The organism is Salipiger sp. HF18, assembly GCF_011806505.1.
Classification (GTDB): Bacteria; Pseudomonadota; Alphaproteobacteria; order Rhodobacterales; family Rhodobacteraceae; genus Salipiger; species Salipiger thiooxidans.
The window spans coordinates 1-42,172 of the sequence record NZ_JAATOS010000008.1; the positions used below are offsets into that span (position 1 = coordinate 1).

44 protein-coding genes, 1 tRNA gene and 5 pseudogenes are annotated in these 42,172 nt (G+C 64.9%); 29 read left to right on the forward strand and 21 right to left on the reverse strand.

The window, feature by feature from the left end; translation table 11 throughout:
* The 3 genes and pseudogenes from HC022_RS02170 to HC022_RS02180 form a co-directional block, all read left to right on the forward strand.
* Positions 1–213, forward strand: a pseudogene (locus HC022_RS02170) (IS5/IS1182 family transposase); the annotation flags it as partial.
* Between the two features lie 204 nt (positions 214–417).
* Complete coding sequence (locus HC022_RS02175; RefSeq protein WP_167451156.1) at positions 418–1,401, forward strand: glycosyltransferase family 8 protein; 984 nt, start codon at positions 418–420, stop codon at positions 1,399–1,401.
* Positions 1,402–1,556: 155 nt separating this feature from the next.
* Positions 1,557–2,708, forward strand: coding sequence for a right-handed parallel beta-helix repeat-containing protein (locus HC022_RS02180; protein WP_167451157.1), 1,152 nt, complete (start codon positions 1,557–1,559; stop codon positions 2,706–2,708).
* A 9-nt stretch (positions 2,709–2,717) separates the two neighbouring features.
* On the opposite strand, the gene HC022_RS02185 is transcribed toward HC022_RS02180, so the two are convergent.
* From HC022_RS02185 to HC022_RS02205, 5 genes are read right to left on the reverse strand one after another with little or no spacing between them, the layout of a single operon-like run.
* The gene (locus HC022_RS02185; RefSeq protein WP_167451158.1) at positions 2,718–3,581 is read right to left on the reverse strand and encodes a glycosyltransferase family 2 protein; all 864 of its coding nucleotides are present in this window, start codon (positions 3,579–3,581) and stop codon (positions 2,718–2,720) included.
* Positions 3,578–4,537, reverse strand: a complete 960-nt coding sequence (locus HC022_RS02190) for a glycosyltransferase family 2 protein (protein ID WP_368484597.1) — start codon at positions 4,535–4,537, stop codon at positions 3,578–3,580. Before HC022_RS02190 ends, HC022_RS02185 begins: the two co-directional genes overlap by 4 nt.
* Positions 4,500–5,264, reverse strand: a complete 765-nt coding sequence (locus HC022_RS02195) for an FkbM family methyltransferase (RefSeq protein WP_167451160.1) — start codon at positions 5,262–5,264, stop codon at positions 4,500–4,502. Before HC022_RS02195 ends, HC022_RS02190 begins: the two co-directional genes overlap by 38 nt.
* A 5-nt stretch (positions 5,265–5,269) precedes the next feature.
* The gene (locus HC022_RS02200) at positions 5,270–6,748 is read right to left on the reverse strand and encodes an O-antigen ligase (RefSeq protein ID WP_167451161.1); all 1,479 of its coding nucleotides are present in this window, start codon (positions 6,746–6,748) and stop codon (positions 5,270–5,272) included.
* A gap of 4 nt (positions 6,749–6,752) precedes the next feature.
* Positions 6,753–7,727: a glycosyltransferase family 2 protein gene (locus tag HC022_RS02205; protein WP_008887041.1), complete on the reverse strand. Its 975-nt coding sequence runs from the start codon at positions 7,725–7,727 to the stop codon at positions 6,753–6,755.
* Between the two features lie 273 nt (positions 7,728–8,000).
* On the opposite strand from HC022_RS02205, the gene HC022_RS02210 reads away from it, so the two are divergent.
* A complete protein-coding gene (locus HC022_RS02210) occupies positions 8,001–9,032 on the forward strand; it encodes a glycosyltransferase family 4 protein (RefSeq protein WP_167451162.1) in 1,032 nt (343 codons plus the stop codon).
* Positions 9,033–9,106: 74 nt separating this feature from the next.
* On the opposite strand, the gene HC022_RS02215 is transcribed toward HC022_RS02210, so the two are convergent.
* From HC022_RS02215 to HC022_RS02225, 3 genes are all read right to left on the reverse strand, one after another.
* Positions 9,107–9,757, reverse strand: a complete 651-nt coding sequence (locus HC022_RS02215) for a hypothetical protein (RefSeq protein ID WP_167451163.1) — start codon at positions 9,755–9,757, stop codon at positions 9,107–9,109.
* 186 nt (positions 9,758–9,943) lie between these two features.
* Positions 9,944–10,213, reverse strand: a complete 270-nt coding sequence (locus tag HC022_RS02220) for a hypothetical protein (RefSeq protein ID WP_131822000.1) — start codon at positions 10,211–10,213, stop codon at positions 9,944–9,946.
* 157 nt (positions 10,214–10,370) lie between these two features.
* Positions 10,371–11,240 carry an ExeA family protein gene (locus HC022_RS02225; protein ID WP_008887274.1) on the reverse strand — a complete coding sequence of 290 codons (870 nt, stop codon included), beginning with the start codon at positions 11,238–11,240 and terminating at the stop codon, positions 10,371–10,373.
* A gap of 419 nt (positions 11,241–11,659) precedes the next feature.
* On the opposite strand from HC022_RS02225, the gene HC022_RS02230 reads away from it, so the two are divergent.
* The 3 genes from HC022_RS02230 (at position 11,660) to HC022_RS02240 (ending at position 14,458) form a co-directional block, all read left to right on the forward strand.
* The gene (locus HC022_RS02230) at positions 11,660–12,352 is read left to right on the forward strand and encodes a sugar transferase (protein WP_167451164.1); all 693 of its coding nucleotides are present in this window, start codon (positions 11,660–11,662) and stop codon (positions 12,350–12,352) included.
* A gap of 149 nt (positions 12,353–12,501) precedes the next feature.
* On the forward strand, positions 12,502–13,119 hold the full coding sequence (locus HC022_RS02235; protein ID WP_167451165.1) for a polysaccharide biosynthesis/export family protein: 618 nt from the start codon (positions 12,502–12,504) through the stop codon (positions 13,117–13,119).
* Positions 13,120–13,129: 10 nt separating this feature from the next.
* Positions 13,130–14,458, forward strand: coding sequence for a hypothetical protein (locus tag HC022_RS02240; RefSeq protein ID WP_167451166.1), 1,329 nt, complete (start codon positions 13,130–13,132; stop codon positions 14,456–14,458).
* On the opposite strand, the gene HC022_RS02245 is transcribed toward HC022_RS02240, so the two are convergent.
* The 5 genes from HC022_RS02245 to HC022_RS02265 all read right to left on the reverse strand — a co-directional run bounded on the left by HC022_RS02245 (position 14,444) and on the right by HC022_RS02265 (position 20,782).
* Positions 14,444–14,983: a glycosyltransferase gene (locus tag HC022_RS02245; protein ID WP_167451167.1), complete on the reverse strand. Its 540-nt coding sequence runs from the start codon at positions 14,981–14,983 to the stop codon at positions 14,444–14,446. The two genes, HC022_RS02240 and HC022_RS02245, sit on opposite strands and share 15 nt — an antisense overlap.
* Complete coding sequence (locus HC022_RS02250; protein WP_008886669.1) at positions 14,980–15,510, reverse strand: glucuronosyltransferase; 531 nt, start codon at positions 15,508–15,510, stop codon at positions 14,980–14,982. The genes HC022_RS02245 and HC022_RS02250 overlap by 4 nt, the downstream gene beginning before the upstream one ends.
* Before the next feature lie 126 nt (positions 15,511–15,636).
* The gene (xrtD, locus tag HC022_RS02255) at positions 15,637–17,241 is read right to left on the reverse strand and encodes a VPLPA-CTERM-specific exosortase XrtD (protein ID WP_167451168.1); all 1,605 of its coding nucleotides are present in this window, start codon (positions 17,239–17,241) and stop codon (positions 15,637–15,639) included.
* Complete coding sequence (locus HC022_RS02260) at positions 17,238–19,637, reverse strand: tetratricopeptide repeat protein (RefSeq protein WP_167451169.1); 2,400 nt, start codon at positions 19,635–19,637, stop codon at positions 17,238–17,240. Before HC022_RS02260 ends, xrtD begins: the two co-directional genes overlap by 4 nt.
* A 407-nt stretch (positions 19,638–20,044) precedes the next feature.
* Positions 20,045–20,782: a UTRA domain-containing protein gene (locus tag HC022_RS02265; protein WP_167451170.1), complete on the reverse strand. Its 738-nt coding sequence runs from the start codon at positions 20,780–20,782 to the stop codon at positions 20,045–20,047.
* A 109-nt stretch (positions 20,783–20,891) separates the two neighbouring features.
* Between HC022_RS02265 and HC022_RS02270 the strand changes: the two genes are divergently transcribed.
* The 7 genes and pseudogenes from HC022_RS02270 to HC022_RS02295 all read left to right on the forward strand — a co-directional run bounded on the left by HC022_RS02270 (position 20,892) and on the right by HC022_RS02295 (position 25,721).
* Positions 20,892–21,392 (forward strand): hypothetical protein, encoded by a 501-nt coding sequence (locus HC022_RS02270; RefSeq protein WP_167451171.1) that lies wholly within the window; start codon positions 20,892–20,894, stop codon positions 21,390–21,392.
* Positions 21,393–21,554: 162 nt separating this feature from the next.
* Positions 21,555–21,987: pseudogene (locus tag HC022_RS28925) on the forward strand (TRAP transporter large permease subunit); the annotation flags it as partial.
* Positions 21,988–22,023: 36 nt separating this feature from the next.
* Positions 22,024–22,995: a sulfatase gene (locus HC022_RS02275; protein ID WP_254884876.1), complete on the forward strand. Its 972-nt coding sequence runs from the start codon at positions 22,024–22,026 to the stop codon at positions 22,993–22,995.
* Positions 22,996–23,114: 119 nt separating this feature from the next.
* Complete coding sequence (locus tag HC022_RS02280; protein ID WP_008887324.1) at positions 23,115–23,567, forward strand: Rrf2 family transcriptional regulator; 453 nt, start codon at positions 23,115–23,117, stop codon at positions 23,565–23,567.
* Positions 23,568–24,020: 453 nt separating this feature from the next.
* Positions 24,021–24,482: a nitrite reductase small subunit NirD gene (nirD, locus tag HC022_RS02285; RefSeq protein WP_368484598.1), complete on the forward strand. Its 462-nt coding sequence runs from the start codon at positions 24,021–24,023 to the stop codon at positions 24,480–24,482.
* Positions 24,483–24,518: 36 nt separating this feature from the next.
* Positions 24,519–25,364 (forward strand): formate/nitrite transporter family protein, encoded by an 846-nt coding sequence (locus HC022_RS02290; RefSeq protein WP_167451172.1) that lies wholly within the window; start codon positions 24,519–24,521, stop codon positions 25,362–25,364.
* Positions 25,365–25,571: 207 nt separating this feature from the next.
* On the forward strand, positions 25,572–25,721 hold the full coding sequence (locus HC022_RS02295) for a hypothetical protein (RefSeq protein WP_167451173.1): 150 nt from the start codon (positions 25,572–25,574) through the stop codon (positions 25,719–25,721).
* 304 nt (positions 25,722–26,025) lie between these two features.
* Here HC022_RS02295 and HC022_RS02300 read toward each other — a convergent pair.
* Positions 26,026–26,371 (reverse strand): annotated as a pseudogene (locus tag HC022_RS02300) (transposase); the annotation flags it as partial.
* A 231-nt stretch (positions 26,372–26,602) separates the two neighbouring features.
* Between HC022_RS02300 and HC022_RS02305 the strand changes: the two are divergent.
* The gene (locus tag HC022_RS02305; protein WP_089957812.1) at positions 26,603–27,367 is read left to right on the forward strand and encodes a DNA-binding transcriptional regulator; all 765 of its coding nucleotides are present in this window, start codon (positions 26,603–26,605) and stop codon (positions 27,365–27,367) included.
* Here HC022_RS02305 and HC022_RS02310 read toward each other — a convergent pair.
* Complete coding sequence (locus HC022_RS02310) at positions 27,358–27,720, reverse strand: NAD(P)H-dependent oxidoreductase (RefSeq protein ID WP_254884872.1); 363 nt, start codon at positions 27,718–27,720, stop codon at positions 27,358–27,360. The two genes, HC022_RS02305 and HC022_RS02310, sit on opposite strands and share 10 nt — an antisense overlap.
* 44 nt (positions 27,721–27,764) lie before the next feature.
* Here HC022_RS02310 and HC022_RS02315 point away from each other — a divergent pair, with 44 nt between their 5' ends.
* Positions 27,765–28,190 (forward strand): hypothetical protein, encoded by a 426-nt coding sequence (locus HC022_RS02315; RefSeq protein WP_167451174.1) that lies wholly within the window; start codon positions 27,765–27,767, stop codon positions 28,188–28,190.
* A 2-nt stretch (positions 28,191–28,192) separates the two neighbouring features.
* On the opposite strand, the gene HC022_RS02320 is transcribed toward HC022_RS02315, so the two are convergent.
* On the reverse strand, positions 28,193–28,936 hold the full coding sequence (locus HC022_RS02320) for a TetR/AcrR family transcriptional regulator (protein WP_008887130.1): 744 nt from the start codon (positions 28,934–28,936) through the stop codon (positions 28,193–28,195).
* A gap of 447 nt (positions 28,937–29,383) precedes the next feature.
* On the opposite strand from HC022_RS02320, the gene HC022_RS02325 reads away from it, so the two are divergent.
* The 6 genes from HC022_RS02325 (at position 29,384) to HC022_RS02350 (ending at position 34,143) form a co-directional block, all read left to right on the forward strand.
* Positions 29,384–30,298, forward strand: coding sequence for a VOC family protein (locus HC022_RS02325; protein ID WP_167451175.1), 915 nt, complete (start codon positions 29,384–29,386; stop codon positions 30,296–30,298).
* On the forward strand, positions 30,295–30,765 hold the full coding sequence (locus HC022_RS02330) for a nuclear transport factor 2 family protein (RefSeq protein WP_167451176.1): 471 nt from the start codon (positions 30,295–30,297) through the stop codon (positions 30,763–30,765). Before HC022_RS02325 ends, HC022_RS02330 begins: the two co-directional genes overlap by 4 nt.
* Positions 30,762–31,436 (forward strand): alpha/beta fold hydrolase, encoded by a 675-nt coding sequence (locus HC022_RS02335; protein ID WP_167451177.1) that lies wholly within the window; start codon positions 30,762–30,764, stop codon positions 31,434–31,436. Before HC022_RS02330 ends, HC022_RS02335 begins: the two co-directional genes overlap by 4 nt.
* A gap of 23 nt (positions 31,437–31,459) precedes the next feature.
* Positions 31,460–32,632 (forward strand): p-hydroxyphenylacetate 3-hydroxylase oxygenase component, encoded by a 1,173-nt coding sequence (locus tag HC022_RS02340; protein ID WP_008886789.1) that lies wholly within the window; start codon positions 31,460–31,462, stop codon positions 32,630–32,632.
* Positions 32,633–32,711: 79 nt separating this feature from the next.
* Positions 32,712–33,233: a flavin reductase family protein gene (locus HC022_RS02345; protein WP_165617051.1), complete on the forward strand. Its 522-nt coding sequence runs from the start codon at positions 32,712–32,714 to the stop codon at positions 33,231–33,233.
* 43 nt (positions 33,234–33,276) lie between these two features.
* Positions 33,277–34,143 (forward strand): transporter, encoded by an 867-nt coding sequence (locus HC022_RS02350; RefSeq protein ID WP_167451178.1) that lies wholly within the window; start codon positions 33,277–33,279, stop codon positions 34,141–34,143.
* A 163-nt stretch (positions 34,144–34,306) separates the two neighbouring features.
* Here HC022_RS02350 and HC022_RS02355 read toward each other — a convergent pair whose 3' ends face one another.
* The 4 genes from HC022_RS02355 to HC022_RS02370 all read right to left on the reverse strand — a co-directional run bounded on the left by HC022_RS02355 (position 34,307) and on the right by HC022_RS02370 (position 35,429).
* The gene (locus HC022_RS02355; RefSeq protein WP_167451179.1) at positions 34,307–34,453 is read right to left on the reverse strand and encodes a hypothetical protein; all 147 of its coding nucleotides are present in this window, start codon (positions 34,451–34,453) and stop codon (positions 34,307–34,309) included.
* Positions 34,454–34,471: 18 nt separating this feature from the next.
* Entirely contained in the window at positions 34,472–34,783 is a 312-nt protein-coding gene (locus HC022_RS02360) for a type II toxin-antitoxin system RelE/ParE family toxin (RefSeq protein ID WP_167451180.1), read from the reverse strand.
* Between the two features lie 4 nt (positions 34,784–34,787).
* Positions 34,788–35,042, reverse strand: coding sequence for an addiction module antitoxin (locus HC022_RS02365; RefSeq protein WP_167451181.1), 255 nt, complete (start codon positions 35,040–35,042; stop codon positions 34,788–34,790).
* 75 nt (positions 35,043–35,117) lie between these two features.
* Positions 35,118–35,429: an XRE family transcriptional regulator gene (locus tag HC022_RS02370; protein WP_167451182.1), complete on the reverse strand. Its 312-nt coding sequence runs from the start codon at positions 35,427–35,429 to the stop codon at positions 35,118–35,120.
* Positions 35,430–35,602: 173 nt separating this feature from the next.
* Here HC022_RS02370 and HC022_RS02375 point away from each other — a divergent pair, with 173 nt between their 5' ends.
* From HC022_RS02375 to HC022_RS02405, 7 genes and pseudogenes are all read left to right on the forward strand, one after another.
* Positions 35,603–37,120, forward strand: a complete 1,518-nt coding sequence (locus tag HC022_RS02375) for a recombinase family protein (protein ID WP_167451189.1) — start codon at positions 35,603–35,605, stop codon at positions 37,118–37,120.
* Positions 37,117–38,031 carry a plasmid partitioning protein RepB C-terminal domain-containing protein gene (locus HC022_RS02380; RefSeq protein WP_175583418.1) on the forward strand — a complete coding sequence of 305 codons (915 nt, stop codon included), beginning with the start codon at positions 37,117–37,119 and terminating at the stop codon, positions 38,029–38,031. The genes HC022_RS02375 and HC022_RS02380 overlap by 4 nt, the downstream gene beginning before the upstream one ends.
* The gene (locus tag HC022_RS02385) at positions 38,028–38,924 is read left to right on the forward strand and encodes a plasmid partitioning protein RepB C-terminal domain-containing protein (protein ID WP_167451183.1); all 897 of its coding nucleotides are present in this window, start codon (positions 38,028–38,030) and stop codon (positions 38,922–38,924) included. The genes HC022_RS02380 and HC022_RS02385 overlap by 4 nt, the downstream gene beginning before the upstream one ends.
* 622 nt (positions 38,925–39,546) lie before the next feature.
* Complete coding sequence (locus HC022_RS02390; RefSeq protein WP_254884873.1) at positions 39,547–39,873, forward strand: AlpA family transcriptional regulator; 327 nt, start codon at positions 39,547–39,549, stop codon at positions 39,871–39,873.
* 33 nt (positions 39,874–39,906) lie between these two features.
* Positions 39,907–40,014, forward strand: a pseudogene (locus HC022_RS28930) (WYL domain-containing protein); the annotation flags it as partial.
* 87 nt (positions 40,015–40,101) lie between these two features.
* Positions 40,102–40,920 (forward strand): annotated as a pseudogene (locus HC022_RS29600) (transposase).
* Complete coding sequence (locus HC022_RS02405) at positions 40,917–42,041, forward strand: tyrosine-type recombinase/integrase (RefSeq protein ID WP_175583419.1); 1,125 nt, start codon at positions 40,917–40,919, stop codon at positions 42,039–42,041. Before HC022_RS29600 ends, HC022_RS02405 begins: the two are co-directional and overlap by 4 nt.
* A 54-nt stretch (positions 42,042–42,095) precedes the next feature.
* On the opposite strand, the gene HC022_RS02415 is transcribed toward HC022_RS02405, so the two are convergent.
* Positions 42,096–42,172: transfer RNA gene (locus HC022_RS02415), tRNA-Met, on the reverse strand.

Here is a 42,172-nt window from a genome sequence, read left to right on the forward strand (position 1 = left end):
GCCGGGGGCAGTCATGCCGCCGCTCTAATCCGCAGAAATGGCCGCCTCTGGAAAGAAGATTACCCCGCCGCCTTGGTCCGCAACGAGATCCTGAGGGCAACCCGGCGCCTCGGCCGGGCGATCTGGAAAAGGTGGTCCCGCTATCATGTCCGCAGCCGGGTCGAGGCCCGGATGAGGACCCTGAAATCCTTCGGCCAGCGGATCACCTCGAGGGCCTCCGGACCCCCGACAGCCGAGATCGAACGCGCGGCCTGACCTCAGCTGGAAAAGGGCCATCATGTCCCGATGCCGACTTCTGCCCCAATGCTGCGCGCACCCATCAAACGTTGCGACGAAGACCCGGTAATGCTAAGAATTCTGACAAGTCCGATTTTTCTAACACACTGCATTTGAACGCTCAGCTCATCAGGATCACGGATGTCTATTTCCACCCACCAGCCAGACAAAAGAATAAATGTCGTTTACGCATGTGACAACATACAAGCCCTTCCGCTCGGCGTTTCAATTGCATCCGCCCTTGAAAACAGAGCCGAAGGGACGCCGATGAATATCCACGTCCTCTCATACCGTATCAGCCGATCCAACAGAAAAAGCATCGCGTCACAATTTGATGGAAGGGATGACACGCTCTGTTGGCACGAAATCACCGGAGAAAACCGGAAGCTTCTGGAAGACCTCTTTACATCCTCCAATCGACCCTATCCTCCCGCGGCCTATGCCAGGCTCCTGATTTCTGAAGTTATCCCGAATATCGACAGAGCGATCTATCTGGACACGGACATCATCGTAGCGACCGACCTGTCCCCCCTCTGGAACACGCCGTTCGACGGAGCGGGACTGCTTGCGATCCAGGACCTTCCCACCTCGAACGACCACATCAAGAGACTGAGAGCGTTGCTGTCACCGGAGGACATCTCGCGCTACGGAATCGAAGATGGCGACAGTTATTTCCAGTCGGGCGTGCTGGTGTTCGACATGAAAGAATTCACCAAGACCCGCGCGTCCGAGCTGATTGAATGCCTCAGAAACTATCCAGATCTGACCTTTCCCGACAATGACGCGCTCAACATCGTCTTTCACGACAGCTTCAAACTCGTCGATCCGAGATGGAACCAGATGGCATCGGTGTTCAAGCTGGATGCAGCACGGGACACCCCCTACTCGGCCGAGGTCTTTCAGGCGCTTTTGCAGGACCCTTATATCATACACTATTCAGGCCGCCCCAAGCCGTGGGAGGATGGCTGTACCCACCCATATCTGGACCGCTGGGTCGAGGCGCTCAAAAACTCGGCCTGGAATAGCTGGAAACCGAGTCGTCTGACTCGTGCAATCGATCGCATCCCACGCATTCAGCGCGTGTTGGCCAAGCGCTTTCGCCGCTTCGTTTCCCAACATGTCTGACGCCAGCCTGCGCGCCTTTCCCGGCACATCCACTGCCCTGATGACATATCGCTCGGCCCTTTCGGCAAAAAAGCATGGGCGCCTGAACAAGCGCACGCGCCTCAAGGAGCCGGAACGGCAATCGCTTGCGTCATACCTATCCAACAGGCCCTGACATGACCTCGAGCCAGACAAGCGCGGCAGAACGCGCGCGCCGTACAGCAGGCTGGCGACCGAAACCGGGCCTGCGCAGCGCCATGATCGCTCTCTTCGCCACGATGATGGTTGCCGATACCGCTCACGCAGACGACCGGCAGGACCTCATCGCTGCGCTGAAGGGCGCAAAGGGCGGCGAGGTCATCTCGCTTCCCGACGGCGACTACGGCGACCTGACCATTGATCGTGCGTTCCCCGCGACCGTCTCGCTACGAGCGTCGAGCCCGGGTGGTGCTGTCTTCGGAACGTTCACGGTCTCCGGCGGGAACCTGATCATCGACGGCGTTACGGTGACCGAAAGGCTCGTGATCAAGGATGCCGACAAGGTCCGGATAGTCAACTCGAGGCTCAAAGCCTGGTCCGAGGCTCTATTCAGCAGCAACATAGAGCTGCAGGGGAACGACATTCCCGCGACCCTGAACTTCGATACCGTGGATACGTTCGACATTTCCGGCAACGTCATTGGACGCGTGCCGGGTGGCATCAATGACGACCTCATCCGGATCATCGGCGCGTCCTCGCAAGGCACGATCCAGAACAACTCGCTCGAGGATGCGGCCCCGCAAAGATACCCGGATGGCACCTATACCCACGCTGACGGCATCCAGTTCATCAACCGTGGCGCCGACTGGCCGCATGACATCGTGATCCGGGGCAACCTGATCTATGACGATCCGTCGACCGGCGACCGTGAGCTCTGGATGCAACCGCTCGCCATTGGCGGAAACAACATCCTTATCGAGGAAAACTTGGTGATGGGCGGCACGCCCAACACGATCATTGTCGCCAACACCTCGGGCGGCGTGAAGGTCCTGAACAACACCGTGCTGCCTTGGCCGAAAGGTGGCGGCGGGACCATTCGCGTCAACTCGACCACGAGCGGCGTTGTTGTCGACGGAAACGTAACTGCCGGGATCATTAACCAGGGCAACGCCACGGTCGGCGACAATTACGTCTATTCGACCCGGGCAAGCGCTCCGAACCATTTCGCCAAGCTCTTCGCAGGCAACGGCAGGGCCTGGCAGGATTACGTTCCGGCCGCCGGCTCGCCGGTGGCGCTCGGCACCCGCTACGGGGCGCAGAAGCGCTTGCGCGAGCTGCTGGGCCGGTAACGGAGCGGATCAGCCCTGCGTGCCGGCCCCGTCGGTCCGCAGGAGCTGTGCAAACATCCAGCCCATCCGCACCAGACGGATCCGCGCGAGCGTCCCCACTGCGCGCAGCTTTTCCTCGGCATTGGCACCGGGCGCCGACAGAACACGCGGCGCATGGGCCAATATGCTGAGCGGCATGATCAAGCCGCGCATCGCCCAGGCCAGCTTGGCCCGCGGCCCGGTGCCGTTCAGAGCGAAGCTCTCTTCCGTCAGACGCTTCCACTTCTTGCGAAGCGCGGCCCAGTCGCCGCGTGACGGGTGACCAACGCGGAGGCTCTCGGCGTAGACGATCGAGAACCCCTTGTCGCGTGCACGGTGACACCAGTCAAAGTCCTCGGAGAGCCCGTGTTCGAACGGTCCCACCGCGTCGAAGACAGCGCGGGTGGTCAGCAGGTTCGCGGTGACCGAAAAGCCCTTCTGTTCCACGTAGGTGCGGTTATCAAAGGCGAAGATCGCCTCGAAGAGCTGCGGCCCGGTGCGCGGCGGTGGCGTCTCGTCGAAGACGCTGACCGCCCCGCCCACGAGATCGCCATGGTCGGCAACGGCCAGCGCCGTATCAAGCCAGTCGGGGGCCGGCAGGCAGTCGGCGTCGATGAAGAACAGCCGCGGCGCCGCGGAAAGCGCCACCCCGCGGTTGCGCGCGTTGGCGGCACCGGGCAGCGGCTCGTGCGCCAGCCGGAAGGGCGCCGGCACTGCGGGCGGCTGGCGCGAACCGTTGTCGATGACGATCCCCTCGACCTCGGGCCGCATCTGCGGGGCCAGCGCCTCGAGGCAGCGGGCCAGCCGCGCCCCGTCGTTGAAATGGGGAATGATGATTGCGGCGGTGTAGGTCATCGCCCTTTCCTCGCCCCTCGGGGCGACCAGCCCAGCGCCACCCGCAGCATCTGTGCCGCCCCGCGCGACGACGGGACGTCGCGCATCGCTTCGGCGAAGTAGCGCATAGCGTTCCGATGATCGCCGAGCGCGAGGTATTGGCTTCCGAGGACGTAGTTCTGCCGGCTCCGCGCCGCGGTATTGTGCGCGAAATCTTCGGCATATTGATCAAGCATGCGGACCCGGAAAGCGGTGTCCCGCGCCATGTGCGACGAGACGCTGTCCGGAGTTCGGTAGATCATCACCAAGGGCTCGGGCACGAAGGCGAACGGCGTGGCACGGGCCAGTCGCAGCGCGAGATCCCAATCCTCGTTGATCCGCAGGGTATCGTCGAACACCCCGGTCTCGGTCAGCAGGCTGCGCTCGATCAGCAGCGTCTGCGGCGTCGTCGGATTGATCATCAGCGTGTCGGCGAAGATGTCGCCCTTCGGCGCTCCGTGCGCCCCTTCGCGCGGAATGTAGTAGCTATGCTCCTTCGAATAATAGACCGCGCCGCTGTAACAGGCGCGGCAATCCGCGCTCGCCTGCAGCACCTTGAGCTGGGTTTCCAACTTCTCGGGGAACCAGCGGTCGTCGCTGTCCTGGAACGCCAGGTAGCGCCCACGGGCGAGCCCGATGCCGACGTTCCGGGTGCCCGCCGCGCCAAGGTTCTGCGCGTTGCGCACCGTCCGGAAACGGGGATCGTGGGAGTATCGCGCGAGCGTGTCGGGCGTGTCGTCCGTGGACGCATCGTCGACGGCGATCAACTCAATATCGCGGTACGTCTGCCCGAGCACGCTGTCGATGGCGCGCGTCACGAGGCTGCTGCGGTTGTGCACTGGCAAAACGACAGAAACTGTCGGTACTTCACTCAACGTAGGGTCTCCGGATCCGCGATTCTCAGTCGGCGCGCTCATAATACGCGTGTTCTCCCGCATTCGAGATCCAGCGCCGCTCGAACCCCATGTCGCGCAGCTTGGCCTCCATGTCGGCGATGGCCTCCTCACCGACCACACCCGGGTGCAGCTCCATCGCAACCTTGCGGATCGTGGACGGCGCGAGATGCTGGATGACGTCGATCTCGCCGCCCTCGATATCCATGATGAGGAAGCTCGGCCGGATCTCGGCCACCGTCCGGTTAAGCTCGATGCAGGGCGTGCGAACTTCGCGCGCACCGGCCATCGGGGTCGTCGAGGCGGCCCAAAACAGTTCGGGGACGTGCAGCGTCGCCTCGCCATCATGATCGGTCAGGAACCCGATGGAGAGGTGCGGGGCCCCGGCATTGAGCGCGTAGTTGGCCCGGATCACCGGCTCCATCAGCGGGTTGGCCTCGAAGCTGTGAACGTTCTCAACGCCGACCGTCTGCGCGCAGAGCATGCCGATGTAGCCGATGCCGGCGCCAAGCTCGATGACCACATCCTCGGGCTCGAGGAACATGCGCACCATGCGCGCCTCGCGCCCCTCATAGTCACCGCGCAGGATCAGGTCGACGACTTCCTGTCCCAGCTTGGCGGCATCGGCGTGCAGCCGGACACCGTTGAGGGTCACCACGCCATCGCGGGCGGTAATGCGGTTTCTGAGGAGGCTGAAGGCCCGGTATTGGTTGTAGATCGTACGCCGCAGGGGAACGGGAAGGCTTCGTGCAAGCTGGTCGCGAAGTGCCATTGTCTCTAGTCTCCAATGGGGGGCACCCGTCCGGTCGACCGGAGCGGTGCTGCATGGTTGGGGGGACTCGCCGACTGCGATGCGGCGGAGGACTGGGTCCGGTTCACGGGAGGAGCTCCTCTGAGCACCCTCGAATTTTCCCGCGACGCGAAGCGGGTATATTGGACACGCGAGCCCGTATCGGCCTCATCCGTCTCCGGCGCGGTCGTTTCCACCGCAGCCGGCGCGTCCCGCACCCAAAGCGCGCAGCCCAGCAGATAGAACAACAGGACATAGCTGGCATTCCACAGGTGAACCGTGAAGATCGACACCGAGAGTGAGGCCAGTGTAATACAGAACGCCGTCTGGCAGGCCCGCACGCGCTCGTCCTCCTGGCGGACGCGCCCGACCACGATCAGCGCTGCAAGCGCCGCAGCGAGGATGAGGGCAGCGGAGGGGTAGCCGTTGCGAAAGGCCACCGCGAGCCAGAAGTTGTCGATGCTGGTGGTGACCACGTGTGACGGCGGGTGCCATTCGTATCCGAGTCCGGCTCCGAAGAAGGGGAACTTCTTGATCTCCTCGACCGCGGCTTCGTTCACCAGGAGGCGGGTCCAGGCGGTGCCCGGATTCATCGCGAGGAACGAGATCGAAATCTGCGCCATCGAGCGGTTCGATGCCAGTTCAAGCACCGTGTAGAGGGTGCCGCCGCTCCAGAGCAGCGCGGCCCACCGCCCCCGCCACGCTCGCATAATGCGGTCGTAGGCGAAGAGCCCCGCCTGAAGCGCGACGCAGACCAGCGCAGCGGAGGACAGCGACTGGAAAGCCGCGAGGCCAACCAGCGCCCCGGCGACGAACGCCGGCCGGGTGCCCGAGCGCAGGCGCCACGTGTAGAGCGCGAACGAGAATCCGCCCGCAGAGAAGAGTCCGTAAAGGATCGGATGATCGAATACGACCTGCGCGCGGTCGAGCCCGAAGCGTTGCTCGTGCGGGACGTTCGGGAGCACCTTCAGGAACTTGCCGAGCACTGTCAGGACGATGGGGTCCCGCGTGACGTTCTCGTAAAGCGCAAATGGGATGGTCAGGATGATGCAGAGCACGAAAACCCGGGCGCAGCGGATGAAATCTTCGGAGGTGCGGATGAAGGCCCGCGCGAGGCAGTAGGGCCCCAGCGTCTCGACGATGTGGATGCCGATGGTGGCGACCGATGCCCCGGTCACGGCGAAGGACAAGGCCACGTAGAAGGTGAATGCCGTGACGAGAATGTCGACGCTGCAGATCCGGATGGACGGGTTGCGGAAGATCTGGACGACGGTCGGGAAGAAGGTCGCCAGCAGAACGACACGATAAAAGGACAGCCGCAGCGGGCCGACCTGGATAACCAGCGGAACCAGAAGCGCCACGATAAAGAGCGCGACCATCCCCACGCCGAGGGTGCTCGTGCTCTCCGGAATCACCCGGATCGTGTTGGCGCTTGCGGTGCCTGGCAGTGCGGCAGCCTTGGCCATGGGCTCAGACCGCTTTGGCCGTCACTGGTGACGTGGCGATGTCTCTTGGCCAGCCATCGCGCCACTCGCCGCGCCGTGACCAGACCTCGCGCCAAGTGCGAGCGGATTCGCGACGCCCGAGCAGGGTGGAATAGACGGCACGGCTCAGCGGCCAGAGCGACAGCAGAAGGCGGCCGACAGGATGCGCAAGCCCGGTCATGTGAACGTCGAGCAGCGAAATCTTGCCGCGCATCAGCCGTACGAGCTTGTCAGCGCGCACCTTCTCAGAGGCGCCCTTGTAGTGAACGATCTCGACCCCGGGCGTCATCAGCGGCCGTGCGCCGTATGCCCGTGCGCGCAGGCAGAGGTCCGCCTCTTCGCCGTACATGCGGAAACAGAGATCGAAGCCACCGAGCTCTTCCCAGAAGCTGCGCCGGATGAGCAGCAGGCAACCGGTGACGATATCGACCTCGCGCTCGGTGTCGCGCGGCCAGCCGCCGTAGCCCTCGGGGTTGAAGATCGCGCTGTCACGGAAGATCGAGTTGAGCCCCAGCACCTGCGAAGTGAGCCCCCAGAGCGTCATCCGCCGCCAGCAGTTGGTCACGTTGAGCGATCGGTCGCCGTAGAGCGTCCGCCCACCCCAGATCCGCGCGGAGGGGCGGCGTTCGGCAAAGCTCACGAGCTTGTCGAGCGCCCCGTCGAGGACCACCGTGTCGGGATTGAGAAGAAGGAGGTATTCGCCTCGGGCGCGCTGCGCGGCGATGTTGTTGGCCTTTGCAAAGCCGTGATTCTCGGTCTCGGCCATGAGCACGAAGGTCGGGAATTCTGCGGCGATTGCTTCGGCGGATCCGTCATTCGAATCGTTGTCGACGACGATCACTTCATAAGGAATCCGTGTCTCTGCAACTATCGAGCGAAGACACTCCAGTGTCATCTCACGTGTATTGTAGCTGACCACGACAATTGAAAGCACCGGATCGGAACTGGTAATATTCAGCATCAGAAAACGCTTCCCAAAAAGGAGTTGGCGTTGATAATATCAATAGCTGAACCATGCCCGGGTTGCCGGAACATTGCAAGCATTGACCTGCATGCGCCGTCAGGCAAGGTTGTAATACAAGATATTTTTAGCTTTTGATTTCGAGAAGCGAGCGGCACGCTGACACGTCTTCTTACACTTCTGCCGATGGCCGCCGATGGCGTTGGCCCCAGCCAGACCTGCGCCTCCCTGCTTTCGGCGATGGCGCGCGGCGGTCTGTCCGGACCGCTTTTCGTGAACCGTGCCCGCGCGAAACGCCCGGGCGTGAGCTATCAGACCGCCTTGCCGGGATTTCTGGCATCCCTCCCCTACAAATACGTCGAGGCAACCGCGACTCGACGGTCCGAACTCTGCTTCCGCAGGACGCTTCGCGAAGGCGACATCGCCTATCTCTGGCCCCACGCGAGCCTGCAGGCCTACCACTGGGCCAAGAGTCTCGGGGTGCCGATCGTAGGAGAGGGAATCAACTCCCGCATGGCCTCGGCCCGGACGATTCTCGACGAGGCCTATGACGCCGAGGGGCTCTCCCCGGGGCATGGCATTACTGACGCAAGAATCGCCGAGGAAGAAGAGAAGCTGGCGATGACGGACATCTTCTTTGCGCCCAGCCCTGGCGTGGAGAGCGCACTTGTCGGTTCGCAGCTACCCGAATCGGCGCTGCTCTCGACCAGCTACGGCGTCGATCTCGACCGGGCGCCCGCACCCGACCTGTCTCCTGTGCGACGGAACCGCCCCGTGTTCCTCTTCGTCGGCTGGGGCAGCGTTCGCAAGGGCCTGCACCTGCTGCTTCGCGGTTGGCTCGAAGCGGGGATCGACGCGGAGCTCTGGATCGCGGGCCAGCTCGAGCCCGCGCTGCAGGAACGCTTCGCGCCCCACCTCGAACGCGACGACGTGCGCACGCTCGGTTTCGTCCGGGACGTCGATGCGCTTTATTCTCAGGCAGACGCCTTCGTTCTGCCTTCGCTTGAGGAGGGCGATCCGCTGGTGACCTACGAGGCCGCGGCGCGCGGGCTGCCGATCATCGCGACGACGATGGGCGGCGGACGGCTTGGGGATGCCGGCCACGTGCGCATCGTCGATCCCCTGGATCCCGGAAGCATCGCCACGGCGCTGCGCGACTTCGCCCTCGATCCCGAGACGCGCGCGCAATGGGCGGCTCGCTCGACCAAGGGCGTGCGCGCCTTCGACTGGTCGGACGTCGGCCTGCGGCGCGCCCACATGCTGGCTGAACGGCTTGGCCTGGAGTTGGGCGAATACGCCTCCTGATTCCGCGTCAGCGAAAAGCAAACCCGACCTGGCTTGGGCCAGATCGGGCAGCGGAATTCAGAAGATGGAAGATGTCAGACTGGCAGAGCCGGCTTCTGACGTTTTCCCCAGTAGAACAGCCCACCGAGAGCCAGCGCCAAGACCGGAAGCAGCGGCGGGACCGGGGTCGGCGCGGGAGCATCAAGCGGGACGAGGTTCTCGGCGACCAGGTAGACGTCGCTCGCGACCGTCTTGCCGAACGAGAAGGCCGATCCTTTCTCGAGCCATACGCCGATGTCGGACCCCTGATCAAAGCTCACCGTCTGGTAGGCATCTATCCAGGCCACGGTGCCGCCGGAAACGATACCGAGGAAGGACCAGAAAAGACCGCCCCCCTTCGTGGAGGACGCCTGCTCATCGGGCGCCGAGAAGAACAGGTCGAGCGTGACGTTGTAGATACCCCCGAAGACCGCGGCCGGGGCGGCCATTGTCCATTGGATGAGGTTGGACAGGGCGACCACATCGCCATTGCCCGAGAAGTTCACGTCGACTTCGCCGGACTGCGAGAAGCTGCCCGCGACACCGCAGTTGGAGGCACAGCTCGCCGTGGTGACGGAGATCTCCGACTGATCAAGGTCGATGGTGAAGGTGGGATAGGTTTCTGCAGCGACTTGCTGCGGGACACTGGTGAAAACGGCAAGAACCAGGGCCGCTAGTAGGCTGGGAATATATCGCGGTATGACCATGTCTATGCTTCACCCAATATAAAAATTTGTTCCAATAGTTTGCCCGATCTGAGGGAAATCTCAAGGTCGCAAACGTGTCTAAGGATGAAGCCCCCGAAATATATGAAGTATATTTCCGGCGACCGGACAACGAATGACTACCCGGCCGGCAAATGTCAACAATAGGGTGTGATGGCGGAATTTACTCTACCTATGCGGTTCCGGCGCGCCGGGTTTCGCTGCAGCTTCGGCGCGAAGATTCGCCTCGGTCAGCCGCTTGCGAAGGTAGAGCAACACATAGGCAGACCCGAAGGACGCAAGGGTAGAGGCCACCGCCCAGAGCAGCGATGTCGCCAGTCCGGATCCCGAATGCAGCGCAATCGCCAGGACGATCCAGAACACTGGGCTCGACACGGCGAGTGCCAGAAGCAACACCGGAGTTTGCGTTTGGAAATCAGTCTGCCCGTCCTGCGACACTGATACCTCGTCAGATACATATACGAGGTATCAATGTAGCATCGAAATGTTCATTTCAAGCATTCGCTGCCGCAACTCCCATACGGAACGAGATGTGCGGATTTCTTACACGGAGTCCCGGCGAATTGTCGGGCACAGCCCGAACGTATCGACAGCCCTATTCCGCCGCCTTGCTCAGCGCATCGGGACCGAGGACGAATGGCTCGGTATCGATGAAGAGCCCGTCGTCGAGCACTTCGACGACATGCTCGAGCTCGACCGTCGGGCTGTCCGACATGGCGGCATAGACCAGCGACAGTTCGCAGAGCTTGTTGGTGACGCGCGGGACGCCGTGCGACTCGCTGTAGATGCGTGCCACCGCCGCGGCGCTGAACTCGTCGCCCTTGCCGCCGACGTGGCGCAGGCGGTGCTGTATATACTGTGTCGTGCCCTCGTGATCGAGCGGCTTGAGATGGTAGAAGATCGACACCCGCTGCGCGAACTGGCGCAGGTTGGGCGAGCGCAGCAGGCCCTTGAGCTCGGGCTGCCCCACCAGCACCAGCTGCAGAAGCTCGTCCTTGCCCGAGTTCACGTTGGTGAGCATCCGCAGTTCTTCGAGCCGCCGCGCCCCGAGGTTCTGGGCCTCGTCGATGATCAGCAGAACCCGGCGCCCCTCCGAATATTCGCGGACCACGAAGTCCTGGAAGGCGTGGAACATTGCGACCGGATCGGCGCGGTCGGGAGCGTCGAGCCCGAAGGCTGCGAGCACCCAGCGCAGCAGGTCCCCGCGATCGGCCTGCGCATTCGACATCAGCCCGACGGTGAGGTCCGCGGTGATCGACCCGAGCAGACGCCTCAGGAGCGTGGTCTTGCCGGCGCCGACCTCGCCCGTCAGGACGGTGATCGGCGCGCCGGTCACGACGCCATATTCGAGAACGGTGTAGGCCTTGCGGTGCAGCGCAGACCAGTACAGGAACTCAGGGTCCGGCGTCAGCGCAAATGGCGTCTCCCGAAAGCCGAAGTGTGAGTTGAAAAGCTCGCTTGCCACGTGTCGCCCATGAAATTGTGTAAAATGAAAATCGGAATCAGACGCAAGGCGCCGCTCATGACAAAGGATGAGGCGTCCGGTGCGGCCTGTCTAGGGCCGGAGCATGGATCGGGCAACGAATCATTGAAAATGTCTATCCCATGGCGTGAAATGATGTTGCCCAGACCGCATGTGATCAATTAATTACAGGTTGAGCGCTTCGGTCGCTGGTATTTTTTCGAGGATCCCTTGCTGCTGCCGTGGTGAGGGTTATTGGTTACACGCGGGCCGCACGTTTTTGTCTCAGCGGTTCGTTAGATTTCATGGTTGCGGACAGGCAAGGGTCGGATGACCCGGGTTGGACTCCGCGCAGTTACTTTTACCTAAGCCGCCATTTTTGGGGGATTTGAAATGATTTTTAAGATTGCAGGTATCATCCTATGAAAAGCTATGTCGAAGAGGATGACCACGGGAGAACCTCCCAAGCACTTGATTTCGAACATTCCTATGTCTTCGCCGGTGACATCAACTGGTACCGCGGCCTGTTCAAGCGCGCGCTCGACGTGATGTGCGTCATCTTCATGCTGCCAACTGCCCTCTCCGTGATCGCGCTCTTCGCGGCGCTGGTCGCGATCGACGGCGGCAACCCGTTCTACAGCCAGATCCGCGTCGGCCAGGGTGGCCGCCTGTTCCGGATGTGGAAGCTGCGCAGCATGGTGCATGGCGCCGACGCGATGCTCGAGGACCATCTCGCCGCCAATCCCGACGCCCGCAAGGAATGGGACGCGACGCAGAAGCTGAAGAACGACCCGCGCGTCACCGCCATCGGCAAGCTCATCCGCAAGACCTCGGTCGACGAGCTGCCGCAGCTCTGGAACGTGCTTCGCGGGGACATGTCGCTGGTCGGGCCGCGCCCGATGATGCCCTCGCAGGAAGAGCTCTACCCGGGCCGCGCCTATTACCGGCTGCGCCCCGGCATCACCGGCCCGTGGCAGATTTCCGAACGCCACCTCAGCGACTTCGTCGAGCGCGCGCGCTTCGACAGTGCCTACGACCGGGAACTGTCCCTCGGGACGGACGTCCACATCCTGCGCCGGACCATCACCGTGGTTTTCCGCGCAACCGGCGTCTGAACGCCGGAATTGACGTCAGAGAGCGTGTCGTCCCGGTGACAGGATCCGGCGTAACGGCGCGCTTCTGCGTTTTCTCCAGCATTTCCCGTGCATATACGCTCCAATCATGGAATCAATTTTCCGTACGCGACACGAGGAAGGTCGGTTCGATGCAGGTTCTGTTCAAATACTTTTTCGCGCTGATGCTCTGCCTGGTTTCCGGCACCGCGATGGCGCAATCGGAATACCGGGTGCGCGCCGGCGATACGCTGCAGGTCGAGGTTCTCGAAGATCCCTCGCTCAACCGCAGCGTCGTGGTGCTTCCCGACGGGCGCTTCTCGTTCCCCTTCGCCGGATCGCTGCCCGCGGCCGGGCGCACGGCGGATCAGATCCGCGCCTCGGTGACCCAGGCCATCGCCGGCAACTTCGCGGCCACGCCCAACGTCTTCATCGGTGTCCAGCCCGCCCCGCGCGAGCCCGCAGCGCCGAGGGAACCCGCCCCCAAGCCGGTCATCTCGGTCTACATCATGGGTGAGGTCGGCAGCAGCGGCATGATCGAGGTAAAGCCGGGCACCACCTTCCTGCAGGCGCTGTCGCAGGCCGGCGGGCTGACGCCCTTCGCCGCGACCAAGCGGCTCCAACTGCGCCGAACCGATCCTGTGACCCGCGCGCAGAAGGTCTACCGCGTCAACTACCGGGCGATCATGGATGGGGCTGCGCTCAACCGTGACATCTCGCTGATCGAGGGGGACGTGATCGTGGTGCCGGAGCGCCGCCTGTTCGAGTAAGGGCACGCCCATGCACAACGGTTTCAAGATACCGGCCGCAGCGATCCTCGCCGCTGCAGCCGGTCTGACCACATACAGCGCCATGGCACAGGAAGCAGGCGGCATCACCGCTTCCGCCACGACCGGCATCGGCGTCATCTCGGACGACGACGGAACGCGCGCACGCGGCGATCTGGCGTTCTCCCTCGGCTCTGTAACCCGCACGCAGGGGTTCGAGCTTGGTATCAGCACGGGGCTCGAGTACCCGGACGCCGACGACGAGTTCGAGCTGGCCGACCCCGAACTGCGCTTCTCCTATCGCCGCACCGGCAAGAACGCCGAGTTCGAGGCCTTCGCCAGCTTCCTGCGGCAGGAGATTGGCACGCTGGTGCTCGACGAAACGCCGGACTCGATCGAACTTCGCAACGACACCGGCTACCGCAACGACACCCGCCTCGGCGCGCGGCTCACATTCGGGAAGGAAGCCCCGTTCGGAGGGGACTTCGGCCTCGGGGTCCGGCGTGTGAACTACACCGACCTTACCGATGGCTCGCTCAACGACTACGTCAGCCGCGATTCAGACCTGACGCTGCGTTTCACCGTCGATCCCCGACTGGACCTGCGCCTCACCGCCCGTGTCGAGGACACCGAGTCCGAGGGAACCGGCACCGACCGCACCACCACCACCTTCGGCACCGGCGCCGACCTGCGGATTTCAGAAAGCCTGCGGGCCTCGCTCGACCTCAACTACGTCGAGATCGAGGAAAGCGCCGACGGCGGCCCCACAAGCACCGACCGCGGCCCGACGTTCGCTCTGGCAATCCTGCGCGACCTTCCGAATGGCGAGGCGCGCTTCGATCTCAGCAGTATCTTGACGGATGATGGCACCCGGGTCGAGGTCCGCGCCGGGCGCAGTCATGAGCTCCGGCTCGGTGAATTCGACTGGTCGGCGGGCCTGTCGCGCGGCGGCGACGGAGACGTCGACGGGCTTCTGCAAGTCGGCTACGGGCGCGAGTCGCGCAATGGCAGCCTCGAAGCGGGCTACCAGCGGAGCGTGAACACCAGCATCTTCGGTGAGGAGACGCTCGTCGATCAGGTCAGCGTTGGCTACAGCTACGCCCTGTCGGACGTCACCAACTTCCAGACCGGGCTGGCCTACCGCAACTACGACTACTTCACCGAAGGCTCAGAGAGCGTGCGCAAGCTCGAACTCGACATGTCCCTGACCCGGCAGCTCACCAGCGACATCGATATGGTCGCGAGCTTCTCGCACGAGCGGAGCCGCACCGGCGACGAAGACGCAGAGAGCGAGAACACCATCTATCTGGGCGTGCAGCGGGCGCTGTCATGGCGCCCGTGACACCACTTTCTGACTGACAATCCCAGGGGTGCGGGCGGGCGCCATGCCCTTGCCGCCAGACGCGATGAACTGGCCGATCCCATCCACCAGCGCGGCATGACGGCTGCCCGTGCTGCCGTCGGCCGACTTCAGCACCCCTCCGTCGAGCAGCTTCGGCAGGTCCTCGATTTCCCACGCCACATGCAGGCCGGACAGGCCGACCAGTGCCTGTGCAGTCGCAAGCTGGTGATCGTTGCGATGCTCACCCAGCGCATGGCGACGCGGCACGATCACCAGCGGCCGCTTGTAGCGGCGGGCGGACAGGATCGTCCCGACCCCGGCATGAGCGACCACGACACGGGCGCGGCGGAAGATGTCGACAAACTCGTCCGGCGGCAGCATTTGGCGGACGTCGAGGTTCGGCAGGTCTGCATCGTCGCCGCCCACCTGCGCGATGATCTGCTCGTCATGTTTGGCCGCGTAGTCGTTCATGGCGCGGGCAAGGCGCGGGAAGGCGAGCTGGGTACCGACGGTCAGGAAGATCATAGTATCGCTCCGTAATAGTCCGCGCCCTCCGCCTCCGCGACATGCGGCCACTGGCTGAGCCAGAGATCGGCGACCCGGCGCGCGTGTTTACCGGACATGGACATCTCCTCGGCGTTGGCGATCGAATCTACCCAGATGGTCTGGGCCCGCATCACCTTCGCCAGCGTGAGGGCGACGAGCCCCGGAAGCGCCCCGGTCGAAATCACGACATCGGGACGGTAGGCCAGCAGCCGCGCGCCGATGGTCAGCACCATCCACGGCATCCGCAGCACGTCGTTGCGGTTGCAGTCGGGCACGATGATAGACGGTGCCGCGTCGAATTCCTGCGGCAGGCCCTTGAGCGTCGTCGCGAAGAGCACGTCACAGCCCTCGAAGGCCGGGCGGAGCTCCATCAGCTGCTGCCAGTGCCCGCCAGCCGAGGCGATGGCGAGCACCCGGGTGGGACGGGTCCGCGCCGCGGGTTTCGCCGGGCGCTCCGGACGCGGCTCGGCGTGCTTTCCGCGCGAGGAGAAGGCGAGGCTCAGCATTGCCCCTGCCCCATCGCTGCGGTGGTCCGAATGACAAGGCGGCATGCAGTGCCGCGAGCTGTGAAAATCCGTGCCATCAATGTCCTGTGCCCCTCTCAGAATTCGTCAAAAAAACTGTTTCTGGTCTCAAAACGGAATGAACCCCGGCATCTGCGGCAGTGCCTGCCGCATGAGGTCCCGAACCCGCGCCTCGGCCGCCAGGAGGCCACCGGCGCTGTCGTCGATGGGCGTGGTGAAGCGCAAAAGCGCCCCGTCGCTGCGCCCGTGCAGCACCTCGTCCGCAAGCACACCCAGCTTGACGGCAAGGTCGTTGGCAACGCGGCGACCGCGCTGCTCGAACCAGTAATAGACGAGCTGGCGGTCGGTGCCCTTGGTCACCACCGCGCGGTTGGCGTCGAAACGGCCATAGCCGGCGGCGCTCATGTCGAGCTCGCGAGTGCCGATCTCGGACACTTCCCAGCCGTTGGCAGGCAGGCAGATCTCGGGCGAGTGGATCGCGGCCCCCCGCGTCTGGTTGTGATAGAAGGCCGAGAAGATCTGCACCGGGGCCATGCTCCCCGGTTCGAAATAAGTGGTGTTGAGGTAGTCATCCGCCGCCACGACCTGCGCGACCGCCGGATCGAGCGCGCCCCGCACGCCCGGCCAGGCACCGACGCGCTGCGGGAAGCGGTCGAACGTCATCCTCCCCGAAGCCTCGGGCTGGCTGCTGCCCAGTACCAGGACCATAACCCCGGCCGCCAGCGCGACCACCGAGAGCACGCCAATCGCCCGGGCGGGTGGCACGTGCAGCACGCGGCCCAGCACCTCGCCGGTGCCCGAAATGTCGAGGTCCAGCATCGGGCCGCGCTGCGTACCCCGGCCAAAACAGGCCCGCAACAGCAGCATCACCCCCACCAGCACGGCGATGGCGGCGAGCAGGATCGCCCAGCCCTCGAAGGCGTGCAGGAAGCCCTCGGCCGCGCTCACCCCGTAGTGCTCCACGACCAGCGCAGTGATCGCGATGCGCAGCGCGTTCATCGCCACGGCGAGCGGCGCGGCCAGCAGCACCAGCGCCACGCGGCGCCAGGCCGGCTCGCGGCTGATGGTGGCGAAGAGCACGGCGAAGGCCACGATGGGGAAAAGGTATTGCAGTCCCGAGCATGCCTCGGCCACCTGCAGCCGGTAGACGCCGAGGTCGATGATGTTGCCGTCGAGATAGACCGACATGCCCATCGCAGAGATCATCCACGCCGCGAGCTCCGAGGCCAGCGCCTGCAGCTGCGTCGTCACCTTCCAGTACAGCACCTGCGGCAGCGGCAGGGCCAGCAGCAGCAGCGCCACCGAGAGCCACAACCGCCGGGCCCGGGCCCAGCCCAGGCTCACGACCAGACCCCCCGCGATCCACGGGATCAGCCCATAGGCCGAGACATCGCCGATCCGCCCGAGCGTGCCGACCAGCCCCCCGGCGATGCCGAGCAGCGCCAGCAGCACCCCCGGCCAGATCACCAAGGCAGGATGGCGACGCAGCGCGCGGGGCTCGTCGCGCAGGGTGCGCAGCCCGATCCAGAGCGCCATCGCGACCACGATGGGCCCGTGCGAATAGACCGGCGTCATCCAGTTGGCGGCCAGCTCGCCCAGCCCCAGCGCGAACACCGGCGCGGCGCAGGCAAGCGCCAGCAGCCAGAGCCCGGCCACGCGCAGCTCGGCCCCGCGATCGGCGGCGAGCGCCGGGTATGTGTCCCCGACGCTCAATTCGCCGCCTTCGTGCCGTCGGCAGGCATCGCGTCGAGCGCCGCGCGGGCGCGCGCCGCAAGCGGATCGTTGTCGTTGACTGCAAGCCGGATCACCGCCTCGTAGTGCTGGCGTGCCTCGTCACCGCGGTCGGTGGCGGCAAGCGCCTCGGCGGCGTGGAACTGGACCTTCGGGTTGTCCCGAAGCTGCAGCGCGGCCGCGGTCAGCGCCTCGGCGGCGGGGCCGAAGGCGTTGCGGCGGAACTCGATCCAGCCATAGGTGTCAAGAAAATGCGGCACCGGGCTGCCGGCCAGCGGCGCGGCGATCTCGGCCGCCCGCGCGAGGCTCCCGCTGTCCTCGCGCGCCGTCGACAGCAGCGTGGCGAGGTTGTTGCGGACCGGTGCGCTGCTCGGATGATCGGCCAGCAGCGCCTCGTAGACCTCGATGGCACCATCGTGGTCGCCGCGAGCCTCGCGATTCAGCGCCAGCTCCCAGCGCAGCAGGGCGGCGCCGGGATTGGCCGCGAGCCCGGCATCGATCACGGCGGCGGCGGCAACCAGATCGTCCTGCCGCTGTCGCACCCGGAGCAGGTCGATCCAGAGGGGCTCGTTGTTCGGCGCGTCCTGCAGCAGCTCCTGCAGGATCGCCGCGGCCTCGTCGAACTTCTGCTCGGTCATCGCCAGCGTGGCGCCGGCGGCGCGAAGGTTCCGGTCTTCGGGAAAGCGCGAAAGACCGAGTTCCAGCACCCGGCGGGCACGCTCCGGATGACCGGAGGACAGGTTCGCGCGGGTGATCGCGGCATAGCTGGCGGCGCTGTCGCGCCCCTCGGACCAGCGCTGGTCGAGGTAGCCGATGGCAACCTCGATGTCTTCCTGCGCGACCTGCCGGTCGAAACGGATGCGCTCGGCCACCAGCAAAGCCTGCCCGCTGCCGATCTGGCGCAGCCGGTCCTCGATCGAGGCGGCGCGCTCCCATTGCGCGGTGAGGCGGTACTGTTCTCCCAGCGTCGTCAGCAGCCCGAGATCCTCGGGGAAGCGCGCCAGCGAGGCGTTGAGCACGTCGATGGCCGCGCTCTCGCTGCCCGCGTCTGCCAGCAGCAGCGCGTAGCGCAGCGCGGCGTCGGGCGCGCGGCCCGAGGCGTCGAAGGCCTCGGACTGGAGCTGCCGCGCCATCACCGCGTCGCCCGAGGCGGCATAGGCCCGGGACAGAAGCGACAGCGTCTGCGGCTGCTCCGAGTTCACCGACTGCGCCGCCACGAGGTGCCGCAGCGCGGGCTCCGGCTGGCCGCGGTCGAGCAGATAGGTCGCGAGCAGCTGGTTGGCCTCGAGATGCAGAGGCGTATCCGCGAGCAGTGCGCGCAGGGTCTCTTCCGCACCGGCGCGGTCGCCGGCCTTGTCGCGCATCTGGGCGATCAGCAGCAGCGCGCCGGCGGGCGCCTCGCCACGGTCGCGGGCCGCCTGCGCGACCTCCTGCGCCTCGGCCAGCGCCGCGTCCTGCTGGCCGGCGTCGAAGTGGATGGCGGCGCGCAGAAGACGGTAGTCGTCCGGCGCGCCCTCTTCGGCGATCAGTTGCTCGAGGTCGGCCAGCGCCGCCTCGGTACCGCGATGCTGGGCAAGGAAGCGGACCACCGCGAGCCTCGCCTCGACCGTCTCCGCATCGGGGCGGTCGCGGGTGACGGCTTCGGCGGCGTCGATGTCGCCGGTCTCGAGATACCAGTCGGCGAGCATGGTCCGCAGCCCGGCGTTGGCGGGATAGAGCGCGATCATCTGGCGGATGTGGCCGGCGATCTCGTCCTGCCGCCCGAGCCGGTGCAGAAGCTGCGTCTTCACCGAGAGCAGCCGCAGGTCGCCGGGTGCCTGCGCGAGGGCCACGTTCATTTCCTGCATCGCCTTCTCGGGCACGCCTTGCCGGACGAAACCGTCGATCAGCGCGTAGTGCATCGGCAGCAGCGCGACGGCCTCGGGGCTGCGCAGCGCAAGCAGGTCCGCGTGGGCCGCGGCAATCCGCTCGGCTTCGCCGGTCTCGGAGGCATCGGCATAGGCCAGCACCGCCAGCCGCACCGCCACACCCGCGTCATCGGGCGCCAGCGCCGCGGCGCGGTCGGTATAGCCGCGCGCATCCGCCCATTCGAGCCGCTCCATCGCCAGCCCCGAGAGCTCCAGAAGGGCTGCGAGGTGGTTCGGCTCCTGATCCACCACGCGCCGGAACTGGGCATAGGCCGCGTCGCGCTCGCCCGAGGCACTGAGCAGCTCGGCGAGGCCCAGGCGGGCGGGCAGGTTGTTGGGCTGAAGCTTCAGCGCGTTGAGATATTCAAGCCGCGCCCGGGCGGGATCACCCTCGGCGACATAGGTGCCGGCACGCTCCAGGTGGCGGGCGGCGGTGGTCGCGTCATCCTTGCAGGCGGAGACGGCGGTCACGGCGAGAACGAGGCAGGCAGTCTTGAGCGAAACGGGAAGGGAGGGCGCAACAGCGCGAATCGAGAATCGACGAGGGGCAAAACCACTAAACATCAAAATCCCTTCCGGAGGGGCAGATCTGAAACATCACGCATGCGAGCCGCATTCGGAGATGCGACCCTAAATCAAAGGGTTGGCCGCTCCGGTCAGGGCACGGCCGAGAACATAAAATCGGTCATTGACCAAGCGCCCTCCGGGAAAAAACACGCCGGACATGAATAACGGCTGCCCGGCACGGCAGAGGTCGCCAAGCCGATGATTGCGTTCCCGCGCCAGCCGAGTCAATGGTCTTGTCCCCGCGCGACGGGTGTCCGGGGCCCCGGAGAGGGCCCTGCCGGAACCCGCGCCATGTGCGGACGGATTGGGCGTCAGGACGCCCGTCCGGGCTCGAATTCCGCCACGAGTTGATGCGCCTCGCCCGGGTAGACGAGCCGCACGCAGGTCACCCAGTCGGGCTCGGACCGGGTCTTGCGCAGGATCAGCAGGCAGGCCGCGCCGACGGGCAGACCGAGATGCCGCGCCTCCGCCCCTTCGACACCGATGGCGCGCAACGTGTTGCGCGCGGCGGTCCAGGGCTTGGTCTGGGTCAGCCACGTCCCGGGCGGCGTCGCGTCGAAGGCCATGTCACGGGCAGCAGGCACCGCCGCGAGGTTGATCGCGCGGGTCTCAAGACAGAACGGTGCCCCCTGCGCGCTGTGCAGCCCCTGCAGGAACAGCACCTCGCCGGTGCCCGCGTCCGCCGGCATGTCGAGCAAGGCGCACTCCGCCGCGCCCAGCCGCGTGATCTCACGTCGCAGCAGGGTCCAGTCGTGGGTGAGCCCGAGCGCCGCGACCTCGGCGCCGATGTCGTTGATCTCCATCACCGCCGACTGCGCACGCGGCTGCGCCACGAAGGTGCCGCCGCGCCGCCGCCGCACGAGATAGCCCTCCTGCGCGAGCTGGGTCAGCACCTTGTTCATGGTCATGCGTGAGACGCCGTGCGCCTCGGCAAGGTCGGTCTCCTTGTCGAGCTGGTGCCCCGGCGCCCAGCGCCCGTCGAGGATGCGCCCCCGGAGATCCTCGAGGATCCGCGCGTGATGCGTTGCCTGCGGCCGTGCCGATGTCATGCCTTCCCGTTCCCCGCCTCGTCGCGGCGCCGGTTGTCCCGACAGGCCGCGGGAATATGAATAGACAAATCGGCCGCCGGACCCAAGGCCCGCGGCAAGCGCTTGAATTGTGGACGACAGCGAGGCCGCTCCGCTGCTGCTGACCGAGGGCGTGCACGCCACGCTCGGCTCGGACGCCTCGCACGAGCTGCTGCGCATCGGCGCACTGCCCACGTATGGCGTCCTGCCCCGCATCGGGCCCTTCGCGCTCGACTGGTTCCGGCTGCTGTTCTACTGGCTCTGTTTCCTCAGTTTCCTGGTCTGGGACCCGCTGCGGCAGGCCCGCGAGGGCAGGCTCACCGTATTCCACGTGGCGGCCTTTGCCGTGGCGCTGGGGCTGACGAGCTGGATCTGCTACGACCACTACGTGATCGCCAAGATCCTGACGGACAGCTTCATGTTCTTCAGCGCCCGCGAGGCATGGCTGGCGGGCATCGCCGCGATGCTCTCGATCATCGCCTGCTGGCGGCTCTGGGGCGCCCCATCGCGATCCTCGGTGCCGTGGTCTTTCTCTACCTCGCCACCGGGCCCGACTGGCCGGGGGTGTTCCGGACCCTCGTCGGCGACATGAACGAATTCATCGCCCAGAACGTCCGGTACGACGCGAGCCAGGGCATTCTCGGCAACATCATGGGCATCGTGCTGTCGACGGTGCTGCCGTTCATCATCCTCGGTGCCGTGCTCGAGGGTTGTGGCGCGAGTAGCTCGATGATCCGCATCTCGTTCCACCTGAATGCGCCGCTTCCGGGGCGGTCCGGTCTATGCGAAGATCTCGGCCTTGGCGCTCTTGGGCACCGTCTCGGGCAGCGCCGTGGCCAACGTGGTCGGCACCGGTGTCGTCACCATCCCGATGATCCGCCGCCGCGGCCTCGACCGGCGGGCAGATCCTGCCGCCGATCATGGGCGCCGCCGCGCTGGTCATGGCCGACATCGTGGGGGGGGCGAGCTACCTCGCGGTGATCTCGGCGGTGCTGGTGCCGGCCATCGCCTACTACGCGAGCCTCTTCCTCGCGGTGTTCTTCGAGGCCGAAAAGCCGGGCATCTCCGCCGCCGAGGGCGACGAGCCGATCGAGGCCCCCGACGCGCAGGACTGGATCAACCTGTTGCTGGTCTTCGGCCCCATCGCGCTGATCGTCTGGCTGCTGGTTTCGGGCCTGTCGCCCGCCGTGGCCTCGATCGCCGCGATCCTGATGCTGTTCCCGATGAGCCTGATCAACCAGGCCATCCGCCGCCATCCATGGAAGCTGATCGAGGCGCTGGCGGAGCGCAGCCTCGCCTTCGACCGCTTCTACGTGACCAGCCCGGTCTGCATGCCGAACCGGGCGAGCCTGATGACCTGCCGGATGCCCTCTGGCCACGGCGTGCGCTTCAACGGCATCCCGCTGTCGAAGCGCAACGGGACCTTCGTCGATCTGTTGCGCGACGCGGGCTACGACATCGCGCTGATCGGCAAGAGCCACCAGCAAACCTTCACCGGCATCCCGCCGGTGCTGCCCCGGCCCGAGACGCGCCCCGGCCTCCACCGCGCCAACGGCGAGCTGAGCGAGGCGGTCCGCAACGACCTTACCTCGCCAGACGACCGCCTCGAGGAGCCCTCGTTCTGGGCGGGCGAAAGCCCCGCCGTCCCCACGCCCTTCTACGGCGTCGACCATTTCGAGCTGGTCACCGGCCACGGCGACCACCTCGGCGACCACCAGCTGCTGTTCAAAGGCTCGGAGCAATACGAGCAGATCACCCGCGTGCCGTTCATCTGGGCCGACCCGGCCAGTGACCGGCGCGGGCGCTGCGACAGGATTGGCCAGACGCTCGACATCGGCGCGACGTTCCTCGAGCGCGCCCGCATTGAGCAGGCGTGGGGGCTGCAGGGGCGCGATCTGATGGCAGAGGGGAGCCCTCCGGACAGCGTTCTGATCCAGTGCGCGCATCAGGCGCCCATGGATGGGATCGGGGTACGCCCGAACGTGCATTCCCTGCGCGACGCCCGCTATCGCATCTCGGTGTTCGAGGGGTTGCAGTGGGGCGAGCTCTACGAGCTCGAGACCGACCCCGCCGAGCTCTGCAACCTCTGGGACGATCCCGGCGCCGCCGCCCAGAAGGCCCGCCTGCTCGAAAGGCTCCTGCGGGCCGAGCTGGCCCATACCGAGACAGCACCGGCATTGGTCGCCCGCGCCTAAGCCTGTGCCCGGCGCGAGACGTTTGGGGCGCGCCGCAAATCGTGCCGCCACCCAGTGACTTTCCCCGGCGCCCGCATTACATTCGCCCAGAATGAAGTAATTACCGACCGAGTTTCTCGATGCATCTGTCGAAATTCACCGACTATGCGCTGCGGGTCTGCCTCTATCTGGGCGCCCACCAAGACCGCGTCGTTCCCATCTCCGAGATCACGCGGGCCCATGGCCTGTCGCAGAGCAACCTGATGAAGGTCGTGCAGCAGCTCGTCGAGGGCGGCTTCCTGAAGAGCACCCGCGGACGGTCGGGCGGCGTCACGCTCGCACGCCCTGCGGCCGAGATCCGCGTGGGCGAAGTGGCCCGCTTCATGGAAGGCGACAGCGGGCTGGTCGATTGCTCCACCTGCATCCTGATCGGTGCCTGCGGGCTCGTACGCGGGTTGAATGAGGCAAAAAACGCTTTTTATCAATCGCTTGACCGAAGCAGCCTCGCCGATGCGGTGCTCGCGCACCCGCGCACCCTGTCGGTTCTGCAGGGCTCAGCGAAGGCCGATGCCGACGTCGCCCCGGTCAAATAGCCGAATCGATTCGCCGAATTTCCGTTGCGGAGGAGGCCTGCGAAGGGTGCTGCATGTGGTCGCCAGAGTCTCGCCCTCGGACCCACGGAGCGCCCGATAACAAGCTGCACAATGAGGCGCCAGGAATACGGGTCCGGAGGACTTCCTGCCAAATCCCTGCGCAATTTACGAACGTGAAAACCGCGTTTTCACCGCCCCGTGAAAAAAGGCTTGCCCGAAAAATACATTCTCATTATCTGAATGTTTAACGAGGCGGCGACGTCTCACCTTTGCCGCAACGGCGCGGCGATTTCAGTCACATCGGCCCAAACGGGCCCCGCAGCAACGGCGCTGCTCGACGTTCTGATCACTCAGACCGAAGGAGCGCTGGCTGCCCGATGGCATCCGCGATCCCCGACCGAAACCGCCGCGGCCCGGACAGATCCGGTTCCGCCAGATCGACCGGAGGACACCATGTCCAGGCAACAGCTCGTCATCATCGGCAACGGCATGGCTCCCGGCCGGATGCTCGAACATCTCTTCGAGGCACAGGGCGACTTCGACGTCACGATCTTCAACGCCGAGCCGCGGGTGAACGTCTCCCTTTCCCTGACCGAGCTCGACTGGCGCTTCATCGGCACCATCGACGACATCCCTCGGCAAGCCGCCCGCTGCGTCGAGAACGACGAGACCAAGATCGCCGTCTTCCGCACCGCCGATGACCGGATCTTCGCTCTCGAGGACAAGTGCCCGCACAAGAACGGGCCCCTGAGCCAAGGCATCGTGCACGGCGGCTGCGTCACCTGCCCCCGGCACAACTGGGTGATCTCGCTGGAAACCGGCACTGCACAAGGTGCCGCCGAAGGCCGGACTGCCGCTTTCCCCGTCCGTCTCGACGGTCGGGACATCTATCTCCAACTGCACCCCGGCGCCTGACCACCAGGCCCTTAAACCTCTGAGAAGGATACGAGAATGTCGTATGTCACTCCCAAGGAATTCGCGGTCAAGATGGTTGACGCCGGCGAATCCAAGATCTTCATGTCCACCAAAGACACCCTGATCCGCGCCTACATGGCCGGCGCCATCCTTGCGCTTGCCGCGGCCTTTGCCGTGACCATCGCGGTCAACACCGGCAACTTCCTCGTGGCCTCGCTGCTGTTCCCGGTCGGCTTCTGCCTGCTCTACCTCATGGGCTTCGACCTGCTGACCGGCGTCTTCACCCTCGCGCCGCTGGCGGTGATCGCCAAGCGCCCGGGCTGCACCTGGGGCGGCGTGCTCCGCAACTGGGGCCTCGTGTTCACCGGCAACTTCGCCGGCGCCATGACCACCGCCGTCCTGATGGCCGTCGTCTTCACCACCGGCTTCTCGACCGAGCCGAACGCCGTGGGCGAGAAGATCGGCCACATCGGCGAGGCCCGGACGCTGGGCTATGCCACCGCCGGTGGCGCAGGCCTGCTGACCGTCTTCGTCCGCGCGATCCTCTGCAACTGGATGGTTTCGACCGGTGTCGTCGCGGCGATGATGTCGACCTCGACCAGCGGCAAGATCATGGCGATGTGGATGCCGATCCTCGTGTTCTTCTACCTCGGCTTCGAGCACTCCATCGTGAACATGTTCCTGTTCCCCTCGGGCATCATGCTGGGCGGACAGTTCACCTGGGCCGACTACTTCATCTACAACGAGATCCCGGTCGTTCTGGGCAACCTCGTCGGCGGCCTGACCTTCGTGGGCGCGATGATTTACGCCACGCACTTCCGTGAGAGCCCGAAGCGCAACGCGAACCGCAACGACGACATCGCAGGCGTCCCGGCCGAGTAACCCCACATACGCACGGCCCCGCTTTCCGAAGCGGGGCCCTTGCCATTTCCGGAGCCGCGCCATGCCGAAGGACACCTCTGCCCCCGCCACGCTGCGCATGTCGATCGGCCAGCATTCCTTGGCCGGGCGCAAGCCGGAGAACCAGGATTTCCACGGCGCGCTGGTCCCCGGGGCCAGGGTCTGGCGCTCAAGGGAGTCACGCTGGCGGTGGCCGACGGTATCTCGTCGGCGCCGGTGAGCGCCGAGGCCGCCGAGCTCGCGGTGAAGTCGCTTCTGACCGACGACTACGCCCCCCCCCCCGACAGCTGGACCGTGCGCACCGCCGCCACCTGGGTGATCGCCGCAACCAACGCCTGACTCCACGGGCGCAACCGCGCGCTCGAGGACATGGACGCGGGCCACGTCTGCACCCTTCGGCGCTGATCCTGAAGGGCGGCGAGGCGCATGTGCTGCACGTGGGCGACAGCCGCGTCAGCCGCCTGAACGCCGCCGGCCCCGAGCCCCTCACCGAGGATCACCGCGTCACCCTGCCCGGCGACCGCAGCTACCTCGCCCGCGCGCTCGGCACCGGGGCCTCGGTCGAGATCGACTACCGCCGCCTGCCGGTGGTCGTGGGCGACGTCTTCCTGCTCTCGACCGACGGCGTGCACGATCACCTCTCGCCCGTGGCGGTGCGGACCAGCGGGCCTTTCGACCCTCGATACGGGATGTTTACTGCCAGCGTCCTCTGGCGTCGGCGCAGCGTGCTGAAGACGGGCACCGCCCAGGCGAGGCCGACCAGCCGCAACAGGCTCTCGACGAAGCCAGTCGTCTGACGCAGCGCCATGCTGAACAGCGCTTTCGTTGAAAGGCATTCTGATTGGCGGAGTTGCTGTAGGTCCGCTGACGGCCACGCCTGCCTGTCGGCACGGCATCCCAGCTCATCTCGGGGTTGAACCAACCTCTCGGGAGATTCCTTTGGAATGCCCTGTCGGGCAACGGATCGTCAGCGAGCCCCGGCGCTTCAGCGCTGCATTACAGGCCGGCCAGTTCCCGGTCTTGTAGCCCGGAGGCTCTGCTCATGCAGACCTGCTACCATGCTGAATTCACAAGATTAATCCCTTACAGGATTTCTGCGACATTGCCCCTTATTCGACCGTCATGACCATGCGCCTGATTTGCTGGCCCCGTCGCGCTTCGCAGTCTATGTCTTGGCAAGACGCTTCCTGCTCCGGTGACGTTCCTGTACGGCTACCGTCATGGATTTTGCGCAGCAAAAGACGGTCCGCTCGGTCGAGCGCACCTTGCAGATACTCGAACTGATGAACCGTGTCCCGGTGGTGCGCGTGCAGCACCTCGCGCAGGAGACGGGTCTGCCTGCGCCGACGGTCGTACGCCTGTTGGAGACGCTCATGAGCGCGGGCTACGTGCGCAAGATCGGGCGACAGGCCGGCTATTGCGTGACCGAGAAGGTCGCGGCGCTCGGGGCGGGGCATCACGGATTGCCCCAGATCTTCGATGTTGCGCGTGAGGCGGCGGAAGCGCTGACCCGCCGCACGCTCTGGCCGGCGGCGCTGGCGACGCTGGACGTGGATGCGCAGGTGATCCGCTTCAGCACCATCCCCATGAGCCCGCTGTCGCACTACCAGTCGACGATCAACCGCCGGATGACGTTGCTGGATTATGCCCATGGACGCGCCTATCTGGGGTTCTGCCCACCGGAGGAACGGACGCATCTCGTGGCGCTGCTCCAGCAATCGGCGGCAAGCCCGGCGGAGGCGGAGGCCATCGCGCAGCGCGCGGAGGCGGTCGTGGCGCTCACCCGGGCCAGCGGCTTTGGCGAGCGCACGGGCAACATTCAGCCCGAGACACATTCCATCGCCGTACCGCTTCGGCTGGGGGCCAAGCTGGTCGGCACGCTGGGGATCACCTATTTCGCGCATGCCAATGTCGACGTGGCTGCGCTGAAGACCGAACTGCGCGCTGCCGCGGAGGCTTGCGATAAGGGCGAGCCCTACGTGTGAACGGCCTCGTCCTCGGGGTAGACGGTGCGTGCGCGGTCGTCATCCTTGCCAGACGCGATGAGGCGCGGCTCGACGTGGCGGAGATGGTGGAGATGGTGGAGATAAGCCTGCCCGGAGACCGCAATCGCCGCGTCATCGCATTCGCGCGCGCCGGTCAGGGTGAAGGGCGGCAGATAGTGCATGCCGGTGTGGACTGCCATCGGTTCGAAAGGCACGGTGACCTCGTCGAGCGTCCGCCCATATCGGCCGTCTGGCTGGTAGTCGCCGCCGTTTGATCCTGTGGAGAACGCGATTCCCAACGTTTTGAGCCGCAGCGCCCGCCCGCCGGGACCGTAGGCCCAGCCGCGCTTCATGATCTCGGTCTGCCAGACCGACAGCAGCGGCGGGCAGGGCCCCCATGTTCGATGACAGCGATCCGCGCAAGGCACTGACCTCCATGTCGAAGGAGCCCCGCTTTTCCGGTCCGTGCTGCGGCCCGGAGGTGGGCAACTTCAGCCAGGAGCCGCCGCAGCAGACGGGGGACGGCTGGCAGGCGTGGATGATGCGCTGCACCAATCTCGTGGCGCGGCTCGTCCGCCTGGAGGGCACCGCCACCTTTGCCCGCAGAGGGCAGATGGACGAGTACATGGCGTTCTCGACCGACGCCGATGTCCGTTTCGACATCGAGACAGCAGAGGGCGAGGTCACCGACCATCCGGGCAATCACCTGTTCGTCGTCCCACCCGGCGACATCTTCTCGCCGCCGCGCATGGATTTCTCGACAACGGACGGATGGGTGCTGAACGCCGCCGATTACCCGTTGGCTCAGACCGAGCTCGAGTGACCCTAATCCGCGATGTCCCCCAGCGCGGGCATCGAAGCGATGACGATGGTGTCATGCGCGATCGGCGGCAGGGTGGGCAGGGGGCGGCGTGACAGCTCGCGCGCCGCGGCCCTGGGCATGCCGAAGGCCATCAGAACGTGTTCGGAAATCTGCTCGGGGTAGTCACCGGGGGTCGTGCCGCTGGTGATCGACACCATGGCCGCCGCGACCGATCCCATGAGGATGTCACGCCCGATTTCTGCCGTGGCAATGTGGAACAGTCCTTCCTCCACACCGCGACGGATCGTGACCAGAGAATTGTGCCAGACCATCTCGCCGAAGGTGTGCCCCGGCGCGCTGGAGTGGATCATCGCCCAGCCCCAGGCGGGGTTCTTTTCCGCCGCGTGCAGATAGTAGCGGATGGCGACGGCGCACTGTTCGGCGGCATTCTCCAGTGCGCCGAACATGTGATGCACGGCGCGGTCGAACTCCCCGGTCATTTCTTCAAGCAGCTGATAGCGGAGCGCTTCGAGATCGTCGAAGTGGTTGTAGAAAGTGCCCCGCGCCACACCTGCCGCCTTGCAGATATCTTCGATACGAACAATTCGGCCGTCCGCGCGCCCATAGCAGTCGAAGGCTGCAGTGAGGATCGTGTTGCGCGACTTGGCCCGACGCGCGGCACCGATCTCTGCACGGCGACCGTTCCGCGCGGTGCGGTAGCCCATGCGGACAATGGCTTCGTCGGCGTTCTCGGTGTTGTTTGACATGAGCGAAACAGTGCCTCTGACAATGAACTGCGACTGGCAACGTCCGAGGTATGCCGCAGCCACAGCGCCGGGGCCACCCCGAAGCCGCACCTTCGCACCAATTCCACTCTGCGGAATTTGTAAAATGACTATTTGTTCAAATTACGATCTGTCGTAGGCTTTGGACATCGCAGCTGGAGGGCTGCGGGATACGAGGGCCCGGGAGAGCCCGCAGGGAGGACGACGATATGTTCAGACGACAACGACCGGGCTGAAGCCATCCGGAGGCGCGATGACGCGCCATCACCCGACATTTCCATGACCAACACCACAGCGCGCGAGACGGGTCCATCCGGGCACGGTCGCTCCTGTCTGCATGGTCTCCGGCACGCGCTCTGCGCCTGCCGTCATGCGGCCCCGAAACGGCGGCCGTCCCGAACACTTTTTGACTGAGAGAAGGATCACATCATGGGGATCAACCGTATCGACCACGCCGCCGTCAGGGTCGGCGACCTCGGAAAGGCGCTTGCCTGGTACGAGGACGTGCTGGGCCTGACCGTGCTGTCGCGCGACGCCGACACCGTCCACCTTGCCTGCCGTGGCAAGGCCGCCGACATCACGCTGGTCAAGGGCACGCAATCGCTGGAGAACTTTACCTTTGGCGTCGACGACCAGGAGGATCTCGACCGGGTCGAGAGCATTCTGAAGAAGGAAGGCGTGGCCGCCGAGCGTCTGAACGGCGACAGCCGGCCGGGCGAGGGCGCGACGCTGAAGTTCCACCTCCCCTCGGGCCACGAGCTGCGGCTCTGCACTGGCGGGGCCGAGCGCCGCGCAGGCATCTCGGACTTCGACTCCAAGGGCTCGCATGTCCCGACCGACATGGACCACATCAACCTGCTGGGCGAAGTCGATCCGACGGTGATGCGCGACTTCCTGATGATGATCGGCTTCAAGTCGTCTCTGAACATTTCCGTCGGCGGGAAACTGGCCGGCATCTGGCTGCGCGGCTCGGCCTACGACCATGACATCGCCTACATGCGCGCAGTGCGGCCCTCGGACCGGCTTCATCACGTGGCTTTTGCGGTGGAGGACGGCAACCACTACTTCCGCCTGTCGGACCGGCTGATGGACACCGGTCATCGCTGGGAATTCGGGCCGGGGCGGCACAATGCGGGTCTGGGCAAATCCACCGGCTTTGGCACCAACAACTACGCCTACGTCTTCGATCCCTTCGGCAACCGCAACGAGTTCTCGTCGGGCATGGAGCAATTCGCCGATAACACGCCGCCGCTCGACGTGGACATCGCACCGGAGCAGATGACGGACGTCATGAACGGCTGGGGAAACGAGATGGCCGAGACCTTCATGACGGTGGGATCGTGAGCCTGTCGGCTGAAACCTTCCTGGCGGCGCAGGATCTTGTCCTGCGCTTCTGGGCGGTGGTGGACGAGGCGGACGACATGTCCGGCGCGGAACTGTTCACCCCCGAAGGCGCGCTGGTAATCGAGAGCTTTCGCGCCGAGGGAACGGCAGAGCTGTCCCGCTACTTCGCTGCCCGTCGCGCCCTGTCGACCGAGCGGCAGCGCGGCACCCGGCACCTCTGCTCCAACCTTCGGGTACTGCCCGCCGAGGGCATACGGCTCGCGGCAACGGTCACGGTGTTTTCCGGCACGGGAGCGCGCCCCTTGTCTTTGGAGGCGCCGTCCTCGCTGGCGGACTTCACCTTCGATTGCGTCAAGACGCCGGGCGGCTGGCGGTTTCGCGAAGTGCGAGGGGCGCTGGTTTTTGCCGGGGCCGACACGCCCGACCTGAAGAAAGCCGCGCAGGCTGCCAAGGGGGTCCCGGCATGAAGCGGGTCGCACTTGTCCACGGCTGGGGCGGCTCCTACGCCGCCACATGGCAGGCCGACGGCTGGGACGCTGCGCTGCGGGACGCCGGATTCGAGCCGGTCGGCGTCGATATCGCGGGCCACGGACCAACGGGCGGATCGCATAATCCCGCAGATTACGCCGACCTTGCCAGCGATCTGGCCGCAAAACTGCCCCAGGGGCTGCACGGGGCCATCGGCTTTTCGCTGGGCACCAAGCTGCTGCTGGAGCTTGAGGCGCGCGCCCCCGGCGGCAACGGGCGGCTGGTGCTGGGCGGGATCGGCGACAACCTCTTTGCGCCAGAGGTCGCCGGCCCCGCAATCGTCGCCGCGCTGCGGGGCGCGGGCGGAGATCAGCCGCCGCAGGTGGCTGCGCTGCTGGCCTACGCGGCCAAAAGCGGATCGGACCCGGCCTGTCTGGCCGCCGTGCTGGAACGACCCGGCAATCCGGTCCTGACCGAGTCACGGCTCGCCGCCGCAACGGCGCCGATCCTGATCTTCAACAGCCGCGCAGATGCCGTGGCCCAGCCTGACGCGCGGCTCGTCTCGGCTCTGCCGGGCGCCACGCACCAGCTGATCGATGGCCCCGGCCACGTCGGCCTAACCGCCGACGCCGGTTTTCGTGACGCGGCCATCGCATTCCTGACTGACTGAACCACATAGGGAGGAGAACACCCATGTTCGACGACACGACACCGATGATCGACCGCCTTCGCGCGATCCTGCCGCAGATCAAGGCCAACGCGGCAAAGGCCGAAACGGACCGCATGGTCCCGGCGGAGAACATCGAGCTGCTCAAAGGTACCGGCCTGCACCGCGCCTTCCAGCCCAAGGCCTACGGCGGTCTGGAAATGCCGGTGCCCGACTTCGAGAACTGCATCGCGCTGATCGCCACTGCGTGCGGGTCGACCGCTTGGGCGATTTCGCTGCTGGCGGAGCACGCGCACCAGATCGCTCTCTATTCCAAGACGTTGCAGGATGAAATCTGGGGCGATGACCCGGACACTTTATCCTCCTCCTCCATCGCGCCCTACGGACAGGCGGTCGAAGTCGAGGGGGGCGTGCGGTTCTCCGGTGAATTCGGCTGGTCCTCGGGCTGCGATCACGCGACCTGGGCAATCCTCGGGTTCCTGCGCGACGATGCGGAGGCAGGCAAGGTCTACAGCTTTGCCATCGTTCCGCGCGACGATTATGAAATCAAGGACAACTGGTTCACCGCCGGTATGCGCGGCACCGGGTCCAAGACGCTGGTGGTCAAGGATGCATTCGTGCCGGAGCACCGCATCGAAAGCGTACCCGCCTTGATGACGCTGACCTCGGCGGGCGCCGCGCTCTATCCCGACAGCCAGATCTACCACGTGCCGTTTATCTACGTCTTTGCCAGCTGCTTCTCGGCGGTCAGTCTCGGCATCGCGGAGCGCATGATCGAGCTTTACACCGAACGCACGCAAGGCCGCGTGCGCGCCTACACCGGTGCGAAGGTCGGCCAGTCGATCCCGGCCTGCATGCGCCTTGCCGAAAGCACCCACCAGGTGGCCGCGGGCCGGGCCTTCCTTGAGAAGACCTGGGCCGAGATGCGCGACCATGCCGAACGCCACGAATACCCGACGCCGACGCAGATGGCCTTCTGGCGGACCAACCAGGCCTATGCGGTCAAGATGTTCGTCGCGGCGGTGGACCGGCTGTTCGAAGCCTCTGGCGGGTCGGCATGGTTCGACGATGCAGAGGCGCAGCGCCTGTTCCGCAACAGCCACATGACCGCGGCGCATGCCTATACCGACTACGACATCTGCGCACAGATCCTCGGACGCGCGCTGATGGGTCTGGAGCCCGATCCCTCGCTCTTCTGATCCATCTACGGCCCGCTTCGCCCACCGGGGCGGGCCAGTCCTCCCTTTCAGATTTTCCTATCCCCTCTGGAGGTCCCCCATGGCCAGCATGAACTTCCCCGCCGAGAGCGGGTTCGATCCGCGTGCCTTTCGCGTAGCGCTCGGGTGCTTTGCCACCGGTGTCACCGTGATCACCGCGCAGGCGGATGGCCAGCGCGTCGGCGTCACGGCCAACAGTTTCAACTCGCTGTCACTGACGCCGCCACTGATCCTGTGGAGCCTGCACAAGACCTCGTCGAGCTACCCCGTCTTCGAGGCCGCCAGCCATTTCGCGGTGAACATCCTCGCCCATGACCAGATCGAGCTGTCAAACCATTTCGCCCGCCGCAGCGACGACAAGTTCGCCGGGATCGCCGTCACCGAAGGACACGGCGGATGCCTGCTGCTGCCCGAGACCTGCGCCAAGATCCAATGCGCCCGCGAGAACATCCTCGACGGCGGCGACCACTGGATCCTGATCGGGCGTGTCACCGGGTTCGAGACTTCGAACAGCGCGCCGCTGCTCTACCACCGGGGCCAATACTCGCTGGCGCAGCCACACCCGCAGGTGGCCGCCGAATAGGCCCCCGCTTTCACCGTCTTCGAAAACTCAGGGAGGAGACCCTATGAAGATGACCTACACCCTTGGCGCAACCGCGGTCGCGCTGACCGTGGCCGCCGCGCCGGCGCAAGCCATCGACGTGGGACCGGCGGATTACACCATCGTACCCAGCGGCACGGCCGTGGGCATGATCTATTATCAGCATCTGAGCTCGGACCGGCTCGATATCAATGGCGACGACGTGCCCGGATCGACATTCGAGGCCGATGTCGCGATCCTGCGCGGGCTGTATTACACCGAATACGGCGGCCTTCCGGCGGTCTGGCACCTTGTGATGCCGTTCTCCAACATCGGGGACGTCGACATCGGCACCCTGCCGCAGGACACCACCAGCGGCATCGGCGACACCACCGTTGGGCTAACGCTCTGGCCGGTGCAACCGGATAACCCCGAGACAGGCACCACGCTGGGCCTGTCGCTGTTTGCCACCGCGCCCACGGGAAACTACGATCCGGGCACTATCGGCATCGGCGAAGGCACTTGGTCGATCACGCCGCAGGTCGGCCTGATCCAGGGGCTGGGCCACGGGTTTTACCTGGACGCCGCGCTCGACGTGGCATTCAGCATGGACCACACCGAGGACGGCGTTGACTACGAACGCGCCCCGTCGTGGCAGCTTCAGACCATGCTGCGCAAGCAATGGGGCCCCACCTCGCTGACGTTTGGATACAATGGCCAGCGCGGCGGCGAGCAGAAGGTGAACGGCGTCGCAACCGGTCTCAAGACCCACCGCGATCAGCTGCGCCTTTATGGCAGCCACTGGATCGACCAGACCACCCAGATTCAGGGCCTGTACGCCAAGGACATCAACGTCGAAGGCGGCTTTGAATACGATAACCTCTTCCAGCTGCGCCTTGTGAAGGTGTTCTGAAGCCATCCACGGCCCGGAGGCAATCCGGGCCGACCCAAACCAAAGGGCACCTCCAAAAATTTCTGCAATGCGGCGGTCGGGGTATGACGCGGGAGGCGTTCGACGGTTGGGCCTGACATCGAAAGCAACGTTGCTCTTGGCAGATTATTCTTCAAGAACAGAATCATAAAAGGAATTCACCAAACCCGCTCAGTACCCGTGCCGACTTTTGCTTACGCTGCTTGAAAAACAAAGCATGATCAAAACGGATACAAACCAAGAGCATTCTGTCCGCCGTTGCCGGCTCAAGGCCTTGGAGAATGGTCTGCACGACACTGTCCGCCGAACTTTATCCGACGAAGTCCTCCTTGAAACGATCAATCTGATGCATCCGCTCGTGGAGGATCGTGACAATACCGATATCGCCGTTCGATAGGTGCCTCCAATACACGAAATGTCGCTCGTATCTGAAGAAATACCCCTCCACTCCGAATTCGGCCGGCACAGCCCGCGAATGGACACCGCGCGTTTCGATCTGCTCGAACGCGGCAAACAAACCGGTGATGTAGGTCTCGGCCTGCGCTTCGCCACAGGTGTCGCGCGTGTATCGGTAGATCTCGTCTAGACCCACGGACGCCGCTTCCTGGACTCGGATCGCCATGCGATCAGGTCCGGTTCCGGGCGATCACCTCGGCGGCGGTCAGCGGCTTGTAGCCCTCCTCTGGCGCGGCGAAGGCGCGGTTAAGCTCAGCCTTCAGCCGATCGAACGCCTCACGCTCGACGCGCTCCTTGTCGCGACGGATCAGATCTCGGATGTACTCGCTGACGTTCTCGTAGGCGCCGTCCTCGCCGACATTGGTCGCGACGAACTCGCTGAGCGCGCCGCTGACGCGAACGGTCATGGTGGTGGTCCGAGACATGGCGCTCTCCCTAGATTGTGTGTATTCAAGATAACCAATAACGAACACGAGACAAGGGCCCGCTCGCTGCGCCGCCTATCCGTCGTCGTCTTCCGGAACCAGACGATCCGCCATGGTCAGCAGCAAGACCAGCACGGCATCCGAATGTCGCGCGAGCGACACCAGGTGCTCCCCTCTCGGCCCGCGCTCGCCCGCGAACCAGTATTTCACGGTCCGCTCGCTGGCCCCCGTCCACCTCATGGCGGACTTGATCGCCCGGTGGGTCGATCCGAGCTCCGCATGCAATGCCATCGCCACGGCGGCGCGGTAATCGGCCGGAACGTCCTCTGGGTGCACAAATGTGCCCATCTTCGGCACAACTGTGCCCATCTTCACCCGCAACTTCATATGTTTCTCCGCTAAATGTCTGGGGAGACATGAAAAGCGGCAGTCGGAGCTTGGGCATGGGCGAGAGTTAGGAAGCCATCCGCCTTGGGCAGCGCGCGTGGAGTTTTCGGGAGGCGGACGTGGCTCGGACAAGAACACCGATATCCGGAGAGCCGACCGAAGCGCCCGAGCGCATCCTGGCGGCGCAATACGTCAGGATGTCCACCGAGCATCAGCAGTACTCGACACAGAACCAGTCAAAGACCATCGGCGAATACGCCGAACGGCCCGGCATCGAGATCATCAAGACTTACTCGGACGATGCGAAAAGCGGTCTGATCATCGGTGGCCGAAGGGCATTGCAGCAGATGATCTCCGACGTCGAGTCGGGCGCGGCCGAGTACCGCGTGATCCTGGTTTACGACGTCACCCGCTGGGGGCGATTTCAGGACGCTGACGAGTCGGCCTACTACGAGTATCGCTGTCGCAAGGCCGGGATGCAGGTCGACTATTGCGCCGAACAGTTCGAGAACGACGGATCGCCCACCTCCACCATCGTGAAAAGCGTCAAGCGGGCCATGGCTGGTGAGTACAGTCGGGAGCTCTCGGTCAAGGTCTTTGCGGGGCAATGCCGTCTGATCGAGCTCGGCTACCGACAAGGCGGCCCGGCCGGTTTCGGGTTGCGCAGAGCGCTGCTGAACGAGCGTGGCGAGGTGAAGGCCGAACTCAAGCGCGGTGAGCACAAGAGCCTGCAGACCGACCGCGTGATCCTGGTTCCCGGTCCCGAAAAGGAACAGCGGGTTGTCCGGCGCATGTACGAGATGTTTGTCAATGAAGGGCGCCCGGAGAGCGAGATCGCGGAGGTCCTGAACGCCGAAGGACATCGCACGGATCTCGACCGGCCATGGACCCGGGCGACTGTCCATCAGGTGCTGACCAACGAAAAATACATCGGGAACAACGTTTTCAACAAGGTGCCTTTCAAGCTGAAGCAGCGCCGTGTCGTGAACCCGCGGGATATGTGGATCCGCGCCGAGGGCGCCTATCAGGCCATCGTCGGCAAGGCGCTGTTCCTGCGCGCCCGGGAGATTGTGGATGCGCGCAGCCGCCATTTCTCGGACGAGGAGTTGCTGGATGCCCTGCGGGCGATCCTGAAACGACAGGGCCAGCTGTCCGGGCTGATCATCGACGAGGAGAACGATCTGCCCTCGTCCAGCGCTTACCGGAGCCGGTTTGGCAGCCTGCTGCGCGCGTACCGTCTCATCGGCTATGAGCCGGAGCGGGACTACCGCTACATCGAGATCAACAAGGCGCTGCGCGCGGCCCATCCCCAGGTCGTTGAGGAAATCATCGAGGGCGTTACCGCCCAAGGTGGTTACGTGGTGCAGGCCGCCGACACGCAGCTGCTGCGGGTGAATGACGAGTTCACGGTGTCGGTCGTTCTGGCCCGCTGCCAGGCGACGGCAGCGGGCTCCTTGCGCTGGCATATTCGGCTCGACACCGGCCTCGTTCCGGACATCACCATTGCTGTGCGGATGAACGAGACCAACGACGCGCCGCGCGACCTCTACCTGCTGCCCAGCATCGACATGACAGACGCGCGGCTGAAGATGGCCGAGCAGAACGGCCTGTGGCTCGATGCCTACCGGACTGAAACACTTGACGATTTCTACGCCCTCGCCGGGCGGGCGAAGGTGACGGAGGCGGCATGATGGCAAAGAGCCCGGAAGAGCATCACCCCACGGAAGTCAGCCTGGTCCCGACCGACCGCATTCGCGTTCTTAATCCGCGGGTCCGAAACCCCAGGACGTTTGCGGACATGGTGGAGAACATCGCCAAGATCGGCTTGAAGCGCCCGATCACCGTCACCCGCCGCACCGACACCGACCCGCAGGAGTATGATCTCGTCTGCGGCCAGGGGCGGCTCGAGGCCTTCATTCAGCTGAAGCAGAAAGCCATCCCGGCCATTGTCATCGACGCGGATGAGTCCGACTGCCTTGTAATGAGCCTCGTCGAGAACTGCGCTCGCCGTCAGCATCGCCCGATCGATCTGATGCGCGAAATCGGCACGCTCCGCGAACGTGGCTACTCTGAACGACAGATCGGCGACAAGATCGGCGTCTCGCCGGACTATGTCGGCATGATCGCTGGCCTCTTGGAGCGCGGCGAAGAGCGGCTGGTGACGGCTGTCGAGACCGGTCTGCTACCCCTCAACCTAGCTATCGACATATCGAAAACCGATGCCGAGGGCGCGCAGCGTGCGCTGATGGACGCCTACACGCAGAAGAAGTTGCGAGGGAAGAAACTCGCGGCGGCCCGGCGCTTGATTGAACAGCGTGAGGCACGCGGGAAAAAGATGCACCCGAAAGCGTACGGGCGCGACAGCCGAAACCGGCGACCGCTGACGAGCGATGCGTTGGTGCGCGCTTACCAGAAGGAAGCGGACCGCCAGAAGCTTCTGATCAAGAAAGCGGAACTGACGCAGGGGCGGCTCCTGTTCATCTGCCAGGCATTCCGAACCCTCCTCGAGGACGATCATTTCGTGACACTGCTGCGTGCGGAAGGCCTGGAGACCATGCCCAGCTACCTTCAGGAATCCCTCGCCGAGGGGACAGCGCCATGACCAAGAAGGTTCAGCTCGGCTTCGAGAACGATTGCGTCACGATCCCGGTCGCGGACATCCTGCCGGTCAGGGTGCTGAGCAAGTCCATCCAGTCCAGCCGGAAGTACACCCAGATCACAGCGTCGATCCGCGAGATCGGTTTGGTCGAGCCGCCGGTGGTCGCGCGAAACGGGGATGCCAGCGGCAGCTGGCTGCTGCTCGACGGACATGTCCGGATCGAAGTCCTGAAGGATCTGGGTCAGGAACAGGTCGAATGCCTTGTGTCGACCGACGACGAGGCCTTCACCTACAACAAGCGCATCAGCCGCATCGCGCCCATTCAGGAGCACCGGATGATCCTGAAAGCGATCGAGCGCGGTGTCTCCGAGGAAAAGATCGCGGCCGCGCTGGACCTCAACCCGCGCAGCATCCAGCGCAAGGTCAAGCTGCTCGACGGCATTTGCCCGGAAGCCGTGGCGATCCTGAAGGACAAGGCCTGCACCGCGGCCGTGTTCACCACGCTGCGCAAGATGATCCCCTTGCGCCAGATCGAAGCCGCCGAGCTGATGGTGAACGCCAACAACTACTCAGTCGCCTACACCTCGGCGATCCTCGCCGGAACACCGCAGGCACAGCTGCTTGAGGCGAACAAGCCCAAACGCATCAACGGCGTAACACCGCAGGCGGTCGCTCGGATGGAAAAGGAGCTTGCCCGACTTCAGGAAGGGATCACACAGATCCAGGACACCTACGGCCAGGACCACCTCCAGCTGACCGTTCTCCGTGGCTACGTCGGCAAGCTCCTCGGGAACGCGCGCGTGGTGCGGTATCTGATGCAGACGCGCCCTGAATTCCTGTCCGAGTTTCAGACCATTGCCGAGTTGGTGTCGGTTGTACCGGCCGAGGTGGAATAGCCGGCGCGGCAGACTTGATGGGGACCCGGACCTGATAAGCGCGGGGACCGCGGGAGACGCCTGACTGTGGGCCGGATCGAGCGCGGCGGTGGGGATGGCGGCGAACCCGCTCGGGGCCCACCAGGCTGGCTTGAGTTTTCGCCGGACGCGCAGCCGCGCTCGTGGCTGCGTTTCGTCCGGGCGTGCCGGAGGCCGGGCAACTTCGGCACGGCCACCCGCCATTTCTTCTCGCTGCTACTCGGTTGCGACGAACAGAACACGATCGAAGCAAATACAAAGCAGGAGCAAAGTGTCCGGCCGAGACTTTCAAACGCATGATTCTAAATAGAATCGTAGCCATCGATTATTGCTTTGAATCCTATCGTAATCCCGCGAAATCGGAGGGAAAGAGATCGCAAAAACTCCGCTCAGTGGGCAGGTTCAAATCTGGGCCACATGCCACGTTTCTGCGAGAATAGCGTCCGATACGATTGCGTTCTCTCATCCTTGCCGGGCGCTTTGACGGATTGCCGCGGTCGCGGCACCTTTGCGCAGGGCACCTCAAGACACTGACTTACCTATCTTTTTCTTTCACGCCTTCGTCCTCCTGCAACCGCTGTGAGTTGCGAGCAAGGAGACGATGATGAAACGAATCTGCTTGAAACAGAAAGAACTGGCGGAACGCTGGACCATTTCGCATCGCACCTTGGAGCGGTGGCGGTGGGCCGGTGAGGGTCCCGCATACATGAAGATTGGAGGGAGCGTCGTCTACCGTGTCGCCGATATCGAGGCCTTCGTACGCGATGCAATGAACACCACGTCTGATCAGAACGTCCCGGTCTACTGGCGTCGGCCTCACCCTCCCGATCCCGGGCGTCGCTCCAAAGCTCTGATTTGCGACGCATTTCGATTGCGCCACATCCCCGGCTCGGCCAGCCTCGGCTCAAGCCCAGAAAATGGGTGCGCATAGTTAGGGTGCGCACTGCCCGAGCCGGGGATTGTAATGGAAAACGACAGGTCGGAACTTCGCTGGGGCGTCGAGCAACGCCTTGAGCTCATAGAGTTCCGCCTGTTCTGGGAGGGACATGTGAACCGCAGCGATCTGATGGATTAGTTCGGGGTCTCGGTAAACCAGTGACCTGAGCCCCGTTTCTTCCTCCAGTTTGAGGTAGAGTCCGCTCCAACGAGGAGACGGACAATGAAGCGATCAAGGTTCAGCGAAGAGCAGATTATCGGAGTGCTGAAGGAGCAGGAGGCCGGGATGTCGACGGCCGACGTGTGCCGGAAGCACGGGGTCAGCAGCGCCACGTTCTACAAATGGAAGGCGCGCTATGGCGGGCTCGAGGTGTCGGATGCGCGGCGGTTGAAGGCGCTCGAAGAGGAGAACGGCAAGCTGAAGAAGCTGCTCGCCGAAGCCATGCTCGACAACGCGATCCTTAAGGATGTCGCCGCAAAAAAATGGTAGCGCCCGGTGTGAAGCGGGAGGCGGTGGCACATGCACGGGGTGAGCCAGCGCCGGGCGTGCAGGGTCCTGGCCGTGGATCGCTGCAGCGTGCGCTATCGTGGCGTGCGGCCGGACGATGGTCGGGTCTACCTTGTCCTGGAAGAGGAAGACACCAAGACCAGCCGTCCGATCGAGTTCGAGCTGCCCGAGGATGTCGTGCGTCTGATCGCTGAGCATCTCGCCTCCAGAGTCCCCTGGATGTGCCCTGCCGGAACCCCCTACCTGTTCCCCAAGCGCTCCGGTGAAGCGCCGGTCAATTCGGCAGACCTCGCAACACGGATTTCCAAACTGGTTCGCCGGGAGTTGGGCCTTGAGATCAACGCGCATCTTTTCCGGCATTTCGCAGTGATGAACTGGCTCGATGCCAACCCGGGGGGCTACGAGGTCGCGCGCCGTCTGCTGGGCCACGCCGACGTCAGCCACACGATCAACATGTACTCCGGGATGGAGGTAAAGTCCGGGACGCGGGCCTTCTCCGACCTGATCGGCGCTCTGCGCGAGGGCAAGGCATGAGCCCCATTCTGCCCCTCCAGGACTGGCCTGCCGCGGATCAGGAGATGTGGCGCGGCCTCTTCACCGAGGGCAACCCGATCGACGATCGCGGACCGCTTGTCCACCTGCGGGAGACCTCTCGCAAACGCCTTTCCCAAAGCTACGGGCAATGGCTGCAATGGCACCTTGAATGCGAGGCCCAGGCCCGCAACATCGCGCCTGCCGACCGGGTCACTCGGGCCGCGCTCCTGCAATGGCTCTCGACGCTCGATCGGCTGGCTCCAATGTCCCGCCTCATCTTGGTCGCGGGCGTCCTGCGCGTCGTCACCGCCGGGGACGCGTCCCGCGACTGGCGCTCGGAGCACGCGCTACGTGCCCGGCTCAAATCCCTTGCCGGACGCGGGACACAAGCGCGCAAGATCGGCAGGATCCTGAGCTCGCAGCTGCTGCTCGATACCGGCCTGCAGCTTGTCGAGGAGGCCCAGGCTCGCGGCGGGAGCGGCGTCTTCCGAGCCACATCTCTGCGGGACGGGGCCATGATCGCCCTGCTCTCCATGATGCCGATGCGTGTCCGCGCGCTGGCGGGGCTGACCCTCGGTACGTCGGTCGTCGTCGATGACGACCGCATCTTCATCGCGATCTCACCCGAGCTCAGCAAGACACACATCCCGTGGGAAGCAGAGGTCCCGCAGCAGGTCGCGCCGGCCCTGCGCGACTACCTTGATGATGCCCGCCCGTTTCTCGCGGCACGGGGTTCGGGCGATGACCCAAGCCTCTGGCTGGGGCGCAAGGGAAGCGCCCTCAAGATCGGCGCCTTCAGACCAACCATCTCAAAGCAGACGAAGCGGCTGACCGGGATCTGGGTCCCGCCGCACTTCTTCAGAGACGCGGCGGCCACCTCTCTGGCCCGCATCTCGCCGGAGGCTGCGAGCCTGATCCGCCCAGTCCTTGGTCACAGCGGCTTCCAAACCGCGGACCGGCACTACATCCATGCCCAGACCATCGAGGCCGGTCGCGAGTATGCGAGCCGCGTCCCGGCACTGGACCTGCTGCGCAGCCTGATTGACCGCGTTGTGGTGCATCACGACGCGCGGACAAAAGGGATCACGCTGGAGGTTGAGGGGGGGCGCTGCGCGCGATGATCGCGCAGGCCCAGCCTGGAGGGCTGGGTGATGTCGATCCGAGTTCGGTAAAACTGGTTGCGGGAGTAGGATTTGAACCTACGACCTTCAGGTTATGAGCCTGACGAGCTACCGGGCTGCTCCATCCCGCG

What these genes read in the sequence shown, in the direction of transcription:
- HC022_RS02175 (WP_167451156.1), top strand. Translation starts at nt 418, where the DNA reads ATGTCTATTTCCACCCACCAGCCAGACAAAAGAATAAATGTCGTTTAC.
- HC022_RS02180 (WP_167451157.1), top strand. Translation starts at nt 1,557, where the DNA reads ATGACCTCGAGCCAGACAAGCGCGGCAGAACGCGCGCGCCGTACAGCA.
- HC022_RS02185 (WP_167451158.1), bottom strand. Translation starts at nt 3,581, where the DNA reads ATGACCTACACCGCCGCAATCATCATTCCCCATTTCAACGACGGGGCG.
- HC022_RS02190 (WP_368484597.1), bottom strand. Translation starts at nt 4,537, where the DNA reads ATGCGGGAGAACACGCGTATTATGAGCGCGCCGACTGAGAATCGCGGA.
- HC022_RS02195 (WP_167451160.1), bottom strand. Translation starts at nt 5,264, where the DNA reads ATGGCACTTCGCGACCAGCTTGCACGAAGCCTTCCCGTTCCCCTGCGG.
- HC022_RS02200 (WP_167451161.1), bottom strand. Translation starts at nt 6,748, where the DNA reads ATGGCCAAGGCTGCCGCACTGCCAGGCACCGCAAGCGCCAACACGATC.
- HC022_RS02205 (WP_008887041.1), bottom strand. Translation starts at nt 7,727, where the DNA reads ATGCTGAATATTACCAGTTCCGATCCGGTGCTTTCAATTGTCGTGGTC.
- HC022_RS02215 (WP_167451163.1), bottom strand. Translation starts at nt 9,757, where the DNA reads ATGGTCATACCGCGATATATTCCCAGCCTACTAGCGGCCCTGGTTCTT.
- HC022_RS02230 (WP_167451164.1), top strand. Translation starts at nt 11,660, where the DNA reads ATGAAAAGCTATGTCGAAGAGGATGACCACGGGAGAACCTCCCAAGCA.
- HC022_RS02235 (WP_167451165.1), top strand. Translation starts at nt 12,502, where the DNA reads ATGCAGGTTCTGTTCAAATACTTTTTCGCGCTGATGCTCTGCCTGGTT.
- HC022_RS02240 (WP_167451166.1), top strand. Translation starts at nt 13,130, where the DNA reads ATGCACAACGGTTTCAAGATACCGGCCGCAGCGATCCTCGCCGCTGCA.
- HC022_RS02245 (WP_167451167.1), bottom strand. Translation starts at nt 14,983, where the DNA reads ATGATCTTCCTGACCGTCGGTACCCAGCTCGCCTTCCCGCGCCTTGCC.
- HC022_RS02250 (WP_008886669.1), bottom strand. Translation starts at nt 15,510, where the DNA reads ATGCTGAGCCTCGCCTTCTCCTCGCGCGGAAAGCACGCCGAGCCGCGT.
- HC022_RS02265 (WP_167451170.1), bottom strand. Translation starts at nt 20,782, where the DNA reads ATGACATCGGCACGGCCGCAGGCAACGCATCACGCGCGGATCCTCGAG.
- HC022_RS02275 (WP_254884876.1), top strand. Translation starts at nt 22,024, where the DNA reads ATGAGCCTGATCAACCAGGCCATCCGCCGCCATCCATGGAAGCTGATC.
- HC022_RS02280 (WP_008887324.1), top strand. Translation starts at nt 23,115, where the DNA reads ATGCATCTGTCGAAATTCACCGACTATGCGCTGCGGGTCTGCCTCTAT.
- nirD (WP_368484598.1), top strand. Translation starts at nt 24,021, where the DNA reads ATGTCCAGGCAACAGCTCGTCATCATCGGCAACGGCATGGCTCCCGGC.
- HC022_RS02290 (WP_167451172.1), top strand. Translation starts at nt 24,519, where the DNA reads ATGTCGTATGTCACTCCCAAGGAATTCGCGGTCAAGATGGTTGACGCC.
- HC022_RS02305 (WP_089957812.1), top strand. Translation starts at nt 26,603, where the DNA reads ATGGATTTTGCGCAGCAAAAGACGGTCCGCTCGGTCGAGCGCACCTTG.
- HC022_RS02310 (WP_254884872.1), bottom strand. Translation starts at nt 27,720, where the DNA reads ATGAAGCGCGGCTGGGCCTACGGTCCCGGCGGGCGGGCGCTGCGGCTC.
- HC022_RS02315 (WP_167451174.1), top strand. Translation starts at nt 27,765, where the DNA reads ATGTTCGATGACAGCGATCCGCGCAAGGCACTGACCTCCATGTCGAAG.
- HC022_RS02320 (WP_008887130.1), bottom strand. Translation starts at nt 28,936, where the DNA reads ATGTCAAACAACACCGAGAACGCCGACGAAGCCATTGTCCGCATGGGC.
- HC022_RS02325 (WP_167451175.1), top strand. Translation starts at nt 29,384, where the DNA reads ATGGGGATCAACCGTATCGACCACGCCGCCGTCAGGGTCGGCGACCTC.
- HC022_RS02335 (WP_167451177.1), top strand. Translation starts at nt 30,762, where the DNA reads ATGAAGCGGGTCGCACTTGTCCACGGCTGGGGCGGCTCCTACGCCGCC.
- HC022_RS02340 (WP_008886789.1), top strand. Translation starts at nt 31,460, where the DNA reads ATGTTCGACGACACGACACCGATGATCGACCGCCTTCGCGCGATCCTG.
- HC022_RS02345 (WP_165617051.1), top strand. Translation starts at nt 32,712, where the DNA reads ATGGCCAGCATGAACTTCCCCGCCGAGAGCGGGTTCGATCCGCGTGCC.
- HC022_RS02350 (WP_167451178.1), top strand. Translation starts at nt 33,277, where the DNA reads ATGAAGATGACCTACACCCTTGGCGCAACCGCGGTCGCGCTGACCGTG.
- HC022_RS02360 (WP_167451180.1), bottom strand. Translation starts at nt 34,783, where the DNA reads ATGGCGATCCGAGTCCAGGAAGCGGCGTCCGTGGGTCTAGACGAGATC.
- HC022_RS02365 (WP_167451181.1), bottom strand. Translation starts at nt 35,042, where the DNA reads ATGTCTCGGACCACCACCATGACCGTTCGCGTCAGCGGCGCGCTCAGC.
- HC022_RS02370 (WP_167451182.1), bottom strand. Translation starts at nt 35,429, where the DNA reads ATGAAGTTGCGGGTGAAGATGGGCACAGTTGTGCCGAAGATGGGCACA.
- HC022_RS02380 (WP_175583418.1), top strand. Translation starts at nt 37,117, where the DNA reads ATGATGGCAAAGAGCCCGGAAGAGCATCACCCCACGGAAGTCAGCCTG.
- HC022_RS02385 (WP_167451183.1), top strand. Translation starts at nt 38,028, where the DNA reads ATGACCAAGAAGGTTCAGCTCGGCTTCGAGAACGATTGCGTCACGATC.
- HC022_RS02390 (WP_254884873.1), top strand. Translation starts at nt 39,547, where the DNA reads ATGAAACGAATCTGCTTGAAACAGAAAGAACTGGCGGAACGCTGGACC.
- HC022_RS02405 (WP_175583419.1), top strand. Translation starts at nt 40,917, where the DNA reads ATGAGCCCCATTCTGCCCCTCCAGGACTGGCCTGCCGCGGATCAGGAG.